Annotated in this window: 63 protein-coding genes (2 of these 63 only partly in view); 35 read left to right on the top strand and 28 right to left on the bottom strand. The window is 68.6% G+C overall.

What is annotated here, in order from left to right; all coding sequences use genetic code 11:
- Positions 1 to 52, top strand: the end of a protein-coding gene (locus AC4D14_RS08595; RefSeq protein ID WP_490901479.1) for an MYXO-CTERM sorting domain-containing protein. 161 nt of this gene lie to the left of the window's left edge; the window shows 52 of its 213 coding nt (coding positions 162-213); its start codon lies beyond the left edge, outside the window; the stop codon is at positions 50 to 52.
- Positions 53 to 112: 60 nt separating this feature from the next.
- On the opposite strand, the gene AC4D14_RS08590 is transcribed toward AC4D14_RS08595, so the two are convergent.
- Together AC4D14_RS08590 and AC4D14_RS08585 are read right to left on the bottom strand one after the other, a co-directional pair.
- Complete coding sequence (locus AC4D14_RS08590; protein ID WP_490901478.1) at positions 113 to 1210, bottom strand: 4-hydroxy-3-methylbut-2-enyl diphosphate reductase; 1098 nt, start codon at positions 1208 to 1210, stop codon at positions 113 to 115.
- A 62-nt stretch (positions 1211 to 1272) separates the two neighbouring features.
- Positions 1273 to 2115 carry a hypothetical protein gene (locus AC4D14_RS08585; RefSeq protein ID WP_490901476.1) on the bottom strand — a complete coding sequence of 281 codons (843 nt, stop codon included), beginning with the start codon at positions 2113 to 2115 and terminating at the stop codon, positions 1273 to 1275.
- Between the two features lie 177 nt (positions 2116 to 2292).
- Between AC4D14_RS08585 and xseA the strand changes: the two genes are divergently transcribed.
- On the top strand, positions 2293 to 3687 hold the full coding sequence (xseA, locus tag AC4D14_RS08580) for an exodeoxyribonuclease VII large subunit (RefSeq protein ID WP_490901535.1): 1395 nt from the start codon (positions 2293 to 2295) through the stop codon (positions 3685 to 3687).
- Positions 3684 to 3935: an exodeoxyribonuclease VII small subunit gene (locus AC4D14_RS08575; protein ID WP_490901474.1), complete on the top strand. Its 252-nt coding sequence runs from the start codon at positions 3684 to 3686 to the stop codon at positions 3933 to 3935. Before xseA ends, AC4D14_RS08575 begins: the two co-directional genes overlap by 4 nt.
- Here AC4D14_RS08575 and AC4D14_RS08570 read toward each other — a convergent pair.
- The 11 genes from AC4D14_RS08570 to AC4D14_RS08520 form a co-directional block, all read right to left on the bottom strand.
- Positions 3932 to 4786, bottom strand: coding sequence for a PPK2 family polyphosphate kinase (locus AC4D14_RS08570; RefSeq protein ID WP_490901472.1), 855 nt, complete (start codon positions 4784 to 4786; stop codon positions 3932 to 3934). The genes AC4D14_RS08575 and AC4D14_RS08570 overlap by 4 nt on opposite strands.
- A gap of 32 nt (positions 4787 to 4818) precedes the next feature.
- Positions 4819 to 6036, bottom strand: a complete 1218-nt coding sequence (locus AC4D14_RS08565) for a pyridoxal phosphate-dependent aminotransferase (RefSeq protein WP_490901470.1) — start codon at positions 6034 to 6036, stop codon at positions 4819 to 4821.
- A gap of 71 nt (positions 6037 to 6107) precedes the next feature.
- Positions 6108 to 7073, bottom strand: a complete 966-nt coding sequence (locus tag AC4D14_RS08560) for an ABC transporter substrate-binding protein (protein WP_490901468.1) — start codon at positions 7071 to 7073, stop codon at positions 6108 to 6110.
- Between the two features lie 36 nt (positions 7074 to 7109).
- Positions 7110 to 8075, bottom strand: a complete 966-nt coding sequence (locus tag AC4D14_RS08555) for an ABC transporter substrate-binding protein (protein ID WP_490901466.1) — start codon at positions 8073 to 8075, stop codon at positions 7110 to 7112.
- Positions 8072 to 8821 (bottom strand): ABC transporter permease, encoded by a 750-nt coding sequence (locus tag AC4D14_RS08550; protein ID WP_490901464.1) that lies wholly within the window; start codon positions 8819 to 8821, stop codon positions 8072 to 8074. The genes AC4D14_RS08555 and AC4D14_RS08550 overlap by 4 nt, the downstream gene beginning before the upstream one ends.
- The gene (locus tag AC4D14_RS08545) at positions 8821 to 9513 is read right to left on the bottom strand and encodes an ABC transporter permease (RefSeq protein ID WP_490901534.1); all 693 of its coding nucleotides are present in this window, start codon (positions 9511 to 9513) and stop codon (positions 8821 to 8823) included. The genes AC4D14_RS08550 and AC4D14_RS08545 overlap by 1 nt, the downstream gene beginning before the upstream one ends.
- A 2-nt stretch (positions 9514 to 9515) precedes the next feature.
- The gene (locus tag AC4D14_RS08540) at positions 9516 to 10634 is read right to left on the bottom strand and encodes an ABC transporter ATP-binding protein (protein WP_490901533.1); all 1119 of its coding nucleotides are present in this window, start codon (positions 10632 to 10634) and stop codon (positions 9516 to 9518) included.
- A gap of 246 nt (positions 10635 to 10880) precedes the next feature.
- Positions 10881 to 12017, bottom strand: coding sequence for a ribosome small subunit-dependent GTPase A (gene rsgA, locus AC4D14_RS08535; RefSeq protein ID WP_490901463.1), 1137 nt, complete (start codon positions 12015 to 12017; stop codon positions 10881 to 10883).
- A gap of 65 nt (positions 12018 to 12082) precedes the next feature.
- Positions 12083 to 12550, bottom strand: coding sequence for an NUDIX hydrolase (locus tag AC4D14_RS08530; RefSeq protein WP_490901461.1), 468 nt, complete (start codon positions 12548 to 12550; stop codon positions 12083 to 12085).
- Between the two features lie 9 nt (positions 12551 to 12559).
- Positions 12560 to 13504 carry an N-acetylglucosamine kinase gene (locus AC4D14_RS08525; protein ID WP_490901459.1) on the bottom strand — a complete coding sequence of 315 codons (945 nt, stop codon included), beginning with the start codon at positions 13502 to 13504 and terminating at the stop codon, positions 12560 to 12562.
- Between the two features lie 118 nt (positions 13505 to 13622).
- The gene (locus tag AC4D14_RS08520; protein ID WP_490901458.1) at positions 13623 to 14861 is read right to left on the bottom strand and encodes an MFS transporter; all 1239 of its coding nucleotides are present in this window, start codon (positions 14859 to 14861) and stop codon (positions 13623 to 13625) included.
- A gap of 190 nt (positions 14862 to 15051) precedes the next feature.
- Here AC4D14_RS08520 and AC4D14_RS08515 point away from each other — a divergent pair, with 190 nt between their 5' ends.
- Together AC4D14_RS08515 and AC4D14_RS08510 are read left to right on the top strand one after the other, a co-directional pair.
- A complete protein-coding gene (locus AC4D14_RS08515; RefSeq protein WP_490901456.1) occupies positions 15052 to 15534 on the top strand; it encodes an Lrp/AsnC family transcriptional regulator in 483 nt (160 codons plus the stop codon).
- Between the two features lie 68 nt (positions 15535 to 15602).
- Positions 15603 to 16475, top strand: coding sequence for an alanyl-tRNA editing protein (locus AC4D14_RS08510; protein ID WP_490901454.1), 873 nt, complete (start codon positions 15603 to 15605; stop codon positions 16473 to 16475).
- A 55-nt stretch (positions 16476 to 16530) separates the two neighbouring features.
- Here AC4D14_RS08510 and AC4D14_RS08505 read toward each other — a convergent pair whose 3' ends face one another.
- The 4 genes from AC4D14_RS08505 to galU all read right to left on the bottom strand — a co-directional run bounded on the left by AC4D14_RS08505 (position 16531) and on the right by galU (position 20458).
- On the bottom strand, positions 16531 to 17811 hold the full coding sequence (locus tag AC4D14_RS08505; RefSeq protein WP_490901452.1) for a phosphotransferase: 1281 nt from the start codon (positions 17809 to 17811) through the stop codon (positions 16531 to 16533).
- Between the two features lie 59 nt (positions 17812 to 17870).
- The gene (locus AC4D14_RS08500; protein ID WP_490901450.1) at positions 17871 to 18839 is read right to left on the bottom strand and encodes a hypothetical protein; all 969 of its coding nucleotides are present in this window, start codon (positions 18837 to 18839) and stop codon (positions 17871 to 17873) included.
- Positions 18840 to 18921: 82 nt separating this feature from the next.
- Positions 18922 to 19545 (bottom strand): GNAT family N-acetyltransferase, encoded by a 624-nt coding sequence (locus tag AC4D14_RS08495; protein ID WP_490901448.1) that lies wholly within the window; start codon positions 19543 to 19545, stop codon positions 18922 to 18924.
- A 10-nt stretch (positions 19546 to 19555) separates the two neighbouring features.
- Positions 19556 to 20458: a UTP--glucose-1-phosphate uridylyltransferase GalU gene (gene galU, locus AC4D14_RS08490; protein WP_490901446.1), complete on the bottom strand. Its 903-nt coding sequence runs from the start codon at positions 20456 to 20458 to the stop codon at positions 19556 to 19558.
- A gap of 56 nt (positions 20459 to 20514) precedes the next feature.
- On the opposite strand from galU, the gene AC4D14_RS08485 reads away from it, so the two are divergent.
- The 3 genes from AC4D14_RS08485 to cpaB all read left to right on the top strand — a co-directional run bounded on the left by AC4D14_RS08485 (position 20515) and on the right by cpaB (position 22516).
- Positions 20515 to 21183, top strand: a complete 669-nt coding sequence (locus AC4D14_RS08485) for a 5-formyltetrahydrofolate cyclo-ligase (RefSeq protein ID WP_490901444.1) — start codon at positions 20515 to 20517, stop codon at positions 21181 to 21183.
- An 83-nt stretch (positions 21184 to 21266) separates the two neighbouring features.
- Entirely contained in the window at positions 21267 to 21653 is a 387-nt protein-coding gene (locus AC4D14_RS08480; protein WP_490901442.1) for an FmdB family zinc ribbon protein, read from the top strand.
- A 194-nt stretch (positions 21654 to 21847) separates the two neighbouring features.
- Positions 21848 to 22516 (top strand): Flp pilus assembly protein CpaB, encoded by a 669-nt coding sequence (gene cpaB / locus AC4D14_RS08475; protein ID WP_490901441.1) that lies wholly within the window; start codon positions 21848 to 21850, stop codon positions 22514 to 22516.
- A 19-nt stretch (positions 22517 to 22535) separates the two neighbouring features.
- On the opposite strand, the gene AC4D14_RS08470 is transcribed toward cpaB, so the two are convergent.
- The 4 genes from AC4D14_RS08470 to AC4D14_RS08455 all read right to left on the bottom strand — a co-directional run bounded on the left by AC4D14_RS08470 (position 22536) and on the right by AC4D14_RS08455 (position 29575).
- Positions 22536 to 26480, bottom strand: coding sequence for a DUF4011 domain-containing protein (locus tag AC4D14_RS08470; protein WP_490901440.1), 3945 nt, complete (start codon positions 26478 to 26480; stop codon positions 22536 to 22538).
- Positions 26481 to 26573: 93 nt separating this feature from the next.
- The gene (gene guaA / locus AC4D14_RS08465) at positions 26574 to 28160 is read right to left on the bottom strand and encodes a glutamine-hydrolyzing GMP synthase (protein ID WP_490901438.1); all 1587 of its coding nucleotides are present in this window, start codon (positions 28158 to 28160) and stop codon (positions 26574 to 26576) included.
- Positions 28161 to 28224: 64 nt separating this feature from the next.
- On the bottom strand, positions 28225 to 28686 hold the full coding sequence (locus AC4D14_RS08460; RefSeq protein ID WP_490901436.1) for a DUF3817 domain-containing protein: 462 nt from the start codon (positions 28684 to 28686) through the stop codon (positions 28225 to 28227).
- Positions 28679 to 29575, bottom strand: coding sequence for an SURF1 family protein (locus AC4D14_RS08455; protein WP_490901434.1), 897 nt, complete (start codon positions 29573 to 29575; stop codon positions 28679 to 28681). Before AC4D14_RS08455 ends, AC4D14_RS08460 begins: the two co-directional genes overlap by 8 nt.
- 308 nt (positions 29576 to 29883) lie before the next feature.
- On the opposite strand from AC4D14_RS08455, the gene AC4D14_RS08450 reads away from it, so the two are divergent.
- A complete protein-coding gene (locus AC4D14_RS08450) occupies positions 29884 to 30123 on the top strand; it encodes a hypothetical protein (protein WP_490901432.1) in 240 nt (79 codons plus the stop codon).
- 11 nt (positions 30124 to 30134) lie between these two features.
- Here AC4D14_RS08450 and crcB read toward each other — a convergent pair whose 3' ends face one another.
- Together crcB and AC4D14_RS08440 are read right to left on the bottom strand one after the other, a co-directional pair.
- On the bottom strand, positions 30135 to 30509 hold the full coding sequence (gene crcB / locus AC4D14_RS08445) for a fluoride efflux transporter CrcB (RefSeq protein WP_490901430.1): 375 nt from the start codon (positions 30507 to 30509) through the stop codon (positions 30135 to 30137).
- Positions 30506 to 30994: a fluoride efflux transporter FluC gene (locus AC4D14_RS08440; protein ID WP_490901428.1), complete on the bottom strand. Its 489-nt coding sequence runs from the start codon at positions 30992 to 30994 to the stop codon at positions 30506 to 30508. The genes crcB and AC4D14_RS08440 overlap by 4 nt, the downstream gene beginning before the upstream one ends.
- Before the next feature lie 169 nt (positions 30995 to 31163).
- Between AC4D14_RS08440 and AC4D14_RS08435 the strand changes: the two genes are divergently transcribed.
- Positions 31164 to 31661 (top strand): hypothetical protein, encoded by a 498-nt coding sequence (locus AC4D14_RS08435; protein WP_490901426.1) that lies wholly within the window; start codon positions 31164 to 31166, stop codon positions 31659 to 31661.
- 52 nt (positions 31662 to 31713) lie between these two features.
- Here AC4D14_RS08435 and AC4D14_RS08430 read toward each other — a convergent pair whose 3' ends face one another.
- From AC4D14_RS08430 to AC4D14_RS08415, 4 genes are read right to left on the bottom strand one after another with little or no spacing between them, the layout of a single operon-like run.
- Positions 31714 to 32103 carry a flagellar assembly protein FliW gene (locus AC4D14_RS08430; RefSeq protein WP_490901424.1) on the bottom strand — a complete coding sequence of 130 codons (390 nt, stop codon included), beginning with the start codon at positions 32101 to 32103 and terminating at the stop codon, positions 31714 to 31716.
- Positions 32100 to 32984, bottom strand: coding sequence for a flagellar hook-associated protein FlgL (flgL, locus tag AC4D14_RS08425; RefSeq protein WP_490901423.1), 885 nt, complete (start codon positions 32982 to 32984; stop codon positions 32100 to 32102). The genes AC4D14_RS08430 and flgL overlap by 4 nt, the downstream gene beginning before the upstream one ends.
- 6 nt (positions 32985 to 32990) lie before the next feature.
- Positions 32991 to 34412 carry a flagellar hook-associated protein FlgK gene (gene flgK, locus AC4D14_RS08420; RefSeq protein WP_490901422.1) on the bottom strand — a complete coding sequence of 474 codons (1422 nt, stop codon included), beginning with the start codon at positions 34410 to 34412 and terminating at the stop codon, positions 32991 to 32993.
- Between the two features lie 10 nt (positions 34413 to 34422).
- A complete protein-coding gene (locus AC4D14_RS08415; protein ID WP_490901421.1) occupies positions 34423 to 34905 on the bottom strand; it encodes a flagellar protein FlgN in 483 nt (160 codons plus the stop codon).
- A 239-nt stretch (positions 34906 to 35144) separates the two neighbouring features.
- Between AC4D14_RS08415 and AC4D14_RS08410 the strand changes: the two genes are divergently transcribed.
- The 4 genes from AC4D14_RS08410 to AC4D14_RS08395 all read left to right on the top strand — a co-directional run bounded on the left by AC4D14_RS08410 (position 35145) and on the right by AC4D14_RS08395 (position 38187).
- A complete protein-coding gene (locus AC4D14_RS08410) occupies positions 35145 to 36008 on the top strand; it encodes a flagellin N-terminal helical domain-containing protein (protein ID WP_201291322.1) in 864 nt (287 codons plus the stop codon).
- A gap of 115 nt (positions 36009 to 36123) precedes the next feature.
- Entirely contained in the window at positions 36124 to 37452 is a 1329-nt protein-coding gene (fliD, locus tag AC4D14_RS08405) for a flagellar filament capping protein FliD (protein WP_490901420.1), read from the top strand.
- Entirely contained in the window at positions 37449 to 37877 is a 429-nt protein-coding gene (gene fliS, locus AC4D14_RS08400; protein ID WP_490901419.1) for a flagellar export chaperone FliS, read from the top strand. The genes fliD and fliS overlap by 4 nt, the downstream gene beginning before the upstream one ends.
- Positions 37867 to 38187: a hypothetical protein gene (locus AC4D14_RS08395; protein WP_490901417.1), complete on the top strand. Its 321-nt coding sequence runs from the start codon at positions 37867 to 37869 to the stop codon at positions 38185 to 38187. The genes fliS and AC4D14_RS08395 overlap by 11 nt, the downstream gene beginning before the upstream one ends.
- A gap of 107 nt (positions 38188 to 38294) precedes the next feature.
- Here AC4D14_RS08395 and AC4D14_RS08390 read toward each other — a convergent pair whose 3' ends face one another.
- Complete coding sequence (locus AC4D14_RS08390) at positions 38295 to 38603, bottom strand: MmcQ/YjbR family DNA-binding protein (protein WP_490901415.1); 309 nt, start codon at positions 38601 to 38603, stop codon at positions 38295 to 38297.
- 204 nt (positions 38604 to 38807) lie between these two features.
- Here AC4D14_RS08390 and AC4D14_RS08385 point away from each other — a divergent pair, with 204 nt between their 5' ends.
- From AC4D14_RS08385 to AC4D14_RS08285, 21 genes are all read left to right on the top strand, one after another.
- Complete coding sequence (locus tag AC4D14_RS08385; RefSeq protein WP_490901413.1) at positions 38808 to 39149, top strand: flagellar basal body rod protein FlgB; 342 nt, start codon at positions 38808 to 38810, stop codon at positions 39147 to 39149.
- Entirely contained in the window at positions 39149 to 39541 is a 393-nt protein-coding gene (locus AC4D14_RS08380) for a flagellar basal body rod protein FlgC (protein WP_490901412.1), read from the top strand. The genes AC4D14_RS08385 and AC4D14_RS08380 overlap by 1 nt, the downstream gene beginning before the upstream one ends.
- On the top strand, positions 39541 to 39846 hold the full coding sequence (fliE, locus tag AC4D14_RS08375) for a flagellar hook-basal body complex protein FliE (protein WP_490901410.1): 306 nt from the start codon (positions 39541 to 39543) through the stop codon (positions 39844 to 39846). The genes AC4D14_RS08380 and fliE overlap by 1 nt, the downstream gene beginning before the upstream one ends.
- Positions 39846 to 41453 (top strand): flagellar basal-body MS-ring/collar protein FliF, encoded by a 1608-nt coding sequence (gene fliF / locus AC4D14_RS08370; protein WP_490901409.1) that lies wholly within the window; start codon positions 39846 to 39848, stop codon positions 41451 to 41453. Before fliE ends, fliF begins: the two co-directional genes overlap by 1 nt.
- On the top strand, positions 41450 to 42469 hold the full coding sequence (fliG, locus tag AC4D14_RS08365; protein WP_490901407.1) for a flagellar motor switch protein FliG: 1020 nt from the start codon (positions 41450 to 41452) through the stop codon (positions 42467 to 42469). Before fliF ends, fliG begins: the two co-directional genes overlap by 4 nt.
- Positions 42459 to 43085, top strand: a complete 627-nt coding sequence (locus tag AC4D14_RS08360; RefSeq protein ID WP_490901405.1) for a FliH/SctL family protein — start codon at positions 42459 to 42461, stop codon at positions 43083 to 43085. The genes fliG and AC4D14_RS08360 overlap by 11 nt, the downstream gene beginning before the upstream one ends.
- Positions 43082 to 44413 (top strand): FliI/YscN family ATPase, encoded by a 1332-nt coding sequence (locus AC4D14_RS08355; RefSeq protein ID WP_490901403.1) that lies wholly within the window; start codon positions 43082 to 43084, stop codon positions 44411 to 44413. Before AC4D14_RS08360 ends, AC4D14_RS08355 begins: the two co-directional genes overlap by 4 nt.
- Entirely contained in the window at positions 44410 to 44844 is a 435-nt protein-coding gene (locus AC4D14_RS08350; protein WP_490901402.1) for a hypothetical protein, read from the top strand. The genes AC4D14_RS08355 and AC4D14_RS08350 overlap by 4 nt, the downstream gene beginning before the upstream one ends.
- Positions 44845 to 44846: 2 nt before the next feature.
- Positions 44847 to 45533, top strand: a complete 687-nt coding sequence (locus tag AC4D14_RS08345; RefSeq protein WP_490901400.1) for a C40 family peptidase — start codon at positions 44847 to 44849, stop codon at positions 45531 to 45533.
- Positions 45530 to 47032, top strand: coding sequence for a flagellar hook-length control protein FliK (locus AC4D14_RS08340; RefSeq protein WP_490901398.1), 1503 nt, complete (start codon positions 45530 to 45532; stop codon positions 47030 to 47032). Before AC4D14_RS08345 ends, AC4D14_RS08340 begins: the two co-directional genes overlap by 4 nt.
- A gap of 14 nt (positions 47033 to 47046) precedes the next feature.
- Entirely contained in the window at positions 47047 to 47463 is a 417-nt protein-coding gene (locus AC4D14_RS08335) for a flagellar hook assembly protein FlgD (protein ID WP_490901396.1), read from the top strand.
- Between the two features lie 42 nt (positions 47464 to 47505).
- Entirely contained in the window at positions 47506 to 48678 is a 1173-nt protein-coding gene (locus AC4D14_RS08330) for a flagellar hook protein FlgE (protein WP_490901394.1), read from the top strand.
- 104 nt (positions 48679 to 48782) lie between these two features.
- A complete protein-coding gene (locus AC4D14_RS08325; protein ID WP_490901393.1) occupies positions 48783 to 49076 on the top strand; it encodes a flagellar FlbD family protein in 294 nt (97 codons plus the stop codon).
- Between the two features lie 4 nt (positions 49077 to 49080).
- Positions 49081 to 49881 (top strand): motility protein A, encoded by an 801-nt coding sequence (locus AC4D14_RS08320; RefSeq protein ID WP_490901391.1) that lies wholly within the window; start codon positions 49081 to 49083, stop codon positions 49879 to 49881.
- On the top strand, positions 49878 to 50684 hold the full coding sequence (locus tag AC4D14_RS08315) for an OmpA/MotB family protein (RefSeq protein WP_490901389.1): 807 nt from the start codon (positions 49878 to 49880) through the stop codon (positions 50682 to 50684). Before AC4D14_RS08320 ends, AC4D14_RS08315 begins: the two co-directional genes overlap by 4 nt.
- An 89-nt stretch (positions 50685 to 50773) precedes the next feature.
- Positions 50774 to 51679, top strand: a complete 906-nt coding sequence (locus AC4D14_RS08310; protein WP_490901387.1) for a flagellar motor switch protein FliM — start codon at positions 50774 to 50776, stop codon at positions 51677 to 51679.
- On the top strand, positions 51676 to 52383 hold the full coding sequence (gene fliN / locus AC4D14_RS08305; RefSeq protein ID WP_490901385.1) for a flagellar motor switch protein FliN: 708 nt from the start codon (positions 51676 to 51678) through the stop codon (positions 52381 to 52383). Before AC4D14_RS08310 ends, fliN begins: the two co-directional genes overlap by 4 nt.
- 2 nt (positions 52384 to 52385) lie before the next feature.
- On the top strand, positions 52386 to 52790 hold the full coding sequence (gene fliO, locus AC4D14_RS08300) for a flagellar biosynthetic protein FliO (protein ID WP_490901383.1): 405 nt from the start codon (positions 52386 to 52388) through the stop codon (positions 52788 to 52790).
- Entirely contained in the window at positions 52787 to 53722 is a 936-nt protein-coding gene (gene fliP, locus AC4D14_RS08295; protein ID WP_490901381.1) for a flagellar type III secretion system pore protein FliP, read from the top strand. Before fliO ends, fliP begins: the two co-directional genes overlap by 4 nt.
- Before the next feature lie 3 nt (positions 53723 to 53725).
- On the top strand, positions 53726 to 54001 hold the full coding sequence (fliQ, locus tag AC4D14_RS08290) for a flagellar biosynthesis protein FliQ (RefSeq protein WP_490901379.1): 276 nt from the start codon (positions 53726 to 53728) through the stop codon (positions 53999 to 54001).
- On the top strand, positions 54001 to 54333 hold the 5' portion of the coding sequence (locus AC4D14_RS08285) for a flagellar biosynthetic protein FliR (RefSeq protein WP_490901377.1). 426 nt of this gene lie beyond the right edge of the window; 333 of the gene's 759 nt are visible here — the first part of the coding sequence; its start codon is at positions 54001 to 54003; its stop codon lies beyond the right edge, outside the window. Before fliQ ends, AC4D14_RS08285 begins: the two co-directional genes overlap by 1 nt.

Here is a 54333-nt window from a genome sequence, read left to right as displayed (position 1 = left end):
GCCGTTGCCGTGGCAGCGCGCGTCGCTTCAGGGCCTGCGCCCGGGACGGTGAGACCGTTGAGGCTGCACGCCCAGTGACCGGCCTTACGGAGCGACCGGCCCTACGAAGCGGCTAGTTCAGCGTTCCCGGTTCGCGTCGGCCACCGCGCCCGCCGCGGCCCTGCGAGGAATCACCCATTGCCTTGAGCGCGGAGCGGATTTCCTTGGGCAGGGAGAAGATGATGTCCTCCTGGGCCGTGACGACCTCCTCGACCTCTCCGAAGCCGTATTCGGCAAGCAGCCGGAGCACGTCCTGGACCAGGTTCTCGGGGACCGATGCGCCGGAGGAAACCCCGACCGTCCGAACCCCTTCGAACCAGGATTCATCGACCTGGTTGGCGAAGTCGACGCGGTGGGCGGCCTTCGCACCGTACTCAAGGGCCACCTCGACCAAGCGAACCGAGTTTGACGAGTTGGCGGAGCCGACAACGATCACCAGGTCCGACGACGGGGCGATCTTCTTGATCGCCGCCTGCCGGTTGGAAGTGGCGTAGCAGATGTCATCGCTGGGCGGGTCCTGCAGCGTCGGGAACCTCTCCTTGAGCAGGTTGACCGTGTGCATCGTCTCGTCAACGCTCAGGGTGGTCTGGGAAAGCCAGATCAGCCGCTCCGGGTCGCGGACCTGGACCTTGTCGACATCCTCGGGGCCGTTGACGATCTGGATGTGCTCAGGGGCCTCGCCGGCGGTCCCTTCGACCTCTTCGTGGCCTTCGTGGCCGATCAGCAGGATGTCGAAGTCGTCGCGGGCGAAACGCTGGGCCTCGCGGTGGACCTTGGTGACCAGCGGGCAGGTCGCGTCGATCGTGCGCAGGCCCCGGTCCGCGGCCGACTGAACCACTGCGGGGGAAACCCCGTGCGCGGAGAAGACAAGCAGGGCGCCCTCGGGCACCTCGTCGGTTTCCTCGACAAAAATCGCACCCTTGGCCTCGAGCGTGGAGACCACATGCAGGTTGTGGACGATCTGCTTGCGCACATAGACCGGCGGTCCGTAGTGCTCAAGCGCCTTTTCGACGGCGATGACCGCACGGTCCACCCCGGCGCAGTACCCGCGGGGTGCCGCGAGCAGCACCTGGCGCGAACCCTCGACCGGGGATGCGGCATGCACGTCCTCGGGTGAGCGGCGCCTGCGGGGCACCATGGGCATGGGGACCTGGACTGCTGTGCTGGTCATGGTTCAATGCTAGCGGTTCCGGGACGGGCCACCCCGTCGCGGGCCGCTTTCTCAGCTGTGGGCTAAGGCATACCGCGCCGGCCGAAGGTCAGGCGCAGGGCCACCCCGACGAGCAGGACGACGAGCCCGCCGGCGATCGCCGGGGCGGTCGATTCGGCGAGGTCGCCGGCAACGCGGCCGGCCAAGCCCCGGACGAATACCTGGGCGATGGGGCTTGGGCCGGCGGCCGCAACCGCAGCGTCGGGAATCATCCCTGCCCCGAGCAATCCGGCAGCGCCGATTCCGGCACCGCCGAGCCCGAGCAGCGCGAGGGTCGTTGACGGCCTGCGGGCGAAGAGCAGCGCGAGCGCCCCGCTGAGCCCTGCACCGCCGGCAAGGACCGGCCAGAACCCCGCGACGCGGCCCACGAAGCTGAACATGCCGCCGTTTTCGAGGGTGCCGACCTCCACTGTGGTGTTGCCCGGAACCGGGATCTTGAGGCCAACCCTCGAGCCGAGCTGGTCGGCCAGCAGCCAGGCCAAAGGTCCGACGTCGAGGGTGAGGACGGTCGGGGCGGGCTCGCCGGCGGCCGGAGCAGCGGCGAAGGTGAGCCTGTGCGAGATCCGCAGCGTTTCCTCCCAGGCCTGCGGGTATCCGGAGTTACCGGTGACTGAGGTCGCGGCGTCGGCAATGGCCGGCCGGATGAAGGACTTCAGCTGATCCGGCAGTCCGGTTCCATCGGTGACCTCCCGGGCCAGAGTTGAAGTGAGTGCCTTCTGGAACTTGGCGTCATGACCGAGGGGACCGGCGAGCTCAACGAAGCCCCGCGCGTCAACGAGCCTGCTCTCCGTCCACGCCGCAGCCAGCGCCCCCGCGGTCAGGCCAAGTGAGAGAAGGGCACAAAAAGCGGATAGCAGGGTTCGCATGCGGTCCTTGCGGTCGGATACTGCTCGGACCTACGATTATGCCCTTTCCCTCCCCGTTCGGCACCGGCCGCACTGCCGTGCCCGCAGCCGGCTCTGCACATATCACCGGGAGGGGCCGGGTCCGCGTGCAAAGCTGGTAGACATAGAGGACCCCGAGTAGTGGAAGGAACACCGATGATGCCCGAGGGCACAACGCCGTACGGTGACCGGACCGCGGTGCTCCGGAGCGGTCCTCCGGACCGCAGGTCGACTCTTCCCGGCACGGCCGCCGAAACGAGCGCCGAGACCCCGTGGCCGCTCCACGTCCTCTCGGAGAAGCTCAAGGCGCACATCGACCGGGCCCCCGCCGCATGGGTGGAGGGCCAGATCATCGAGCTCAACCGCCGTTCCAACATCTGCTTCATCACGCTGCGCGACGTCGACACGGAAGTCTCGCTCTCGCTGACTGTGTTCAGCAGCGTCCTTGACCGGCTCTCCCTTCCCCTCGAGCAGGGCTCGAGGGTGGTGGCTCAGTTGAAGGCCGACTTCTGGGTGAAGACGGGCAGGCTTTCGATGCAGACCCGCGACATCCGTCCGGTCGGGCTCGGCGACCTGCTTGCCCGCATCGAGCGCCTGCGCCGCCTGCTGACCGCCGAGGGGCTCTTCGCCGCTCAACGGAAGAAACGCCTGCCGCTGCTTCCCCACTGCATCGGCCTGATCACCGGCCGCGACTCGGACGCAATGAAGGACGTGATGCGCAACGCGGCCCTCCGCTGGCCGGCCGTTGACTTCGCGGTCCGTGAGGTCGCTGTGCAGGGCACCAACAGCGTCGCCCAGATCACCGCCGCCCTCGCGGAGCTCGACGCGATGCCCGAGGTGGATGTCATCATCATCGCCCGCGGCGGCGGGGCGCTCGAGGACCTGCTGCCCTTCAGCAGCGAAGACCTGATCCGCGCCGTAGCGGCCGCGAAGACCCCGGTGGTCAGCGCCATCGGCCACGAAGCCGACCGCCCGCTCCTTGACGAGGTGGCCGACCTGAGGGCCTCAACACCGACCGACGCGGCCAAGCGCGTGGTGCCCGACGTCGCGGAGGAGCTTACGCGGATCCGGCAGGCCCGCGGTGCGCTCCTGCGCTCGGTCGGCCTCCTTGTCGGGCGGGAGACGGACCGGCTGACGCAGCTGCGTTCCCGTCCGTCCCTGGCCCGCCCGGAGGGCATGATCGACGTCCGCGAAGCCGACATCGAACGGCTGAGAAGCCGCGCCCACCGTGCAGCGGAGTCCGCGGTGCACCGCCAGAGCGACAGCGTGAGTCACCTTCGGGCGCAGGTGCGGGCCCTTTCGCCGCAGAAGACCCTTGACCGCGGTTACGCGGTTGTCCAGCTGGCCGGCGGTGAAGTGGTGCGCGACGCAGACGCTGTCTCCCCCGGCACCGACCTTTCGGTCAAGGTTGCCAGGGGACGGTTCCCGGCGAGGGTCACCGGCCCGGGACTGAACGGAGACGGTGCCGCCGGCACCTCTAGTTCGGAGACCTCCAGTTCCAATGCCCCCGGCTCCGGGGACGCCCCAGTCACAACGGAAGAGACGGTTTCATGACCCAGGACGCAGCACCGGCAGCGAACTCCGACATTTCAGCCCTGTCCTACGAGCAGGCGCGGGAAGAGCTCGTGGCAGTGGTCTCCCAGCTCGAAGCCGGCGGTGTCAGCCTAGAGCAGTCGCTGGCGCTGTGGGAGCGCGGTGAGGCCCTTGCCGACCACTGCGAGTCGTGGCTTGAGGGAGCGAAGAAGCGCCTCGCGGCCGCCCGCAGCAGGGCCGAGGCCGGAGGCGATCCCACGCCGGGCTAGGACTGTGCCAGGCGCTGCTTTTCGGTCTCGACATCGAAGTGGGCCACCGGCCACCGCAGGTTCAGGTCGGCGAGGGTCAGGGCGAGGATCTGCTGCACGGCAAGCCGGGCGTACCATTTGCGGTCCGCCGGAACCACATACCAGGGAGCATCCGGCGCGGCGGTCCGGGTGATCGCGGTTTCATAGGCCTGCTGGTACTCATCCCAGTACCCCCGTTCGTCGACGTCGCCGGGGTTGTACTTCCAGTATTTGTCTTCCCGGTCCAGCCGCGCGGCGAGCCGCCGCTTCTGTTCCTCCTTGCTGATGTGGAGCATCACCTTGATGATTCGCGTGCCCCCGCCCGCCAGCCCGGCCTCGAACTTCCGGATGGCCGCATAGCGGCGTTCGACGTCGGCGGCCGGGGACAATCCCCGCACCTTATGGACCAGCACGTCCTCATAGTGGGACCGGTCGAAGACGCCGATCATTCCGGGGCCGGGCAACTGTTTGACGATCCGCCACAGGAAGCTGTGCTTGAGCTCCGCCTCGGTGGGAGCCTTGAACGCGTGGTGGTGCACGCCCTGCGGATCGACGGCGCCCATGACATGGCGGACGATTCCGCCCTTCCCCGCGGTGTCCATCGCCTGGAGGATGAGCAGGACGGAGCCCGTTTCCCCTTGGCGGCTCTGCGCGAAGAGCTGTTCCTGGGAGTGGGAGAGCGCCGACGCTCCCTTCGCCAAGGCGGCCTTGCCCGCGGTCTTGTCGCCGGCGAACCCGGGAGCGGAGCCCGGGTCCACGTCGGCGAGCCGGAAATCGGGCCCGGCCTGCAGCAACTCTCGGGGGTCTGTCTCGAATCGGATACGTGCCATCATCACTCCCTGGAACTGCTGCGGCGTGCAGGGGCCTACGGCTTGTAGGCCCCCAGGAACTCGGCCAGGCGGCCGATAGCGTCTTCGATGACTTCGACACTGGGCAGTGTCACCATGCGGAAATGGTCGGGGTTGATCCAGTTGAACGCGCGGCCGTGGGAGATCAGGATTTTCTGCTGTTTGAGCAGGTCGAGGGCAAACTTCTCGTCGTCCCGGATCGGGTACACCTCGGGGTCGAGGCGCGGAAAGAGGTAGAGGGCGCCCTTGGCCGGTTCGCAGCTGACCCCGGGGATCGCGTTGAGCAGTTCCGCCGCCTTGTCCCGCTGCTGCCGGAGGCGGCCGCCTGGAAGGATGAGGTCGTTGATGCTCTGGTACCCGCCGAGGGCCGTCTGGATGGCGTGCTGGGCGGGGACGTTGGCGCAGAGGCGCATGTTGGCCAGCAGGTTGATGCCCTCAATGTAGTCCGCAGCGTCCTCCTTGGGCCCGGAGATGGCCATCCAGCCGCTGCGGAAACCGGCAATCCGGTACGCCTTGGAGAGCCCGCTGAAGGTCAGGCAGAGCACGTCCTCGCCGGTGACGGAGGCGGCGTTGATGTGGACGGCGTCGTCGTAGAGGATCTTTTCGTAGATCTCGTCGGCGAAGATGATGAGCCCGTGCTCCCGCGCGAGCTTGACCACGCCCTCGATGACAGCCTTCGGGTAGACGGCACCGGTCGGGTTGTTCGGGTTGATCAGGACGATTCCCTTGGTGGCGGGACTGATCTTGGAGGCCATGTCCTCAAGGTCGGGCCACCAGTGGTTGTCTTCGTCGCACAGGTAGTGGACCGGGGTTCCGCCGGCCAGGCTCGCCGACGCCGTCCAAAGCGGGTAGTCGGGGGTCGGCACGAGGATCTCGTCACCGTTGTTGAGCAGCGCCTGCAGCGACAGGGTGATCAGTTCGCTCACCCCGTTGCCCAGGTAGACGTCATCGATGTCGATGTGCTTGATGCCGCGGCTCTGGTAGTACTGGACGACGGCGGTGCGCGCCGAGAAGATCCCGCGGGAATCGCTGTAGCCCTGGGATTCGGGGAGGTTGCGGATCATGTCCACGAGGATCGCGTCGGGGGCTTCGAAGCCGAACGGCGCGGGGTTGCCGATGTTCAGCTTCAGGATGCGGTGGCCCTGGGCCTCCATGATCTTCGCATGCTCAAGCAGCGGCCCCCGGATGTCGTAGAGGACATTGTGGAGTTTGTCGGACTGCCTGTACTTCGCCATTCGTTCAATATGCCACAGCAAGGGCCCGGCACGCCGAATTGTGTGTCCGTGCCGGGTCAATGCCGAGGGTGCTAGTTGGCGGCGAACCCCTTTTCCTCAAGCCAGTTCGCTGCGGCGTCGGCCGGGTTGAGCTTCTGGTCGCCGCTGACTTCCCGGTTGAGGTTGAGCAGGTCCTCGGTGGTCAGCTGCGACGACACCTCGTTGAGGACCGCCTGGGCGTCCTCGCCTACGGTGTCGAGGTTGACCACGGGCAGAACCTGCTGGGCGAGCCAGTTGTTCTTAGGGTCCTCGAGCACCACGAGGTCGTTGTCCTCGATGGACGGCGTGGTCGTGAAGATGTCGGCGACCTGGATGTCGTTGTTCAACAGCGCCTTGAGCGTTATCGCGCCGCCGCCGTCATTGATGGCTTCGAACTCCTTGGGCTCGCAGCCGTACTTTTCCTTGAGCCCCGCAAGGCCGTACGAGCGGTCCTGGAAGGTGCCCGGCGCGCCGATGATCAGCTCCCCGCACACCTCACCCATGTCGGCCAGCGACTTCAGGCCGTATTTCTCGGCCGTTTCCCTGGTGACGACCATCGCGTCCTTGTTCTCGGCCTCGGCAGGGTTCAGGATGCCAAGGTTGACGTCCGGGTACTTCGCCTTCAAGGCATCGGGCAGTGCCGCAACGATCTCCTCGGCCGACTGGGCTGTCGACTGGGGGTCGGCGAAAAGCAGGAGGTTGCCGCTGTAGTCGGGAACGATGTCGATCGAGCCCTCCTCAACGGCCGCGAAATAGATCTCGCGCGACCCAATGCTGAGTTTGGTACCCGCATCGATGCCCTCGGCCTTCAAAGCGCCGGCGTAGATTTCGGCGATGATCTGGCTTTCGGGGAAGTCCGCCGATCCAACGACGACGGACCCGCCGGCTCCGGTCTCCTCCGGACCTGCCGCGGGGTCGCTGTTCGCTCCGCAGGCAGTCAACGCCAGCAGGCCCGCAAGGCCGCCGGCCAGTCCCAGCACACCGCGCCGACCGGCGCGGTGTGCTGAATGGTTCTTCATGGTGTTCCTCCTTGTGCGCGAGTGACGGCCGCGGCGCTACTTGCCGCCGAGGCCCTTTTCCGTGAGCCAGTCAGCCGCCGCGTCGGCGGGGTTGCGCTTCTCATCGCCGCTGACCTGGCGGTTGAGGTCAAGCAGGTCCTTGGTGGTCAGCTGGGACGACACCTCGTTGAGAACCGCCTGGGCGTCCTCGCCCACCGTGTCGAGGTTCACCAGCGGGATCACCTGCTGGGCGATGAAGTTGTTCTCGGGATCCTCGAGCACCACGAGGTCGTTGTCCTCGATCGAGGGCGTCGTCGTGTAGATGTCCGCGACCTGGACGTCGTCGTTCAGCAGCGCTTCAAGGGTGATGGCACCGCCGCCGTCGTTGAGTGACTCGAAGCTCTTCGGCACGCAGTTGTACTTCTCCTTGAGCCCGGGAAGTCCGTAGGACCGCTCCTGGAACGTGCTTGGGGCGCCGATCGTGATCTGGTCGCATACCTCGCCCAGGTCCACGAGCGACTTCAGCCCGAACTTCTCCGCCGTTGCCGCCGTCACCACCATCGCGTCCTTGTTCTCCGCCTCCGAGGCCTCGAGGACGCCCAGCTTCGTGGCGGACGACTTCGCGGAAAGCGCATCGGGCAGCGCCGCGGCGATGTCCTCGGGGGACGTCGCGGTGGCCTCGGGGTCGACGAACAGCAGGAGGTTTCCGCTGTACTCGGGCATGATGTCGACCGAGCCCTCCTCAACGGCCGCGTAGTAGATCTCCCGCGACCCGATGTTGAGTTTGGTGCTCGCGTCGATGCCCTCGGCCTTCAGGGCGCCTGCGTAGATTTCGGCGATGATCTGGCTTTCGGGGAAGTCCGCCGATCCTACGACGACGGACCCGCCGGCTCCGGTTTCTTCGGGCTCGGCAGCGGGGTCGCTGTTCGCACCGCAGGCAGTCAACGCCAGCAGCCCCGTCAGGCCGCCGGCCACTCCCATCAAAGCGCGCCGTCCGGCGCGGTGTACTGACAGGTTTGTCATGTTGTTCCTCCTTGTGCACTGGCGACGGCCTTCTGCCGGCCAGATCCTTGGTGTGTCGCAGGTGTGCGGCGTGCCCGCAGCCCCGGCGAGATGGCAAATCGTTGAACCAGCGCCATGAGGAGGTCCACGGCAATCGCGACAACGCCGATGACCACCGCGCCCCCGAAGAGGCGCCCGTAGTCGCGCAGCTGGGTGCCCTCGACGAGGAACACGCCCAGGCCGCCGAGGTTGATATAGGCGACGACGGCGGCGGTCGCCACCACCTGCAGCACCGCCGCGCGCACTCCGCCCAGGATGACGGGAAGCCCGTTGGGGACCTCCACCCGGAACAGGATCTGCAGCTCGGACATGCCCAGGGCCCTGGCCGCGTCGACGGTGTCGCGGTTCACGGAGGAGATGCCGGCGTAGACGCCGCTGAGCACCGGGGGAACCGCGAGGAGCACCAGGGCCCAGATGGGCGGCAGCAGGCCCAGACCCGCCAGGAGCACGAAGAGGAAAACCATGCCCAGGGTTGGCAGTGCCCGCAGGATCCCGATGCCCGAGACGATGATGATCCTGCCCTTGCCCGTGTGGCCCACGTACAGGCCGATGGGCACGGCGATCAGGAGCGCGATGAGCATGGTCAGACCCGTGTACCCGAGGTGCTCGAGGATCCGCACGGGAATCCCGCGGGCTCCCGACCAGTTCTCGGGGGCGCTGAGCCACTGGCCCATCTGGACGAAGAGGTTGTCGCTTGAGTAATCCATCAGGCGCCCACCCGGTACGCTTCGACCGCGACGGTCTTGGGAGCGGGCTCCTTCCGTGCTGCCTTCCGGGTCCAGGGGGTGCACAGCCGCTCAAGGCCAACGAGGATCAGGTCCATCACGAGGGCCAGGATCAGCGTGATGATGATCCCGACCGCGATTTCGGTCGGGAAGGAACGGAAGAGTCCGTCGGTGAACAGCGTCCCGAGGCTTGAAACACCGATGAGCGCCCCGACGCTGACGAGGGAAATGTTCGTCACGGAGATCACCCGGAGGCCGGCGAACAGCACCGGGATGGACAGCGGAAAGTCGACGGTGAGGAAGCGGCGCACCGGGGTGAAGCCCATGGCGACCGCCGCCTGGCGCACGTCGTCGTCGATCGACTCAAGCGCGTCGAGGGTGGAGCGCACCAGCAGCGCGACGGCGTAGATGGTCAGCGCCACGACCACGTTGACCGGACTGATGATGCTGGTGCCGAGGATGAGGGGAAGGAACACGAACATCGCCAGGGACGGGATCGTGTAGAGGATCGAGGAAACGGTAAGGATCACCCCGGCGACTCCCCGGTTCAGCCGCGCCAGCTGCGCCAGCGGCACGGCGACAATCACCGCGAAGATCAGGGGCAGCACCGACTGCACCAGATGCTGTCCGGTGAGCCCGAGGATCGAGTCGATGTTCGCGAAGAACCAGTCCATGCTCACACCGCCGTATTGTGGTTGGCGCGGCCCCGGTTCACCCGTGCATCCTCGATGAGTTCGAGGATTTCACCGGCCCGCACCACTCCGACGGTGCGCCCGTCGTCGTCAACCGTCACGCCCAGCCCGGAGGGCGCCGACAGCGCCGCATCGAGGGCCCGCCGCAGGGAGTCGCCGCGGCGGTACAGCGAGCCGCCCGGCACGAGGTCGGCGGTGCCGCGGATGGCGGAGCGCTGGTTCTGCGGCACCCAGCCCTGCGGGCGTCCGTCGTTGTCGACGGCGAGTGTCCAGGGAGAGGAGACGTCGACCGCCGGATCGGCGAGCCGGTCAACTTCCACCGTCTCGACGGGGTGGATGCGCACGTCGTCGCCCTCCTGGAAGGAAAGGTGCCGGAACCCGCGGTCGCGCCCGACGAAGCCGGCAACGAAATCACTGACCGGCGCCCGCAGGATCTCCTCCGGCGTGGCGTACTGGGCGAGGATCCCGCCAACGGCAAGAACGGCAACCTTGTCGCCGAGGATCGTCGCCTCGTCGATGTCGTGGGTGACGAAGACGATCGTCTTGGCGAGGTCGCGCTGCAGGCGCAGCAGCTCCTCCTGGAGTTCGGCCCGGACCACCGGATCGACAGCGCTGAAGGGCTCGTCCATGAGCAGGATCGGCGGGTCCGCGGCCAGGGCGCGGGCGACGCCGACGCGCTGCTGCTGCCCGCCGGAAAGCTGCGCCGGGTAGCGCTGGCCCAGCTCGGGTGCGAGCCCCACGACGTCGAGCAGTTCCTCCGCCCGTTTCCGTGCCGACCCGCGGGCCACCCCGTTGAGCCGTGGGACGGTGGAGATGTTGTCGAGCACGGTGCGGTGCGGCAGCAGGCCTGAGGACTGCATGACGTACCCCATTGAGCGGCGCAGCTCGGAGGCCTTCTGCTCGGAGGCGTCTTTCCCATCGATGAGGATTGTGCCCGAGGTCGGCTCGACCATCCGGTTGATCATGCGCAGGGTTGTGGTTTTGCCGCAGCCTGAGGGACCCACCAGGACGGTGATGGCACCGCGGTCGATGTCCATGCTGAGGTTGTTCACGGCGGGGCGGCCGCTCGAATAAGTCTTGGTGACCCCTTGGAACTGGATCATTGGAGTCGGTGCTGGCGTGCGCGGTGGGTTTACAGGTGTCATGAAGCCCTTGCCTTTCATGGCCCGACGGGCAGCCGCACTTGCTGCCAGCACCCGCCGGGTGTCAGTGGGCCACCGGGTGAAAGCGGGTCGATGCTGGCGCCTGGCCCGTCAATCCGGTTCGAATTATGAGTCTAACGAGGCCTTCGCGGCAATCAAGGCGGCGTACTGGTCAAAAAGGCTAAAAGTTTCAGTTCGCACTAATCGTTACGCGTCGGGCGCGATGCTGCTGCGGGGCACGCGCCGGGGTTGTGCCGCCTTCGGACGCCCCTTCCCGGCGGTCCGGGCCGCCTCGGCCTGCCTGCGGGCAAGCACCTGCAGTTCGCTGCGCATGCGCCTGTAGCTCTCGAGCCGGCGCAGGTCAAGGGATCCGGCGGCGAGCGCGGCCAGGACGGCGCACCCGGGTTCGGCGGCGTGCCGGCAGTCCCGGTACCGGCAGCCTGCGGCGAGCGCTTCGATGTCCTCGAACTCGCTGTCAAGGCCCTTCTCAGCGTCCCACAGGGCGAACCCGCGCAATCCGGGCATGTCGACAAGCACGGCGCCGCCGCCCAGAGGAATCAGGCTCCGGGAGGTGGTCGTGTGCCGACCCTTGCTGTCCCCGGCCCTCACGGTTCCCGTGCTCTGCACGGCCTCGCCGAGGAGGGCGTTGACGAGCGATGACTTGCCGGCCCCGGAGGGTCCGACGAAGGCGCAGGTCTCTCCCGGGCGGATGGTTTCAGCGAGTCCGGTGCACCCGTCGCCGGTCAGGGCCGAGGTGGTGACCACCTCGGCGCCGCCGGCCCGTGAAACGGTTGAGCCGACAACCCCGTCGTGGCGCCCGGAAAGGTCGGCTTTGCTGAGGACGATCACCGGCCGCGCGCCGCAGTCGCGTGCGGCGACGAGCATGCGCTCAAGACGGTTCTCCGACAGGGCGCGGTCGATCGGGACCACGACAGCTACGACGTCGACGTTCGCTGCAAGGGGCTGGGCCTGCGAGAGCGGGTCGTGGGACTTCTTCCGCTGGAGCAGCCCGCGGCGGGGAAGGATGCCTGCCACGCCGGGGCTCCCGGGTTCCCCTGCGAGGGCCAGCCAGTCCCCCACCGTTGTGTCGGCGGCCGAGGGCACGTGGAGCACTCCTCCCGGGGCGGCGACAACGAGCTGCCGGCGGTCCACGCGCACCACCCGGGCCGGACGCAGCTCCGGCTCCGGGGGCGGTGCGTCCCCGGCGCTCGAGGCCAGCGCGGGTGCGGGGGCGCCGTCGTCGTGGTCTGCCGCCCCCGCCGGCTCGGGGAACGGGGTGCTGAAATGGGCCTCGAACCGGCTGCGGATTCTGCTCGTGTAGCCGTAGTCCTCCAAGATGGCCAAGGATGCCCGCCTCCCGTCAGCGGCGGGCATCGGCTCCCGGGGCACCGGCGCCGCCGGTGCCCATGCTAGCCCCCGTCGAACCGCCGGGAATAGAGCCGGAGCCCGACATCGACGAGTTCGACCCGGTGCAGGCCCGAGATTTCGTCCCGCTCGAACCACGCTGCCTCGTCGGTGGACCCGAGGGTTTCATGCGCGAGGTTCCCGGAGACGACGCGTGCGGAGTAGATGATGCGCAGGGCGTGCAGCGGAAGGGGGCTGCCGCTGAGTCGGCGCTCGGGCGGAACGAAGAAGCTGTCAACCCCCAGCAGGTCCCCGAGCTGGGCGTCGTAGCCGGTCTCCTCGCGGATTTCGCGCACCGCGGCGGCCGGTGCGTCTTCACCGAATTCGAGCCCTCCCCCCGGCAGGGTCCACCCCGATGCTCCGTTTTCGTTCCAGTGCGCAAGCAGGATGCGGCTTCCCTCAACGATGACTCCGTAGGCACCCACGCGCACGTCCCAGGCCGGCGGGTGCACCTGCAGGTTCGGTTCGTTCATGCGAAGAGTCTAAAGCGGCGTTCCTCCACCGGCGGGGGATCCTGCGGAGCGCGGGCGGGACCGACGGAGGAAATCGACGCCCATCACCGGGTCCTGGGTCAGGAACACAACCTCTAAGACGCCGCGCGCCGCAAGTGCCGCCCGGATGGCCTGCTGCAGCGGCGGCTGATGGACGGCGAGCCCGCCTCCGATGACCACCGGTCCGGGGATCCCGATCACGGAGACGATGTCACCGACCAGGCCGGCAATCGCTGCGGCCGCCTCGTCGATCAGGCGTCGCGCGTCGTCGTCGCCTGCCTCGGCCGCGGCGAACACCAGCGGCGACTGGGAGGCCCAGTGCCGCCGCCCCAGTTCGGAGTGGAACAGCCCAATGAGTTCGGTCGGCGAGGCCACGGAGTTGGCAGCGATGACGCGGCGTCCGAGCTCGCCCTGCTCAAGGGCCAGGTTGAAGCGGTGGAGGGTGTGCCGGATGGCCTCGCGGGCCAGCCAGTAGCCGCTGCCCTCGTCCCCGAGGAGGTAGCCCCAGCCCCCGGATCTTGCTTCGCGTCCGTCGGCGGTGACCCCCCAGGCGGCCGATCCGGTACCGGCGATCACCGCGATGCCCGCGGCGGCCCCGCCTGCGGCAAGGATGAGCCGGGTGTCGTGGACGACGTCGATGGCCGCCCCGGGCGCAAAGGGCGCGATGAGCCCGCGCAGCCGTGCCGCGTCGTCCTCGGTGTCGATGCCCCCGGACCCGGCGATGACCGCGGCGATCCGGCTCCCGCCCAGGTCGGCGAAGAGCTGCCGGAGGTTTTCCGCTGCCTCGGCGGCGCTGACGTTCTGGACGTTCGCGCTGCCGGCCTTCGCCTCGGCCGCTACGGAGCCTCCGCGCCAGAGGACCCCGTGGGTCTTGGATCCTCCAATGTCCAGTCCAACGGTCTCGGGGGCGGCGGAGTGCTGCTCTTCGGGATGCATACGCTCCAGCGTACAAACATTCCGGCAGCGGCGGGCTTCGCCGCCGCCGCAGGAGTGGGTAGGTGCCGGTGTCAGGGTGCCGGTTCTGAAAGAGGTGCCCTGAAAGCGGTGCCCGGAATCAGCGCCTCGGCCGCAGGCCCACCAGCGACAGGCCGGCGAGGATGGCGCATGCGCCGCCGACGACGACGGCGAACCCCGTCACGGCGGCGTCCAGGCCCCAGAGCGCGGCGGCGGCGCCGAGTCCGAGCACGGGTACTGCGCTGCCGAGGTACGTGATCACGTACAGGGTGCTGATGATCTGGGCGTGTCGTGCCGCTTCGACCTGAAGGGAGACCCGGTTGAACACGACGCGGAACGCCATGCCCTGGCCGAGGCCCGCCGCAACGCAGCACCCGATGAGCAGCGGGAGGCTTCCGTGGGCGCCGGCGACCGGCAGCAGGCCCACTCCTGCAGCCATTGCGGCAAGGCCGGCGGGTACGACGAACCGGCCGCGGAGGAAGAGCAGCTGGCTGACCGCCGACGAGCCGAGCACCAGGGCGGCAAGGGCGCCGATCACGGGACGGGCATCGGTTCCCGCGAGGGACGCGATCCAGGTGGGAGCCAGGCTCAGGGTGAACCCGAAAACGCTGAAACTGAGGAAACCCACGGCTGAAGCCAGCCAGAAGGACCTGCGGGCCGCACGCGAGACGGTGGGCCGCCGGGGCCGAAGGGCCTTCAGCGGACGCGCGGCGGCCGCCGGCTGGATGGCGGGGCGCGCGCGCAGGACCAGGAGCGGCACCAGGAGCACGGCCAACACCGCGGTGAAGACGAGGAACGGGGTCCGGGTCGGGTTCGGCAGGAGGGACAGCACACCGCCGATCACCGGACCGGCCGCCACGCCGCCGGCCGAAGCGAGCAGCGTGAACCGGGAAGCCCAATCGGGGCGGTGCGGCAGCAGGTCCCGCAGCGCCGCCGAACTGGCACCCGTGGCAAGGGCCACCGCCGCTCCCTGCAGGGAACGGCCCACGATCAGCTCCGTCAGGGACGATGCACCGGCGAAGACAGCGGTTCCGAGCAGCCCGACCAGGACTGCGAGCACCAGGGCCGCCCTCCGCCCGATGTGGTCCGACCAGTGGCCCACCAGCAGCAGACCCGCCACCAGGGTGAGCACGTAGGCGGAGAAGGCAACGGTGATGTCGAAGGCGGAAAGCCCAAGATTCGCCGAGATCAGCGGGTACAGCGGAGTGGCGAGGTTGGCGCCGACCAGGAGGGTGGAGATCGTGACAACGGCCAGCACGAGCCGCATGCTCAGGGACGCGTCCCAGCTCCACCGCCCGGCCGTGGCCGGACGCATGCGCAGCTCACTCAGAACACTCAACGCATACCTTCCTTGTTCAATACCAGCTTGTTCCATTCGGGCGGCGCCCGGGCGGCCCGGGCGGACGGGCGCGCGGGGAAGCAGGATCACCTCTAGAATGGATCAGATTGAGTGTTTCGAAACATTGTTGCGGTCCAACTTGAGCGAATTCGTCAAGACGCCGCACTACAGCTGACAGGGAGTGAGCTTTTTGAGCAAACTTGATGACCTCGACGTCCGGCTCCTCCTTGAACTCGTCCGCGATCCGCGCGCGCACATCAGCGATCTCAGCGAGCAGCTCGGGATTGCCCGCAACACCGCGCAGAGCCGCATCCGGCGCCTGATGCGGGCCGGGGTCCTCCGGGACAACGGCCGGGAAATCGACCTCGAGGCGCTGGGCTACGACGTGGTGGCATTCGTGACGATCGAGGTTTCCCACAGGGAGCTCGACGGCGTGATCGCGGCCCTGCGCAAACTCAGCCAGGTGCTTGAGGTCCACGAAATTTCGGGCCGTGGGGACATCTGGTGCAGGATCGCTGCCTCGGACACGCACCACCTGCAGTCGGGGCTGCGTTCGATCCTGCGCATCAAGGGGGTGATCCGCACCGAGACCGTGCTCGCCCTCCACGAGCACATTCCCTACCGCACCGAGCCGCTGCTCTCGAAGTTGTCGGAGTCAACGCAGGACAGGTAGGGCACCGCCGTGCGGCGTCGGCCGGCGCCGCCATGACAAGCCGGAGCGTTCCAACGAATAATGAAGCAATGACACTGCCTGCCGTTGACACCATCGTGAGCTATCCCTCCGGGGCCCTGGTCTCCTCCTCCACCGTCCTGCACGTTGAACAGCTGCCCGATGGAACCGCGGCTGTGCTGCTCGATTCCACAGCATGCCACCCCGTGGATGCGGCATGGCCGGACCAGGGTCCCGACCGCGCGGTCCTTGAGCACGGCGGCGGGGAAGAACCGATCCTCGACTGCGTGGTCGGCGGCACCGACGGTGAGCGGCTTTACCTCGGCTCCGAACTCCCCGTGCGCAAGGGCGCCCAGGGGTGGGCCTTCGTCGCCGCCCACATCGTTGACGGCGCGCGGGCCCCGCGCGAGGGCGAAGGCGTGGTGGTGCGCGTTGACGGCGGACACCGCACGGCAGTCTCGGCCGGCCACACGGCCTGCCACCTTGCGTCCCTGGCCCTCAACGGCGCCCTCGCGGACCGCTGGAAGAAGGAGACGCCCGGAGACGCCCTCGGGTCCCCGAACTTCGACGCGATGGCCATCGACCGGTCATTGATCGGCGAGTACGGATCCGTTGACACCTACCGCCTGGGCCGCTCGCTGCGGCGCAAAGGCTTTATCACCGAGGATTTCGATCCCGCGGTGCTCCAGCAGGCAGTCAACCTCGCCCTGTCCGGGTGGGTGGCCTCCGGCGCCGCGATCCGCATCGAGCGGGAGGGGGAGGCGCTGACGGACCGGCGGTACTGGCAGTGCGCGCTCCCCCAGGGCACGGTCAGCATCCCCTGCGGCGGCACGCACGCCGATTCCCTCGGGGCCTTCGAGTCGGTGCACGTTGAGCTGACGCTCAGCGACGACGCCGGAACGCCCGTGCTGCGGATGGAAACCAAGGCGGTGCCTGCCCGCTAGCGGGGCCCGGGGCCTGGGGAGCCTGCCGCGCCAGCGCCGGGCACGCCCGGTTGCCTCAGGCGCTGCGCAGGAGCCGCTGCGCCGACCCGGCAAGCGTCTCGGCAGCTGCCAGCCGCTGCAGGGCATCCGTCCTCCACGGGACAGCGGAGGCCGCACCCGTCGCGCGGCGTTTCGCCCCGGCCACGAGGGTCAACGCGACCCCCGCTGCCCGCGCCCGCAGCGCCGCGGGATCGACGTGCTCCTCGAACGCGGCGGTGAACCGCTCCGCCGCCGCGGGGACATGGATGTATCCGGGGTCCAGCGAGGGAAGCACGAGCAGGTGTCCCAGGAAACACCCCAGGTCGTCAACGAGGTGCCCCGGCCCCACGGCGTCGACATCCAGCAGACCCGAGACAGCGCCACCGGATACCAGGAGGTTGGCCTCGTAGAAGTCACCGTGGGAAGGCACGAGGGGCCCCGCCGGCGTTGCCTTGACGAGGGAGTCGATCGAGTCCGCGAGGGATCGAATCTTTTCGGCGTGATCGGGCAGCACCGCGGCGGCGCCGTCGCCGTACGCGCGGATACGCGCCGACCACGGCCGCCGCTCGGGCAGCTCGAGCGCGGCGCGGGGGAAGGAAGCGAGCAGCCGCACCAGCGAGTGCGGGTCGAGATCCTGGGCACCATCGGACATCAGGAGCTCCGCGAGGGGACGCCCCTCGGCGGGATACATCGCAAGGACGTCCGGTGCGGGAACCTCGATGAGGCGTGGCGCCGGGACTCCTTCCCCGCGGAGCAGGTGGTGCCGAACGCGGGCCGCTTCCCCGTGCCCGCGCCGGAACACCTTCAGGTAGCGGCGCTCCCCGGCCAGCTCGGCAATGAGCACCGCGCGCCGCAGCGGCCGGTAACCGGCGGTCCTCAGGCGTGCCGTGCCGGCGCCCGGGTTCGCGGGGAACAGGGTCCGCGTTGCAGCCTCGGGGTCGCATGCCCAGGCCAGTCCGGGCAGCAGGGGGTCGTGCGGGTGCGCCCACACCGACAGCACGCCCAGGTGCCGGTCGCGGAAGGTCAGCACTCCGCGGGCATCAGGGGGCAGCCGTGCGGTCGTCACGCAGAGGTAGCGGGGCGGCGTCCCGGTTCCGGAGAGCACCCGGTCACCTTTCACGGAGTAGATGCCGGTGACGCCGGCTCCGGGCCGGTGGTGGATGGCGGCAAGCGTCCAGGTGGTGAGGCTGCCGCCGCCAAGGGCCTTCAGCGCCGGCCGGAGGGTTTCTTCAACATGCGGGGATTCGAGCCGGATGAGCTGGAACTGCTCGCGCTGTGCCGGGGAACCGGGCGGACGCCGATTCCGGCCTGTTGGCATGGCCGGTCCTTCAGCGGTACGGCAGGTCGGGGCGGGGCGGTCCGGGCGGCACCGCAGGTTCAGGCACGGCGCCTCTGCAGGACGGCATCGAGGTTGATCTTCGCCGCGGCAGGGGCTTCCGGCGCGGTCTCGCGGATCGTTGCCTTCACCGTGACGGCGTTCTTGATGGGGGTCCTGTCGGTGGGCTTCGGTTCGGCGGGAAGCTCAAGGGGCGCAGGGGCCGTCCGCTCGGCCTTCGGCGCCTCGACGTAGGTGGGAAGGGGAACCTTGACGGGTTCCCACTCCCTCTGAGGTCCATGGGTGAACGAACCGGTCCCTCCGGTGTCACTGCCGCTTGCCGCGGGGCCGGACGCTGCGGCGACGGCCAGGGCCGCCGCTTTCAGGCCCGCTGCCGTGAGCACTGTTTCAGGCGCCGTGGCCTCCCCTGCCGGAGCGTCGGCGGGGCCGGCCTGCTCGGCGTCGAATACCGGCGCTGACCGGCCGGGCAAAGGAGCGGCCGCCCGGGCCGCGGCCACGGCCGTCGAGCCGTTCACGGTGAAGGCGGAGGCTGACTCCGCGGCAGGCGAGGACATCGCTGCGGCGAAGGCCCGGTTGACCCGCGTCCTACGGTCGCGCACGGCAAGGGAACGCAGCACCGCGATCGACGCGAAGGCGGTAAGCGCTCCGGCAACCGGCCACCATCCGGGCACGAGGGAGATGGCCGAGAGAACAAGGGCCACGAGCGCGCCAAGGAGCGCGGCGGCGCCGACCAGGGCGACAGCGAGCCGGCCGTAGCGCACCTTCAGCGGTGCAGCGGCGCCGCGCGGCGTCGAAGCGGTCCGGCTGGCTGGCTTGCTTCCGTGGTGGCCGCTGGCCGTGTTGTCCATTGTGCTCCCCTGGGGCTGAGGGTCCCCGGTTGTCGAGGGTACGGGTGTGGTGGAGGGCGCGGAGGTCCGGGCTCCCTTTTTCAGGAAATACGGAGCAACCCAGAGCAGCCAGAGACCGACAATTACCGCCAGTACCACCGAGCTGTTCAGAGAGAAGTCCACTCATCAAACGGTAGGAGAAGGGCGGGTTCCTGCCCCGCATTCCCGGCGGTGTGTCGGCGCCGGGCTCACCAATTTCCCGGGCTCAGCCTGAAGCACCGCGGCGGGCGAGCCACGGTTCAAGCAGCCCGTCCGGAACCTCGTCCGCGGTGAGGGCGAAACTGCGGTGGTCGGCCCAGTGCCCATTGATGTGAAGGTAGCTCCGGCGGAGCCCCTCGTCGCGGAACCCGAGCTTTTCCACGACGCGCAGGCTTGGCGCGTTTTCCGGCCGGATATTGATCTCCATGCGGTGCAGCCCGAGGTCCCAGAAGCAGAAATCGGTGGCAAGGGCCACGGCGGTCGGCGCCAGCCCGTGACCGGCGCGCCGGGAGTCGACCCAGTACCCGAGCGTGGCACTCATCGCGGATCCCCAGATGATGCTCGAGACGGTCAGCTGCCCCACCAGAGCCGGCCGCGCCCCGGGCGCCGGCGGCTCGGTCAGCACGAACGGCAGCGCCGTGCCCGCGCGGGCCTGCCGGTTGAGCAGGCGCACCATTTCATGGAACGACGGCAGGTAACCCCCGGGTTCGGGATTCGAGGCCTCCCACGGCGCCAGCCATTCGCTGTTGCGCCGCCGGACCGCCGTCCACTCGCTCTTGTCCCGGTGCCGGATGGGGCGGAGCGTGAGCCTGCCGCTGCTCAGGGTTACCGGCCACCCGCGTCCTGCCATCACTGACGCGCTAGTCCGTCATTCCGTCGCTGAATTCCTTCATCCACGCCCGCAGGTCGGGGCCGAGGTCGTCGCGCTCCGAGGCGAGGGTCATGACGGCCTTGAGGTAGCTGAGCTTGTCGCCGGTGTCGTACCGGCGTCCGCGGAACACAACCCCGTACACGCCCGATCCTTCACCCTCGGCGGCGGCTAGCGTCTGGAGGGCGTCGGTGAGCTGGATTTCCCCGCCCCGGCCCGGCCCAGTCGATTCGAGCACCTCGAAAACGCGTGGGTGCAGCACATACCGGCCGATGACCGCGAGGTTGGACGGCGCCTCGTCCGGCGAGGGCTTCTCCACGAGCTGGTTGACCCGCACATAGCCTTCACCCTCGATTTCGGTGATGTCCGCCGAACCGTAGGAGCTGATCTGTTCGCGCTCGACTTCGATCAGGGCGATGACCGATCCACCGGTCTTCGCCTGGGTTTCGATCATGGTTTCGAGCAGCGGGTCACGTTCGTCGATGAGGTCGTCACCGAGCAGGACCGCGAAGGGTTCGTTGCCGACGTGCTGCTTCGCCCGCAGCACCGCATGCCCCAGGCCCTTGGGGTCTCCCTGGCGCAGGTAGTGGATGTCGCACAGCTCCGAGGGCAAGCGCACTGCCGCAAGCTTTTCGAACTCGCCCTTGTCCTCAAGGGTCTGCTCAATGAACGGGACCCGGTCGAAATGGTCTTCGAGAGCGCGCTTGTTGCGCCCGGTGATCATCAGGACGTCGGTGAGGCCTGCATCGACCGCCTCCTGGACGACGTACTGGATGGCGGGCTTGTCGACCACCGGCAGCATTTCCTTGGGCATGGCCTTGGTTGCCGGCAGGAACCGGGTGCCGAGACCGGCGGCTGGAATAACGGCCTTGTTCACTTTGGGTCGCGAAGTCATGCATCCACACTACAGAAGAGGCAAGTTAAGTCATTAGCTCCGTGCACAATGGAGAAATGGAACCCCAAGGGCCGGTGCCCTCAAAGCAGGCTGCGCGGTCCTTCTTCAGGGCGCAGCGCGGCAGCCTTGGCGCCGCGGAACGCGAACAGGCAGCATCGCGCATCACGGAGTCAGTCCTCGGGCGCCTCGCCGAAGTCCTTCCGGCGGACCGAATGGCTCCGGAAGGCACCGCCGCGCAGCGGGAATCCCCGATGATCGCCGCCTACCTGAGCGTTCCGCCCGAACCGTCGACACGGGAACTGCTCGGTGCATTGTCCGCCCGCGGCTACACCGTGGTCGTGCCGGTGTGCGAGCCCGAATACCAGCTGAGCTGGGCGGAGTGGACTCCCGGCGTCGAACTGGCGCGCTCACCCAGGGCTCCCGTGCTCGAGCCGGTGGGCCCCCGCCGGCGCCTGCCGGAACTACCCGGCCTGCGATTCGTGCTCGCCCCGGCCCAGGCCCTTGATGCGGCGGGCAACCGGCTGGGCCAGGGCGGCGGCTACTACGACCGCTTCCTCGCCGACCTCGCCTCCCTCCGCCCGGACGTCCCGGTGGCGGGCATTGTGTATTCCCAGGAGCTCGTACCGCCGGGGAGTTTTGCCGTTGGCGAACTGGACGTGGCGCTGCCTGCGGCATTCACCCCGGCCGGGTACCACGAGCTCGGGACGCCTCCGGATCCGGTGTAGACTTAGCACTCAGCGCCTTAGAGTGCTAATCTGCCGCCCACTGGGCCGGCGCACCACCGACGGTTTGTTCAGGAGAATTCCTTATGCCTACATACGCATACGCCTGCAAAGATTGCGGCCACGCCTTCGACATCCAGCAGTCCTTTTCCGATGACTCGCTCACCGTGTGTCCTGCATGTTCCGGAGTGCTCCGCAAGAAGTTCAACAGTGTAGGCGTTGTGTTCAAGGGCTCCGGTTTCTACCGCAACGATTCACGGGACTCCAAGAGTTCGGTTGAGCCCGTTGGAAAGCCTGCCGCAGCGGCCGACGCCGGAGCAGGCAAGACCGATGGCGCGAAGGACAAGCAGGGGGCTGCCTCCGCCCCTGCGGCAGGTCAGGCCAAGCCGGCGAAGTCACCCGCCGCCCGCGCGGCCGCCGGGTCGGGTTCGAGCTCCTCATCACCGGCCAGCACGGGCCGCGCCGCCTCCTAGCACCGGGAAACACCAGCCGTTTTCCCCCCAGCACGCTGTCCGCACAGCCCGTCCCCTCCCCGGGGCCGTTGCTCACGCAGGGTGGCGGATCGCACGGCACTGCCGCTCATGCAGCGCCGTTGTTCAGACAGCGCTGTTATTCACATAGCGCCGTTCGGCCTCTTGCCGCGCTGCCCTTGGACTAGCCTCGGTCCATGGTCCCAGCCCCCCGCCCGCACGGCCCTGCGCGTCCCCTGGGCCTGCGCCGGATGCTGCTGCGCCATCGGAGGATGCTCGCGGCGCTGCTTGTGTGCGCCGCTGTCGGAGTGGGCATTGAATCGCTCGCGCCGCGGACCGTTGCGGCCGCACCGGTCGTTGCGGCGGCCGAGGACCTGCCGGTTGGCACAGTGCTCACAAAATCCCACCTGACGGTGCGCCGCCTGCCCAGGGATGCGGTGCCGCAAACGGCGCTCGTCGACACCGCCGCAGCGGAGGGCAAGCGGCTTGCCACTCCCCTTCGCGCCGGCGACGTGCTCGCCGAAACGTTCCTTGTGGGACCGGGCCTTTTGGCCGGCGCTCCGCCCGGAAGCGTTGCGGTGCCGGTCCGTCCGGCCGATCCGGCGACGGTGCAGTTGCTGGCGCCAGGCATGCGGGTTGACGTGGTGCTCAGCAGCGACCCCGGCTACGAAGGCAGCGCCGAAACCCGCGTTCTCGCGTCGGGACTTCCGGTGCTGTGGACCTCGGCGGCCGAGTCAGGCGGCGGGTGGCCGGGCGCACCGGCGGAGACGGGCCTTGTAGTTCTCGCGGCGCGGCCCGGCGAGGCCGCCGCACTTGCCGGGTCCTCGGGCGGCGGCCGGGTGCATCTGATCCTGACGGGCCGCTGACCGGCGGCCCGTCAGCGGACTACCCCCAGTGCGGAGGGCGTTGCTCCTTCAGCCACTCATCGCTGTTCTCCTCGGAATCCCCCCATGAGCGGGGATCGTCCTCGGCGGCGGTCTTCGGCAGGGCGGCGCCCCGGCCCGCAGTGGCCGCGTCCTTGTCGGGTTGCGCGTCCCTGGCGGGGACCGATTCGTTCTTCCGCATCCGTACGGCGTCCTTTCGCGTCCGGGGTTGATCACGCGGCTCGGGCTCAACCAGTCCAAGGTGGCTTGCCGCCCGTTCCGCGCAGCCTTCAGGGTCGGTGAAGACCTCGATCGTCCACAGCGGCATGTACCGCCAGCCCAGGCGCTCAAGCTGCTGGGGGCGGAGCCTGCTGCGCTCCCTGACCGTCCGCGCGCCATACCGGGCGGTGCCGTCGGACTCGATCGCCAGCGGTGCGACCGCCTCGTCGGCTCCTGCGAAGGGCCGGGCGGCTGCGATGTCGAGCACGCCGTCGTAGTGGTCCCAGACCTCCGCCCCCCGGGAGCGGAGCCGGTCCACGAGGTCGGCCACCAGCGGGTCGGCGTTCGCGGCGGGGCGTTCCCCGGCCCGCACCGGAACCGCGCCGCCCAGTTCGCGGGTGAGCAGTTCGTAGAAGTCCGCCGCTCCGGCGGTGAGGCGCTCGGCGTCGAGGTCGGCGGGGTTGAAGCAGGACAGCACGTGGATCCGGCGCCGCGCCCGCGTCATCGCCAGGACGAACTTCCTGCGGCCTTCCGGCCCGGAGAGCGGCCCGAAGTTATGGAGTGCACGCCCATGCGGTGTGCGCCCGAACCCGAGGGAGAAGATGACGTCGTCGCGGACCAGTCCGGTGGCGCGTTCGACCGGAACCACCCTGAAGGATTCGCGTCCCGGGGTGAAAAAGTCGTTGGCCCACGGGAAGTTCGCCATCTGGAGCCGGATTGCCTCCCCAACCCGCGCCGCGTGCCTCGCGGTGGTCGTGACGACAGCGAGGGAGTAGCTCGGGCGGCGACGAATGTGCTCGAAGACGAGGTCCACGACACGGTTGACCTCCGCCGAGACGCTCTCCACGCCCTCGGAGTCGGAGGTGGGCATGCCGGTGCCGTCGGGCAGGTATTCAACAATCAGCCCGCGCTCCGCGCCGGAGACCTCCGAAGCCTCGGGCAGCCGCGCGAGGCGTCCGCCGTAGAAGGAGGTGCTCAGGTATTCGCCAAGCGACCGGTCCACGCCCCGGTACACCTCGGTGAGGGTGCGCTCCGGAAGCACGTCCCGCAGCGCCGAGTAGGCGCTGAGCAGCGGCTCCGCCTCGGCGCGGGCCCGGTCCGGGCCCTGGATTTCAATGCTGAATCCGGTGGGCGCGGCAACCCGCTCGTCACCGAACACCGCGGTCTGGCGGGCCCTGGCCAGGGCCGGGACCGCGCTCTGCAGGGAAACGGATTCACCGTCAAGCAGCAGTACGGCATCGAACTTGGTGCCGCGGGGAAGAATCATCGGCGCCATCAGCGGGCTCACTGCCCATACCGGGAGCAGCGCCGTGACCAGGTCGGGGTGCAGCGCGCTGAAAGTGGCAAGTGTGAGCGTGTTTTCGCGAAGGTGGGTGCGCAGCTGCTCGGAATCGGCGGGATGTTCGGCGATCGCTGTGCGCCACCGCTCGGCGAGGGCCCAGCGGAGCCGGGCGGCGCCGGAGGAGACGTGCGCGGTGTCGGCAAGCCGGTACTCGGCTTCAAGGCGGCGCAGGCTGTTGCCGTCGGACATGGCCAGGTAATCGTCGCCGCTGATCATTGCCTCAAGCGCCGACTGCCACCACGCAAGTTCGAGTTCGGCACCGACATGGTCGGCTTCGACTTCGCGGCGGGCGAGGTCGTCGAGCAGTTCCCCGAGCCCGTGCTCGCGCATCTCATCGAGAAGCAGTGTCCGCTCCGGAAGCGTCTCGAGCGTCTCCCTGTCCGCGGCAAGGGCGGCAAGGCGCTGTTCCAGGTCGTCAAGCTCGCACCCGGGAAGATCGGGGCTGCCCTGCGTCGTCCGGAGGATAGCCGTCAGTTCTTCAAGGCGCGCCTCGACGCCCCTGTAGAAGCTGTCGATCTCGGCAAGACCGGTGGGAACGGAGGGGTGGCGCTCGGTGGTCGCGTACCGCGTCCAGAGGGTCCGCTGTTCCTGGACCTCGACCAGCGAGGTGTGGAGATCCGAGATGTGGACCCCGGGACGCACGTATTCCTTGGCGACGCGGCGCAGCCGCGAACGGGTCATCGAGCTCATCTCGATGGCCCGCTCCTTGCGCCATGCCGACGGCGCGGTCGCGGAGATGAGGTCGGTGACCGGGCGGTCGAAGATGTCGGGGGTGAACTTGTCGAGGCTGGCCCGCACGGCCACGAGCAGTTCGAGCTGCTCGCCCCACTCGCGGAACGTCCTGCCGAGGGTGATGTGCGAGTGCTCGGCGACCCGCAGCACCTTTCCGCGCAGCACGGGGATGTCGCGCGCAAGGTCAACGGCCAGGGCGTGGGCGTGTTCGGTTTCCTTGCGGTTCAGGAGCTGCGCCCCGTACCAGGGGCTCTGCGTCGCCGCCTGGCTGAAGCTGCCCAGGGCGGCGGCCCGCCGCAGCCTGCCGGTGAGCTCGGTGCGGTCGGGGATGCTGTCGAGCACGCTGCGCTTCAGGCGAACCGTGGTCGAGGGCGCCGGCTCGAGGGCGGTGAGCCCGGCCAGCGACTGCATCGCCTGGTAGGGCGAGCACCCCCACCGGCTGCGGACATTGTGAAGGGAGCGCACGTGCTCAAGCAGCGTGTGCCGGTGCCCGGTCAGGGTGCGGTGAAGGCTTTCAAGCACCGGCCGCGAGGCCTTCTCGTTGCGGACGATTGCACGGATCACGCTGTCCTTGAGCTGCTCCGCGCTCACCTGGCCGTTCAGCTGAAGTACGAGCGAGCCCAGGTCGAGGGCCTCGAGGTCCTGTACGAACTCGTTGAGGGTGCCCCGCCGCTCCGCGGCGATGAGCACGCTCTTGCCCTGGTGTGCGAGCAGCGCAGTGGCGTTGAGGGCGGTCTGGGTCTGACCGGTGCCCGGCGGTGTCGCCACGGCGAGGGAGTGCCCGCCGCCGAGGAGGTCGAGGACCTCCTGCTGGGCGGAGTCGGCGTCGAGCACCAGCAGTTCGTCCTGCGGGTTGCGCTCGTCGATGGCCGGAAAGTCGGTTTCCGGTTCCTGGACCTGGTAGCTGCCGCTGCGGGCAGCCGACATCAGGGCCGACAGCACGGGGTGGTCAGGGCGGACCGCCTCGTCCTCGGCGATGTCCGCGAGGTCCGCGAACGTCGAGACGAGAATGCGGTGTTCGACGGAGATGCCGCGAACGCCCTCGCTGAGGTGCCGCAGGCGGTCAAGCACGGGGTGCGGGTCGAACCGCGCGGTGCCGTAGGCGAGCCGGGCGAGGGCGGCCGGGTCGATGGTGATGCCCTGGATCTGGCGGAAGTGGCGCACGAGGGCGGGGTTGATCCGGGCCTGCTCGGTCAGCTGGAGGTCGTAGTCGTCCTGCGAGGCGTGGACGGTGAGGGACATCCCCGTCAGCAGCACCGGAGCGTTGAGGGTTTCGGACCGCCCGGAATCGTCGACGGTGCGCCAGGACGCCGTTCCGGCCGCGAGGTGTCCGACGTCGATGCCGCGCTCGGTGCCCAGTTCGAAGATCTTCGCGCGCAGCGCCCGGGCCGCCGCCTTCGCGGCGTTGTACTGCACGGGGTCGCGCAGCAGGGTGGAGAGCCGGGTGCGGCGTCCGGCGAGCAGCTGCGCCAGACCCGAGGGGTGGGCGTGGGTCAGATCGATGCTCGTCCCGGCCGACGGGCGGAAATGCAGCAGCGTATCGCCGGTGGCCTGGGGACCAAGCGAGCTCAGCCAGGGCAGAAGGAAATCCTCAGCCGAGTCCCCGGGGTCCTGCTCTGGCACGACTGTCCTCTTCCCTGCATCATCACGAACTGATCTTGACCAGATTGGCATGTCTTCCAAGCTATCCGACGGAGAGCGCAGCCTGCCGCATAGCAACGCGGCAACCGCGAACTCGCCCCATCGGCGCGCCCCCGCGGGACGCGCCTATTCCCACTCGATGGTTCCCGGCGGCTTGCTCGTGACGTCGAGCACCACCCGGTTCACCCCGTCCACTTCGTTGGTGATCCGGTTGGAGATCCGGGCCAGTAGATCGTACGGCAGCCGGGACCAGTCGGCGGTCATCGCGTCTTCGCTGGAGACCGGGCGCAGGACGATCGGGTGGCCGTAGGTGCGCCCGTCACCTTGGACACCGACGCTGCGGACATCAGCGAGCAGAACCACCGGCATCTGCCACACCTCGTTGTCGAGGCCTGCGGCGGTGAGCTCGGCGCGGGCGATGGCGTCGGCCCGGCGCAGCAGCTCGAGGCGCTCGGCGGTGATGTCGCCGACGATCCGGATCCCCAGTCCGGGGCCGGGGAAGGGCTGGCGCCCGACGATCTCCGCCGGGAGTCCAAGCTGCGCGCCCACGGCGCGCACCTCGTCCTTGAAGAGTTCCCGCAGGGGCTCGACGAGTTCGAACTGCAGGTCCTCGGGGAGCCCGCCGACGTTGTGGTGGCTCTTGATGTTCGCCGCGCCCTCGCCGCCGCCGGACTCGACGACGTCGGGGTAGAGGGTGCCCTGGACCAGGAACCGGATCTTCTCCCCGTGTGCCTCGGCTTCGGCGATGATTGCCCGTTCGGCCTCCTCGAAGGCGCGGATGAATTCCCTGCCGATGATCTTTCGCTTGGTTTCCGGATCGGAGACCCCGGCCAGGGCGCTGAGGAAGCGTTCCTGCTCGTTGGCGACGTAGAGCCGCACACCCGTCGCCGCAACGAAGTCGCGTTCGACCTGTTCGGCCTCGCCCTCGCGCAGCAGGCCGTGGTCGACGAAGACGCAGGTGAGCTGGTCACCGACGGCCCGCTGGACGAGGGCTGCGGCGACGGCGGAGTCGACGCCGCCGGAGAGCCCGCAGATGACGCGGGCGTCGCCGACCTGGGCGCGGATGCGCTCGATCTGCTCCTCGACGATGTCACCGGTGGACCAGTTGCGGCGCAGGCGCGCACCCTGGAACAGGAAGTTTTCGAGCACCTGCTGACCGTGCTGGGAGTGCTTCACCTCGGGGTGCCACTGCACTCCGTAGAGGCCCTTTTTCTCGTGGGCGAAGGCGGCGACGGGGGCGCCGGCGGTCCGGGCAAGCACTTCGAAGCCGTCGGGGGCTTCTTGCACGCTGTCGCCGTGGCTCATCCAGGCGTTCTGGTGCTGGGGCGTGCCGGTGAGGATTGAACGCGTCTCGCCTTCGGCTGCGACATCGGTGGACCCGTATTCGCGCAGGCCCGTCTTGGCGACGGTCCCGCCGAGGGCGGCGGCCATGGCCTGGAATCCATAGCAGATGCCCAGCACGGGAACGCCCGCTTCGAACAGGTCGGCCTGCACCTGTGGGGCGTCGTCGGCGTAGACGCTTGAGGGGCCTCCGGAGAGGATGATCGCCACCGGGTTCTTGGCGAGGATCTGCTCGGTGCTGAGCGTGTGGGGGACGATTTCGGAGTAGACGTCAGCTTCACGCACGCGGCGGGCGATCAACTGTGCGTACTGCGCACCGTAGTCAACGACGAGAACCGGGCGGTGGTCGGTGCTGGGGGTGGGGGTAGTCACGACTCAACAATAGTCGTGGTGGGCCCCCCGCCGCACATCCGGAGGCACCCTCTCCGCGGCGTGATCAGCGCTGCGTCGCCGCTTCGGGGTGCTCCGCGAGGTCCGCCTCGGCCTCGCGGTGGACACGGCGCTCAACCACGAAGGAGAGCAGCGGCACAACGCCCCCAAGCGCGATGAGCAGGAACCGGCTGAAGGGCCACCGCAGGAACTGCCAGAGCCTGAAGTCGGCGATCAGGTAGACGACATAGAGCCAGCCGTGAACGATCAGCACTGCCTTCGACAGGTTGACCCCGCCGGAGGCATCGGCTTCGGCTTCAGGGAGGAACTGGATTCCGGAGCCCGCCCCGGCCACGATTTCCGCGCCCATGCCGTATTTGGCGACCATCTCCACCACAACGAGCAGCAGCATCACACCGGTCGCGTAGGCCATCGCCTTGTAGAAGCTCAAGGCGGAGCGGATCTGGGCATGGGTCCCGCCGAACCGGCGGCGGGGGGTTGTCTTCTGGGGCGTCTGTGCGTCACTCACGTGTCGTCGCTTCCGTCGGTGAACTGGTCTCGGTAGTGGTCTCGGCGCTTGCCCCCGTGCCGGCGACCGGGCCCCCAGCGGGGTCTCCGTCGCCGGAGCCGAGCCGGGCGTCTTCGGCTGCTTCAAGGGCCCGCCTGTGGTCATCGGCCACGAGGCGCCACCACAGGAAGAAGGCGAAGCCTGCGAAGACCGCCCATTCGATGGCGTAGAAGATGTTCAGCCAGTTCACCGGCGCCTGGGCCGGCTGCGGCTTCACCACCACGCGTTCAAGCGGGGGTTCGACAGCCGCAGGGGCTCCGTCGATCACGGTGGCTGTGGGTACGACGAACGCCGCGTACGACGCACGGTCCCAAAGGTTCGTCAACTCGGCTGTGGAAAGCGTGGGCACCTGGCCGTCGGGTGCGCGCTCCGCCATCGGCGCCTCCGGCGGCAGCAGCCGGCCAGTGATTACTGCCGCGCCGGTGTACTCGGGCACGTCCTGCGCCGCGGCGGCGTCTGGAACCCATCCCAGGACGACCGGGATCACCGCAGCGTCCTCGCCCTTGGGCTGGCTGGGCTCGGCGTCCGCCGGCTCCCCCACGGCAAAAGCAGAAACCACCCACAGGCCGGTCCGTCCATCCTGTATCCGCTCCTGCACGAGGACCCGGGTTCCGGGAACGAAGGTCCCCTCCGCGGATACAAGCGCGTCGGCCTGGGCGGCAGTGAGCTGCATGCCCTGTTCCAGCACTGCGGTGAGCGCCCTCACGGGCTCGGCCGAATTCGGCGCGGCGGGCGCCGGCTGCTGGGAGGAGGAAAACTGCCATTGGCTGAGAAGCACGAAGACGGCGGCAAGCGCCATCGCGAGGATCAACGTCACGATCCAGCGGGGCTTGAGCGCAGTCTTCAGCACCCCTTAAAGGTACTTCGCACTCTTGTAGAACAACTAATGGCAGCACATCTGCGCGGCCGGGCAGGCAATCCGTCCCGCCGGCGGGGTCCCTGCGGACCCGTGCGGAGCGCGCATCAGTCGATCACTTTGAGGTCACGCTGCCGGGCGGCGTGTCACAGATTGGGAACAGCGGTTGTTTCGGGCGCCGGCGCTGCCTAGCGTAGTGGTTCGACCGGTCCGGGGCTGCTGCCGGTTTCGAAGGCAGTAGTTATGGCATTCGACAGGTGTAAATACTCGCTACGGCGGCCCCGCCGGCCGGGAGGCATTTGATGACAACTGTTTCGTCCTTCAGTCTCTGCGACGCTCTTGCCCGTGCCGTGCGGGAGGTCCGCCCTGCGGCGGCAACCTCGAGTCCCGACGAGCTGGCCCGGCGCCTTGACGACCTCATGCGCCTGTATTGGGGGCCGGACCACGGGGTGACGCACGGGGAACTGCTCTCGACCGCCGCGGATATCCGGGCGGACGTCCTCAAGAGCCGCTCGGCGGGCACCGCCTCCCGGAGTAGCTGATCCGCCACGGCTCACAGCAGCGACGCCAGGCCCAGCCCCGCCGCGGCGGCGCCGACGCCGCCGAGGATCGTCCCCACCCCGGTGAGCAGCGCGGTGGCGTGCCTGCCCGCGCGGAGGAGCGCAACAGTTTCAAGGCTTGCTGTGCTGAAGGTGGTATAGCCGCCAAGGAAGCCGGTGCCTGCAACGAGCACCGTGGCCGGAGCGATGGCGGAAGCGGCCGCGAGACCCGTCAGGAACCCCAGCAGCAGGCAGCCGCTGAGGTTCACCACGATGGTGGCCAGCGGAACCTGCAGCGGAAACCTGCTGCTGATCAGCAGGCTGAGGCCGTACCGGGCGGCGGCCCCGAGGCCGCCGGCGACGGCGAGCGCGGCAAGGGTGCCGATCATTGGCGCTCCTCCCGGTCCGTCGGCTCTGCGTTGCGGGCCCCGGATTGGGGGTGCGGTTCGGCTTTCGGCCCGCTGAAGCGTGTCGCTGCAAGGATTCCAGCGGCGCTCGCGAGTAGTCCGAGGCAGAGCGTTGCCGCGAGGTAGGCGCCGGCTTCACCCGTCCGTCCCGCCTCGAGCAGGGCGAGCGACTCCCCCGCGAGCCCGCTGTAGGTGGTGAATGCGCCGAGGAACCCGGTACCGGCGAGGAGTCGGAGCGCCCGCGGCCCGCGGTCGTCGGGTCCCGTGCGGCTGAGGGCTTCGAGCAGCCAGCCAAGCAGGAACGCCCCGCTCAGGTTGATCAGGAAGGTGGGGACCGGGAGCCCCCCGGGCGACGGAAGCACCATTCCAAGCCCGTACCGCGCAAGGGTGCCAAGGGCGCCGCCGGCAATGACGAGCGGCAGGGCGGGGATGGGGCGGCTTCGCGGAGGGCTTGCGGAGCCGGTCATGGGTGGTCCGCCTTCCGCTGGATCGGTGAATTCTCCGGAGGGGCGGCAGGCCGGGCCTGCTGCGGCTCCGGCGGACTCCAGCATCACCGCCCACAGAATACCGTCCTGACCGGTCGCCCGCGAGCGAAGCCTGCGGCGGCGGATGCCTGCCGCCGTCTAGGATAACCGGGTGAGCATTGAAGCAGTTGTCGTCTGTGCCGGCGCGGCAGCCGGAGTCATCGCCCTCGCCCTGGTGCTTCCCCGCGTACGCCCGCGGCGCCGGCGGCCGGCACCACCCGCGCCGCAGGGAACGCGCACCGCAGGGCGCGTGGTCGAAGTCCGGCCGCAGACCCACTTCGACCGCGACCGGAACAATATCCGCGTCCCTGTCCGCGTTGAGTATGTCGACCCCCGAACCGGACAGCAGAGTTCCGCGGTGTACACCCTTGACCGGTACACCGCCAATATCCCCGCTGTGATCGCCCGGCCGGTCGGGGTCACCGGTTATGGAAGCCGCGGCTCCCGGCACGAGGGCCAGCGGCCGGGCGGCACCGGCGTTGTTGACGCCCAGCTCGCCCACGAGGCGGACAGCGAGGGCTTCCACGCACTCCTTGAGCCCATCGATGTTGACGTGTTCGTCAGCGGCGCGGCGGCCGGTTCCCGGGTCCGTATCGTTTTCCGCCCCTGAGCGGCGGGAGTACTGCCCCCGGCCCGGATGGGGCCGGGCGGGGGCAGCTTCCCTAGAGCCGAAGCTCTTCCTGCAGCGGCCAGTTCTGGTCGCTCAGGATGACCTGGGAGCACTGGCCCGTGGCGTTGTTGAGCACAACGGGCGCGAGCAGGTTGACCGTCGTGCCGGGGCCGTTCCCGGCGTCCGGACGGGGACGGGCAACCACCAGCACCTGCGCCTCCTCTTCGGAGAGCACGCCGATCTCCTCAAGCATCTCCCCCGACAGGCGCGGAAGGTACTCGGGCAGGTAGACGGAGGAGTCGACAACGAACACCCGCAGCCCCGCATCCCTGGCCGCGGTGAGCGAGTAGAGCCCGTCGGCGCCCTCGATCGTGCGGAGTTCGAAGTCGACGTGCGGTTCGAAGCCCGGCGGAGGTGCGGTGAAGGTAAGGGCGGCGGTCACCGCAGGAAGTCCATCAGCGTGGGGGAAAGCACCTTCGCCGTGACGTTCAGGGCGCCCTGGTAGTTCATGTCCTGGACCTTGAGGTTCATGATCATCTCGGCAAGATCAAGGTCCTCGATTCCGGTCCGCTGCTCCTCGAGGGCGGCAACCTGGTCCTTGTTCATGTCCTCGGCCTTGAGCAGGCGCGCATGGCGGGCGCCGATCTCGGCGTGGCCGGCGGCAACCTTGTTGAACTGTGCCTCGACCGCCGCAAGCCGCGCCGAGGTGTTGGACCCCGCCCTCAGGTCCGCCGCGATGTCGTCGAGCAGTGTGAACACCGAGGCGGCCCCGCTGCCGAAGACGGCCGAACCGTCCGAATCGACGCGGATCGTCTGCCCGTCCGCCACCCGCCGCTCCACCGAACTGCCCGGGGCGCCGGTGTAGGTGGGCGGGCTGCCGGTGAACGCGCCGTCGGCGTCTGAGTTGCCGGCGAAGATGCTGCGTCCCAGGAACCGGGAGTTGGCCTGGCCCAGGAGATCCTCCTTGAGCCCCTCGATCTCGAGGGCGATCGAGTTCCGTGCCGCCGGCGAGAGGGTGTCATTGCCGCCCTGGATGGTGAGCTGCCGCACCCGGGTGAGGATGTTCGTCGTATTCGACAGTGCCGAGTTCAGTGCGGTGAGCCACCCCTTGCCGTTGTCGATGTTGCGGGTGTACTGGCTGGCTGCCTGCTGATCCGCGCCGACGCGGATGGAGTCCGCGGCGGCCATTGGGTCGTCGGACGCACGGCGGATCTTCTTAAGAGTCATTGACTGCTCCTGTGCCTCCGCACGGCGGGCCATGCTGGCCTGGAGGTTGCGCTGGGCCGTGGTGGCCATTGTCTGGTTGGTGACGCGGCTGATCATTTCTGGTTATCTTCCTACGAGTCCGGTCCGGTTGATGAGGACGTCGAGCATTTCGTCGATCGCGGTCATCACCCGTGAGGATGCCTGGTACGCGTGCTGGTAGGTGAGCAGGCTGACGCTTTCCTCATCGATATCGACCGAGGTCTGGGACAGCTGGAGGCTCGAGGCGGAGGCCGCGGCGATCTCCGCAAGGTTGTCGCGCTGGGTGTCGGTGCGGGCCGTGACCGCGAAAGCCGTGACGAATCCAACCCACAGCTTGTCCGGGGAGTCCGCGGAAGCGCCGATCTGCGAGATCGCATCGGCGTTACTTCCGTCGCGGCCGCCCGCGCCGGGCCGGCCCGTGGCTATCCCGCCGGCATCGGTGGGAATGACCTTAAGGCCCTTCGCAGGAGGCAGTGCCGGATCGAAGCTGAAGAAGTCGGTCCCGGTGGCACCGCCCGGGGTTGATCCGGCGCGATGGACCGCATTGACCGAGTCGGCGAGTTTCACGGCGAGGGCGCTGTACGCGGCCGCTGTCTCGGCGATTTCCCCGCCCGCGCCCTTCCCGTTCGGGGATTCAAGGGCCGAGAGCATCCCGCCGATTTTGCCGCCGGCAATGGCGGCGCCTGGCCGGTGCGCCCATTCGAGCTGGACCGGGCTGGCCGCGGCGTCACCCATCCGGTAGGCGCCGGTGACCTTCACGGGCCGGAAGGAATCCCCCGAGACGAGGGCGCTTCCATCGATCAGGACGTCAACGGTGCCGTCGCCCGTGGCGCGGGCCGTGCCTCCGACAAGGGAGGCAATGACGGTGGTCAGCTGGTCCCGCTGGTCGATCAGCTCGTTCGCCGAGCCGCCGGCATTGAGGGTGGATCGGATCTGCGCGTTGAGTTCGGCCACCTGCGCGGCCGCCGTGTTGACTTCATTGCTGAGCAGATCGAGCTGCCCGCGCTCGGCCGCCCACTGCGATTCGACCTGGCCGTAGCTGTGGGCGAGCTTGGCGGCGAGGCCCGCGGCCTGTTCGAGGAGGACACCCGATGGGGCCGGAGCTCCGGGATTGTTCGCCACGTCCTGCCATGCCGTCCAGAATTTCGAAAGCGCCGCCGCGGTGCCGTTCTTCCCGGGCTCCTGGAGGATCTTCTCGAGCCCGTCCAACGCCGCCACGCGGGCGCCGGTGAAGCCAGCCTCGGCGGAGGTTGCCCGGACCCGGGCGTCGAGGAAGACGTCTCCGAGCCTGCGGATTCCATCGACGTTCACGCCCTGTCCGGGCCCTGCCCCCGAGGAGAACATGCCGGTCTGCGCCAGCGGCCCCACCGCCGACGTCGTGACCCGCTGCCTGGTGTATCCGGCGGTGGCGGCGTTCGCGATGTTCTGGCCGGTCACGGCGGTGCCCTGGCGCGCGGCATTCAGCCCGGTCAGTGCTGTGTTCAACGTTCCAAAAGTGCTGCTCACGGTGCCGTCCTCACAATTTCGCGTCGAAGAGTCGTGAAGCGTCCGCAGGTGCGGTCATGCCCCGGGCGTCGTAGGTTCCCGCCTCGGCGCGGTGCCCGGCGAGCGCTTCCTGGGTCGACCTGGCTGCGGCCCGCAGGAACTGCCCGTTTGCGTCCCGGAGCTCCTTGATGCGTTCGGCCTGTTCCGTCATGACCATCAGGTGCCTCATGAGGATGTCCCCCCAGGGTCCCTCGGGAGCGGCAAGGGCAAGGTCGCGCAGTGTTGCCCCTTCTCCGGCGCCCCACTCTTCGGCCACGGCCACCACCTGAAGGTCACGGGCGAGCCCGCTGGCCCGCAGCAGGGCAACGGCCCCCTCGACTTCCCGGGTGGCGTGCTGAATCCACCGCGACTTACCAGCGGTGAGGAGAAGCTGTTCCTCCTCCAGCTTGAACGTCAAGAGCTCAAGCAGTTCGCGTTCGTGCCAGAGCTGGGCTGATAGCTCCTGGATACCCATAGTGCCTAAGACTCTCCTAGATCGGCTAAGCGGTCGCTTCCTGCTGCCGCACCTTACGTAGGAACTATCGGTTGATCCGGAAGGGATGTAAGCAGTCCGGACCGCACGCGTGGGCGCCGGCAAAAGTTTTTAAGAAAGTTCTCCAATCAGCTAACGAACCTCGGGCAGGTGCCGACTGTGAAGTGCAGAGGGCCCAAGGATGGGCCCCGGCAAGATCACATTTCACGGAGGAAAACATCATGGGTATGCAGATCAATACCAATACGGCCGCGAACAACGCGTTCCGCGCCCTGTCCAACACGCAGAACGACCTGAGCAAGTCCCTGGAGAAGCTTTCCAGCGGCCTGCGCATCAACCGTGCTGCCGACGACGCTGCCGGCCTGTCCATCTCCGAAGGCCTGCGCTCGCAGGTCTCGGGCCTCGGAGTTGCCCAGCGCAACGCCCAGGACGGCATCTCCGTCATCCAGACCGCTGAAGGCGCACTGACCGAGGTCCACTCGATCCTGCACCGTATGCGCGACCTGGCTGTCCAGGGCGGCAACGACTCGAACAACGCGTCGTCGCGCACCGCGATCAAGACCGAAGCCGACGCCCTCGGCGAGGAACTTGCCCGCATCACCTCGTCCACCAACTTCAACGGCATCAAGCTCCTCGACGGTACCGCCGGAACTGCCGGTGTCATCAGCCTGCAGGTCGGTGCCGACGGCGCTGCCGACAACACCATCTCGGTGAACCTCGGCGACGCCAACGCCAGCATCAACGGCGCCGGCCCGGTCTTCTCCAGCGTCGCCGGGGCAACCGGATTCGACGTCGCCACCTCGGCCGGCGCGACGACCACGGTCGCCGCACTGGACGTTGCAATCGCCGCCGTCTCGGCACAGCGTTCGGAACTGGGTGCTTCCCAGAACCGCCTTGAGTCCGCGGGCAAGTCCCTCGCGGTCTCCAAGGAGAACCTGGCCGCCGCCGAATCCCGCATCCGCGACACCGACATGGCGGAGGAGATGGTCAAGTTCACTAAGGCCAACATCCTCTCCCAGGCCGGCGTTTCGATGCTCGCCCAGGCGAACCAGTCAACCCAGAGCGTCCTGAAGCTCCTCGGCTAAACCGACTGCTTCATAACGGAACCGCCGGTGGCAGCCGGGCGCACAGCGCCCGTGCCGCCACCGGCGGCTTCCGTTTCCCGCCGCCATCACCACCCGACGCTTTGAGGAGCCACCTGTGGGAATTTCACTGGACGGACTTGCCAGCAACCTTGATACGACAGCGCTCATCAAGGCCATGATGGACATCGAACGCATCCCGCAGAACATCCTCTACAACAAATCTGTGCGCGCCCAGGCCACCGTCGACGCCCTGAAGGTCCTGAACACCAAGGTCGCTGACCTCTCCTCCCTCTCGGCCGCCGCAGCCAAACCGGGTGCCCTTGCCCTCTTCAGCGCGACGTCGTCCTCGACCGCGGCAACGGCCACCGCCGGCACCGGCGCCGCCGCAGGCTCGGTTGACTTCACGATCGACCGGCTCGCCACCAAGCAGAGCACGGTCTCGGCCCCGCTCACCCAGTGGCCCGACACCTCCCTGACCATCACCGGAGCCAACGGCACAGCCGTCACCGTCACCGCCGCCTCGACGAGCCTCGACGACGTCGTCAAGGCCGTCAACGCCTCAACGGCCAACGTCAGCGCCGTCAAGGTCTCCACCGGGGACGGCACCTACCGGCTCCAGCTCACGTCGAAGACCACCGGCGCGGGCGGAGCCTTCACCCTCTCCGGGACCGCAGGAACCTTCACCCAGATCCAATCCGCCCAGGACGCCCAGATCACCCTGTGGAAGGGAACCAGCGCCGAGCAGCCGGTCACCTCGGGCACCAACACCTTCGCAAACCTGCAGACCGGGCTCTCGGTGACCGTCACGGGGGTCTCGGCCACCCCCGTGACCATCAGCGTGGCCCAGGACGCCGACGGGATAGCGGCCAAGGCCGAGGCCCTGGTCAAGGGCCTTAACGATGTGCTCGCGTACATCACCAGCAAGCAGAAGACCTCGACCACGGCCGACGCGAACGGCAAACCGGTGACGACCCTTGGGGTGTTCACCACCGACAGCGCCGTCCGGAGCATCGGGCAGAGCCTGCTCACCGCAGCGTCTGCCCCCATCGGCGGCATCTCTCCGTCGGAGTACGGAATCAGCATCACGAAGACCGGAACGATGGAGTTCGATCCGGTGAAGTTCAAGGCGGCCCTGGCCAAGGATCCAGCCGCCGTCGAAGCCGCCGTGCGGACCATCGGGTCTCGGCTCGAAGCGGCAGGCAAGACCGCCTCGGATAAGTACGGGGGAATGATTGCGGCCAAGATCACCAGCGGCGAGGGCCAGGTGCGCGGCCTTAACGACCAGGTCGCGGCCTGGGATGTACGGCTTGCCTCCCGCGAGGCCCGGCTCAAGAGCACTTATGTTGCCCTTGAGGTGGCCATGCAGTCGATGAACAGCCAGTCGAGCTGGCTCAACGCCCAGCTCGCCTCACTGCCGACCCAGGGAAGTGACGGAAAGAAATGATGATTAACACCTCGACCGACCAGCGCCGGAAGTACCTGCGGGAATCGGTCCTCTCCGCAACACCCGCGCGGCTGCTCACCATGCTCTATGACCGGCTCCTGCTTGACCTCGCCCGGGCCGAACAGGCGCAGGCGGCGGAGGACTGGCAGGGCGCCTCGGCGCAGTTGATCCACGCGCAGGAAATCATCGCCGAGCTTGCCTCGTCACTGAAGAAGGACGCATGGGACGGAGCTGAGAACCTGTTCGGGCTCTACACCTACGTCTCGAACGCGCTCATGTCGGCGAACATCTACCGTGACATCAATGCCACCCGTGAATGCATTTCCCTGCTCGAGCCGCTGCGCGAGGCTTGGCACGAGGCCCTTGCATCCCTTCCCGCCCAGGGCGCCGCGGGCCGTGCGGCCGGGAGCCTCGGTGTCGCCTGAGCCGACCGTTTCGGGGCGTGCCGCGTGGATGATGGCGCTGGCCGCCCTTGAGGACGCAGTGATCGAGGTCGAGCGTGCGCTCGACGACCCGGGCGCCCCGGAACCGGAACTGCGGCACTGGCATCCACCCGCCGGCCTCGGTCCGCTGCCGGCGGATCTGGCCGGGCACGCCGCTGAACTCCACCGGGCCCAGCTCCGGGCCGCCGCGCGGCTGGTCGCGGCGCGGGCCGAGACCGCCCGCCACATCGAAGCGCTCGAGGCCGTCCCGCCGGGCGAACCTCGGCCGGGCCTCCTCGACGTCACGCTCTAGCGCCCACCATCATCCGCATCCGCAACCCGCCGGGAGCGGTCCGGCTCGGAAACGGTCCAGTTCGGGAATGGTGGAGGCAGACCCGCACGATGGCGCCGGGCAACTGATCAGGAGGGCCTGCCTCCCCCGATCCGGTAGGACTCCTCGATGAGTTCCTCCAGCTCCCCGACGTCAACGCGGTCGAGGCGGACCAAGACCAGTTCGGGCGAACGCCGGTGATGCGGCGTGATGTAGTACGTGTCCGGATCGGCCGCAAGCAGCGCATCGCGTTCCTGCGTCTTCACCGTCAGCACGCCGTCGGCCCACTTCCGGGCGATCAGGGTGCGCGCGAACCAGGCCGGCTGGTTCCAGCTCGACCGTTCAGTGACTCCCGGCAGGGAAAGGCACTTGCGCCGCACGTCGTCCTCGTTTGCCACATTTCCAAGGGTGTCAGGGACCGGCGGCGCCGTCCAGCGTCAGGGTTCCGGGCGCCGCTGCGTGGTGCCCGGACGGAAACCGGATTTTTTCGTGAAGTTTCCTTACCAATCCGCAGCGGACGCCGATAGGTATTGGTGAGCGGTCTTCGCTCCCCCATCCGGGCCGTGATGAGGCCAGCACCCAACGCATCAAGGCAGGCTGCCGTGTTCGAATCCGTTACCTCCCTAGGGCTTGCCAGTGCCCTCGATTCCCTCGCACTACGCCAGAAGGCGATCGCGAGCAACATCGCCAACGTGAACACGCCCGGCTACACCTCCAAGCGCGTGCTCTTCGAGGATGCGCTGGCGCGCTCCGTGCAGGCAGGCGACGGGGTTGCCGCACCCGTTGTGGAACGGTCTCTGGAGCCCACCAGGCTCAACGGAAACAACGTGAACCTCGACACCGAAACCCTCTCCAATATCGACACCGTGCTGCGCTACCAGTTCGCGGCCCGCGCAGTCGAAGGCACCTTCAACGGTGTCCGGACAGCACTGAGGACACACTGATGACATTCGACGCGATCGGTATTGCCGGCAGCTCGCTGACCGTTCACCGGAAGTGGCTTGACGCCGTCTCCGACAACCTCGCCAACATCAACACGGCAACCAGCACCGACGGCGCCGCCTTCCAGGCGCGGTACGTCGTTGCCCAGGAGGGTTCCGGCGTCGGCGGGGTCTTCGTTCGGGGCGCCGAATGGGGCGACGCCGAAGGGCGCATGGTCCACGAACCGAACCACCCCCTGGCCGACAAAGAAGGCTATGTCAGGTACCCCGACATCGACATGTCCGAGCAGATGTCGATGCTGATCATGGCGCAGCGCGGCTACGAGGCGAACGCCGCCGTCGTTGACCGGGCCAAGACAACCTACGAAGCCGCATTGCAGATTGGAAAGTCCTAATGCCCGTCGCACCCCTCAGCCCCGTCCAGGGCACCCTCGCCACCTCCTACCTCCCGGCATCGGCCGGGGTCCGGGAGACCGACGGTTCCTCGTTCGCGACGGTCCTTACCGCCGCCGTTGACAACGTCCAGGCCCTCTCCGGCGCCTCCGACGCGCTTTCCCTCAAGGCGGCCACCGGCAACCTCGACGACATCCACGACGCGACGATCGCCTCGACGCGGGCCGCTGTCTCCCTCGAGGTGGTTGCCACGGTGCGCAACAAGGGCATTGACGCGTTCAACGAGATCATGAGGATGCAGGCCTGATGGCCACACGGATTCCGGTCAGGCTCTCGCGGCTCACCGGCGCCGTCGGCGCCTTCAGCCCCGCGCAGAAGACCCTCGCGCTCATCGGGGTCGCCGTCCTCGTGCTCGGTTCGGTGCTGCTCACCTCATGGCTGTCCAAGCCCGCCTACACTCCCCTGTTCTCCGGCCTCCAGCCCGAAGATGCGAGCACCATCGTCGAGCAGCTGCGCACCGACGGCGTTCCCTACGAACTGACCGGCGGCGGGTCGACGATCCTCGTCCCCGAAGCGAACGTCTACGACCAGCGGCTCAAGGCGGCCTCCGCGGGGCTTCCCTCCGAGTCCTCCGGCGGCTACACGCTCCTTGACGAGATGGGCGTGACCTCCTCGGAATTCCAGCAGTCGGTGACCTATAAGCGCGCCCTCGAGGGGGAGCTGGCCAAGACCATCCAGTCGATGGACGGGGTCAAGACGGCCTCGGTGCAGCTGGCGATCCCCGAAGCGACGGTGTTCAGCAAGGAGAAGGCCGACCCCACCGCGTCGGTCTTCGTTGAGACCAAGAACGCCGCCGAACTCGGCGACGACCAGGTGCAGGCAATCGTCCACCTCACCTCGGCCTCCCTTGAGGGAATGAAGGCCGAGAACGTCGCGGTCATCGACTCGAAGGGCACCGTCCTTTCGGCCGTCGGAGTCGGCGCCACCGGATCCGCCGACAAGCAGGCCTCGAAATACGAACAGCGCGTCGCCGGCGCCGTGCAGAAAATGCTCGACCGGGTTGTGGGGCCGGGCAACGCCACGGTCGCCGTTGCCGCGGACATGAACTACGAATCCGGCGAACGCCTCGAGGAGACCTTCACCAGCCCCGAGGACGCCCCTGCCCTGAACGAGGCGACAACCACCGAGACTTACACCGGTTCGGGCGGAGGCGCGGCCGGAGTGCTGGGCCCCGACAATATCGCCGTGCCCGACGGCGGCAACGGTGACGGAACCTTCGACTCCGAGTCGACGACCCGCAACAACGCGCTCAACAAGGTCACCGAGACGACGGCGATTCCGGCCGGCGCCCTTACCCGCCAGACGGTGTCGGTTGCCCTTGACGCCGAAGCGGCCCGCGGCCTCGACCTGCCCGCCCTGACGGGGCTCGTGAACACGGCTGCGGGCATCAACGCCGACCGCGGGGATGCGGTGGCGGTTGAGGTCCTTCCCTTCAACAACGCCGGTGCGGAGGAAGCCGCTGCGGCGATCACCGCGGCGCAGGAGGCAGCGGCGGAGGAACGCAGGGCCGAACTGCTGCGCACCGGTGCGATCGTCACGGGCGCCGTGCTGGTGGTCCTCGCCCTGGCCGTGATCTTCGCCGTGCGCAACCGCCGCCAGAGCCGCGAACTGATCGACCTCGGCGAGACCGAACTGCCGGCACCGTACGAGCTCGACCTCCCGCCGGTCACCCCAATCGATCCCTCGCCGTCGACGTCGGCGATCAACCTTGAGCTTCCCTCCGCCCCGGCCCCGGCACCGGCGGCGCTGGCGGCCGAACTCGCCCGCACCGAGATCGAGTCCCTCGCGGGCCGGGATCCCAAGAAGACCGCCGACCACCTGCGTGACCTCATGGATGAAAAGGTGCCGGTGTGAGCGACACCGAGACCGCGCTGACGGGGGTGCAGAAGGCGGCGGTAATCCTGATGCAGATGTCGCAGGAGCGCGCCGTGCAGGTGATGCAGCACTTCACCGAATCCGAGGCCGAGGACGTCGCCTCGGAGATTGTGAAGCTGCGCTCGGTGCACCCCGACACCGCCGAGCGGATCCTGCTGGACTTCCACGAAGCGACGGTGCAGGGCAAACGCCCGGCGCGCGGCGGACGCGATCTCGCCGCAGGACTGCTCCAGGCCTCTTTCGGGCACGAAAAGGCCGCGGGACTCATGACGCGCATGGCTTCGACGATGGCCGGGAAGTCCTTCGAGTTCCTCGCCAACGCCGAGGCCGGGCAGCTGCTGGGAATCCTCGACGGCGAACTGCCCCAGACCATCGCGCTCGTCCTTGCCCACCTGCGCCCGGAGATCGCATCGGCGGTCATGGCGGGACTGAACGAGACCCAGCGCGCCGACGTCGCCCAGTGCCTGGCCACCATGGGCGCGGCCTCGCCGGAGGCCCTCACCATCGTGGCCGACGTCCTCAAGCTCCGCGCCGGCGCGATCATCGCCCCGCGGCGGACCTTCGAGGCGGTCGGCGGCATCCAGCCCCTCGTTGACATCATCAACCGCTCCGACATCGCAATCGAGAAGTCCCTGCTCCAGGAGCTCGAGGAACGCGACCCCGAACTGGCCGAAGAGGTGCGTTCGAGGATGCTCACGTTCGCTGACATCGTGAAGCTGGAGCGGCGTGACATCCAGGCCATCCTGCGCGGGGTCGACCCGGCCCTCCTGGCCCTGGCCATGCGCGGCGCGCCCGCCGCGGTGATCGACACCATCCAGAAGAACGTCTCCGAGCGCAACAAGGAGATGCTGCAGGCGGAGATGAGCGGCACCGGCCCGGTACGCAGTTCCCAGGTCGAGGAGGCCCGCGCCGACATCGTGCGCGCCATCCGCGCCCTCGAGGCGGAAGGTTCGATCACCGTGCGCCGCGGAGAGGATGACGACCTTGTCTATTGACCGGGCGCTGTCCCCCAATGAGGCGTTCGCGCCGTTCCTCTACCCGTCGTTCCCCGATCCGGAACGCGAACGGCTTGAGGAGGAAAGCCGCGTGCGCGGGCACGCCGCCGGCTACGCGGCGGGGCTGCGGGACGCCGCCCGGCAGGCAGCCGCCGAGCAGGCGGCGCGGGCCGAGCAGCATTCCGCCGAAGCCCGTGCGGCGGCTGCCCGGACCGACCACGCCGTGAAGATCGTCAACACGGCGGCCGTCGCCCTCACCCGCTGCGCCGTGCCCGTTCTCGAGTCGGTCGAGGATGCCCTCGCCGCCGCCGCGCTCGAACTGGCCGAGGCGGTGCTCGGATACGAGCTGGCCGACACCGCGAATTCGGCGCGCTCGGTTGTGGCCCGCGCCCTTGACGGCGCACTGCCGCACGCCGTGCACACTGTGCGCCTCAACCCCGATGACCTTGCCGTGCTCAGCGGCTCCGACGCGGCCCGCGCCGACGTGCGCTTCGTCGCCGATGCAGCCCTCGCTCCGGGCGACGCGGTTGCCGAATACGCCCACGGCTTCCTCGACGCCCGCATCTCCACAGCACTCGCACGGGTCCGTTCCGCGCTCCTCGGATCAGCACCATGAGCACCACCTGGCGTCCCCGCAGCGACCGGTTCACGGCCGCCCGCCGGGCCGGAGCCCCCCAGCAGGTCGGAACCGTCTCCGCCGTCGTCGGCCTGGGCCTTGAGGTGTCGGGCCTTTCCTCCGCGGTCGGCGACCTCGTGACGGTCGGGGAGAAATCGCGGAAGGTGCTCACTGAGGTCGTCGCGGCCGAAGGACCGCGCCTGCGCTGCATGCCGCTGGGCCCCTCGAGCGGCCTCGCCGTCGGCCTGCCCGCGCGGGCGTTCGAGAGTTCGATGCTGGTCCCCACCGGTTCCGGGCTCTTTGGCAGGGTGCTCGACGGGCTGGGACGCCCCCTCGACGGCAAGGGCCCCCTCGACGCCGACGGATACGTCACCCTCGACAGGGAATCTCCGAACGCGATGGACCGGGCGCGCATCAGCGAAACCCTCACCACCGGAGTGCGTGCCGTCGACACGCTTGCCACGCTCGGACGGGGCCAGCGCATGGGACTCTTCGCGGGATCTGGCGTGGGCAAGTCCTCCTTGCTCTCAATGATCGCCCGCGGCACGGACGCCGAAGTCTCGGTGATCGCCCTCGTCGGCGAGCGCGGACGCGAAGTGCGCGAATTCCTCGAGGACGACCTCGGCCCGGAGGGGCTGGCGCGTTCCGTCGTCGTGATCGCCACCTCCGACGAACCGGCCCTGATGCGCCTGCGCGCCGCCTTCACCGCGACGCGCATCGCCGAATCCTTCCGCGACCGGGGGGCCGACGTCGTGCTCATGATGGACTCGCTGACCCGCGTGGCAATGGCCCAGCGTGAGATCGGGCTTTCCGTCGGGGAGCCTCCCGCCACCCGCGGGTACCCGCCCTCGACATTCTCGCTCCTGTCCCGCCTGCTCGAACGCGCAGGCACCGACGCCGCCGGTTCTGTGACCGGCCTGTACACGGTCCTGGTTGACGGCGACGACCACAACGAGCCGATCGCCGACGCCGCCCGCTCCATCCTCGACGGGCACATCGTGCTCGACCGCCGGCTCGCCGTGGCCGGGCACTTCCCCTCGATCGATGTGCTGGGGTCGATCTCCCGCGTCGCCTCAAAGGTGAATCCGCCCGAGTACACCGAGCTCGCACAGAGCCTGCGCAGCGTGCTCGCGGCCCGCCGGCAGGCCCAGGACCTCATCGACGTCGGCGCGTACAAGAGCGGCGGAAATTCCCTCGTCGATGCGGCGCTCGCCAACGAGGGTGCGATCAACGGCTTCCTCCGCCAGAGCATGCAGGACCAGACGACGGCCGCCGATTCGTGGAACCGCCTTGCCTCCCTTTCCCAATCCCTCGGAAGGACATCATGACCGCCCATTTCCGGCTCGCCGGGCTGCTGCGCCTGCGCCGCCTTGAACAGGACCGGGCCGCCGGCGACCTTGCCGCGGCGAACAACCGCGTGGCCGACGTCGCGGACCGCCAGCGCGGGCTGCGCTCGGCCCTCGACGAGACAGCGTGCGAAGCCATCGATCCGACAACCCTTGCGGCGATCGCGGCCTCGCGTGCCGCTTCGCACAGCATGCTCGCCGACCTGGCGCGGCTCGACGCCCACCGCCGCGAGGAGGCGGCCCGGGCGCAGGAGGTCTTCTCCGCGGCGCGCGCGGCCTCGATCGGCCTGGAGAAGCTCGAAGACAAGCACGCGGTGCGCCAGTCACTGGAGGAGATCCGCAGCGAACAGCTGGTCCTCGACGAGCTCACCTCGGGCACCCTTCGCCGCGCCGCGGACGGGGCATCCCGATGAGCATGGCCGCCACTCTTGACCGGATCCAGCAGATCCAGGGAACCCTTTCCGTGCTGAGCCCGGCCGCGCCGCTTTCGGCCGCACCGTCGCGGGGTGCCGCACCCGCACCGGTGGCGGGAGCTCCTGCCACCGTCCAGTCGGCCCAGAACGCTTCGGCTTTCGCCCAGGCCCTCACCGCGGCCGGCGTTCCTGCGGACGCGGCGCAAAGTGCGGCGGCCGCGCTTGGCTCGGTGCCCGCGCCGAGCGGGGTGCAGGGCGTTCCGGCCGCTTCCCCGGACCCGGGGGGCTCGGGGGTTGAGGCGGCGGCCCGGAAATACGTTGGGCTCCCGTACATCTGGGGAGGCAACGACCCCTCCGCCGGGCTCGACTGTTCAAGCTTCGTCCAGCATGTCTACCGCGACCTCGGCTACGAGCTGCCGCGCACCACCTGGGACCAGGTGAACTCCGGCACCCCTGTCGGCTCCCTCGCCGAGGCGCGGCCCGGTGACCTGCTGTTCACGTTCAACACCGGCCACGTGTCCATTTACCTGGGCAACGGCAAGGTAGTCGACGCACCGCAGCCCGGATCGACGATCCAGATCCGCGACGCATGGGAGAACGACTCGAACATTGATGCCATCCGGCGGATCCTTCCCGCCGGATCCGCCGCTGCCGGGCCGGGGACTGCCCTGATCGGAGCGGGAAGATGACCGTTGCGCTGACTTCCGCCGGCCGCCCCCCGGTGCAGGCCGCCCGCGGCGGATCCGGTATTTCAACGGCGCCCGGCTCGTTTGGTGCGGCCCTCCACGAGGCAGTGTCGGCCCGCTCCGCGCCCCGGCACACTGAGAAAGCCGAAGCAGGCGCCCGGGCCGCCGACGCCGGACCTGCGGCAGGGGCGGAAGCGGCATTTCCCGTGACGTCCGCGCCCGCGGCCGTCCCCCCAGGGGCTCCGGGGCCCTTCGGCGGGCAGCCCGCGGTGCCCGTCCCGCCCACCGAACCGCCGTCCTCCGGTGCGCCGGCCGCGCCGGAGGACGGTTCCCAACCCCGCGGGCCGCAGTCCGCGCTTCCGTCCGCCGCCGAAGCCCCGGCCTCCGCTGTGCCCGCAGCCGCGGCCGGTGAAGCACCGCACGCGGCGACCGGCGCCTCCCCTGCCACGGGGATGCCCGCCGGTGCGGCGTCGGGACATGGGGCACCAGGCAGCGGGACACCGGGCATGGGAGCACAGGGCGCGGAAACAGCGAACTCCGAATCTTCAACCACAGGAACACAGGAATCGGGAGCACCGGGCGCCCGGGGCGCCGAAACACAGGCAGCAGGCGTTCCGGCCGCTGGTCCACCTGCCGCTGGAACACCCGCCGCGGGAGCCCACCCGGCAGCCGGAACGGCACCCGGAACCCACTCGACCGGAATCCATGCGTCCGGAATCTACGCGTCCGGAATCTACGCGGCCGGCCCGGAGGTGCCCGGCAGCGCGGGTTCGACGGAAGTGCAGCCCGTCCTCCCCGGTCCGGTGACGGCGGCGACCGGCGCCCGGCCGGCGTTCCAGCCCGGCATCCACCCGTTGGCCCACCCGGGCGCTTCGGCACCGCCCGTTCCGGACGGCGGAAACGCTGCACCCCAGAGCCAGCCCGGGCCGGCACCCCTTGAATCGGCGGGGACCGCGTCGCCCGGCGGGCCCGTCCTGTCCGCCGCCTCACCGCTCCCGCCGGCCATTCACCAGCCCGGCACCCCGGTGAGCCCTGCCGCAGGTGCCTCAGCGGCGGCCCCGGCGGAGGTCCCCCTGCCCGCGCAGCTCGCCAAGCCAGTCTTCACCCTGGCGCAGGCCGGTGCAGGTGAGCACGTGATGGTGCTGAAGGTCACTCCGGAGGAACTGGGACCGGTGACCGTGCGGGCCTGGATCGGCGCCGACAGCAGCGTGCGCGTTGAACTGTTCGCCGCCAGCGACGCCGGCAAGGAGGCGCTGCGGGCGGTCATGGGCGAGCTCAAACGCGATCTTGCCGGCTCCGGGCTCAACGCGAGCCTTGAACTCGGCTCCCGGGACGCCCCCGGCGACCCGGCCTCGGAGGGCTTCCGGCGCAACCCGGGCGGCCCCGCCCCCGACCGGCGCCCGGGCGCCGATCCGGCCCCGCCGGAAGAACCCGACGACCGCGGCCGCCTCCGGCCCGACAGCCTGTCCAATCACCTGCCCTCACTCGACGTGATGGCTTGACGGAAGGAAGACCCGTGCCAGTGTCAGGAATTGCCCCGCCCTCGGGTACCAGCAGCGTCTATGCGGGCCAGCCGGCCCGCGCCCCGAAGCAGGAGATGGACAGCGAAGTCTTCATGTCGCTGCTTGTGGCCCAGTTGCAGCACCAGGACCCCGGGTCCCCGATGGATACGAACGCCATGATCGGCCAGACCACCCAGCTGGCCATGATGGAAAAACTCACCCAGCTCTCCGTGCAGGGGGAGGAATCGTTCGGACTGCAGATGCGCGCCGCCGCGGCGGCCCTCCTCGGCAAGCAGGTCAGCTACACCAAGGCTGACGGCACCGTCGTCACCGGGACCGCATCGAGCGTCTCGTTCCAGGACGCCGTGCCCCAGGTGAAGGTCGGAGACACCCTTATCTCCCTCGACAAGCTTTCCGGCATCGGCTCCTAGTTTCCCGCCTCTCCAACCACTCCCCGTTCGAAAGGACGCATCATGCTCCGCTCCCTCTTTTCCGGCATTTCCGGCATGCGCTCGCACCAGACGATGCTCGATGTCACAGGCAACAACATTGCGAACGTGAACACCAACGGCTTCAAGTCCTCCTCCGTCCAGTTCCAGGACACCCTCTCGCAGCTGCAGCAGGCCGCGGGCGGCGGACAGGGCGGCCGCGGAGGAACGAACCCCGCCCAGGTCGGCCTCGGCACCCAGGTTGCGGGCATCTCAACGAACTTCGCCCAGGGTTCCTCCCAGGCCACAGGCAAGGCAACGGACCTGATGATCTCCGGTGACGGATTCTTCATCCTCAATTCCGGCGGACAGCAGGTGTACAGCCGGGCAGGTTCGTTCGACTTCGACTTCGACGCCCAGCGCCGCCTGGTCTCCCCTGACGGCTCCTTCCTCCAGGGGTGGCCGGCCGTGAACGGGCAGATCCAGAAGGGCGGGGCCATCGGGAACCTCACCCTCGACCAGGCGGCCTCCCCCGCCGCCGCCACCAACAGCGCAACCGTGAACGGCAACCTGCCCGCCGAGACGGCCGTCGGTGCGGCGCTGGTGCGCGACATCAAGGTCTTCGACGGCGCCGGAAACGCCCGGACCCTCTCAATGACCTTCACCCGCACCGCCGGGGGCTGGGACGTGACCGGCACCGACGGGGCCGGGACCGGCTCAACGAGCCTGACCTTCGCGAACGGCGTGCTCACCGGCGGCGGGGCAATGAACATCGGCGGCATCGGCGTCGACCTCTCGGCGGTCACCGGGTACGCCGGCCTGAACACCGTCAAGGTCGCCTCCCAGGACGGCCGTGCTGCGGGGACGCTCGAATCCTTCGCGCTCGGCAAGGACGGAACGATCACGGGCTCCTTCAGCAACGGCACCAAGGTTGCGATCGGCCAGATCGCCCTGGCGACATTCACCAACCCCGGAGGGCTGGAGAAGGCCGGCGGGTCCACCTACAGGGCGACGGCGAACTCCGGCGTCGCCGCACTGGGCACCGCAGGCTCGGCCGGTTACGGCGCCATCGCCAGCGGCTACCTGGAAATGTCGAACGTTGACCTTTCCCAGGAATTCACGAACCTCATCGTCGCCCAGCGCGGCTTCCAGTCAAACGCCCGCGTCATCACCACCTCCGACGAAGTGCTCCAGGAACTCACGAACCTCAAGCGCTAGCGGACAGCAGCCCAAGTGCCTAACGGAACCCGCGGGGCTGCCGACTGTTATAGACGAGTGGCCCGTCAACAACAGTCGGCAGCCCCGCCAGTGGAAGAGAACAAATGATTGTCTTGACGCGGCTGAACGGCAAGGACCAGTTCGGCATCAATCCCGACCTCATCGAACGGATCCATGCCAGCCCCGACACCACCCTGGTCCTGGTGTGCGGGACACGGCACATCGTTGCCGAAACCCTTGATGAGGTCATCGAGACGATCATCGAGTTCCGCGCGAGGGTGCTGCGCACAGCCCGCGACCTTCCCGCCGCCGAAGTTGCCGCCCCGCTCTCCCACCTCAGCGTTGTCCCCCCGAACGATGTAGTGCCGGCCGACCCCGGTCACCGCTCCAGAAAGTAACCCCATGGATCCTGCAACACTGATCGGCCTCCTGCTCGCGTTCGGCTCGCTCTACGCCATGATCGCCATGGAAGGGGCCCACGTCAGCTCCCTGCTGCTGCCGGCCCCGATGATCCTCGTCCTTGGGGCGACAATCGCGATCGGCATCGCCAGTTCGACGGTCAAGGACGTCATCCAGGCGGTGAAGTCCCTGCCCAAGGCGTTCCGCGGGAAAACCGGCTCGCCGCAGGACAGCGTGGACCAGATCATCCGCTTCGCGGAGAAGGCCCGCGCCGACGGACTGCTCGCCCTCGAAGCCGAAGCCGCCGAGACCGATGATCCGTTCATGAAGAACGGGCTGCAGAACATCGCCGACGGCACCGACGGGGAGGACCTGCGGATCCTCCTCGAAGACGAGATCGGCACCCGCAGGAAGGCCAACCACGCCGTCTCGAAGTTCTTCAACAGCCTCGGCGGATACGCCCCGACGGTCGGGATCGTGGGCACCGTCGTCTCGCTCACCCACGTCCTCGAGAACCTTTCCAACCCCGACGAGCTCGGGCACATGATCGCTGCCGCCTTCGTCGCCACCCTGTGGGGGCTGCTTTCGGCGAACTTCATCTGGCTGCCGATCGGCGCGCGCCTCGCCCGGCTCTCCGAGCTCGAACTCGAGCAGATGAACCTCCAGATGGAAGGCCTGCTCGCCGTCCAGGAGGGCGCACAGCCAATCCTCCTCGGCGAGCGGTTGACGGCAATGATCCCGCCCCACAAGCGCGGCGGAGGGAAGCCGAAGGACCCGGTAAGCGACCTCGAGGCGGCGGCGTGAGCCGCAGGGGTCCGCGCCGGGGCTACCGCGCCTCGCAGCTTGAAGAGTTCCACGCCGACGAACGCTGGGCCGTTTCGTACGCCGACATGGTCACCGTCCTGATGTGCCTGTTCATCGTCCTGTTCGCTATGTCCTCGGTTGACGTGCAGAAGTTCGAGAAGCTCAAGAACTCCCTCGCCACAGGCTTCGGCGTCGAGAACGTCGGCAGCATCGACACGGCCGAGGGCGTTGTCGTTCCCCCGGAGCTGGTCGATGAGAAGGGCGAGAACACCACCGACCTGGAGCTCGCCGTGAAGGAGGTCGACGACCTCCGGGCAATCCAGGAGCGCATCCGCACCTCCCTGCGCCAACAGGGGCTCGAAAACACCGTCCGGTTCAGCCTCGACGAGCGCGGCCTGACGATGCGCATGGTCAGCTCGGAAACCTTCTTCAACCCCGACCGCGCGGAGCTCACCTCCGCGGCGCAGCTGGTGCTCGACACAACGGCGCCGGAGCTGCGTGCCACAACCCGCGAGGTGACCGTCGAGGGCCACACCGCCAAACTCCCCGATGACCGCTACGTGCTGGACTGGGAGCTTTCGACGGCGCGCGCCGTCAACGTGGTCCGCCACCTGATCGACACCGGAGGCGTCGACAAGAAGCGGATGCAGGCGAGCGGGTACGGGGAGTCGCGCCCGCTCAACACGGGCACGAGCGAAGCCGAACTGAAACTCAACCGCAGGGTCGACATCATCATCCTCTCCGACCAGCCCGAAAGCGTGAGGGAACTCATTCCCGAAGTCGCCAAGACGCGCGCTCCCTGACCCGGCGCGCCCTCCCCCGGGCGCCGGGCGGAGCAGATTGTTTGGGCGTTGAGCTAACCTCGCGCCCGCTCCGGCCGATAGTGGAATACGTGACCCCCCGCACCCCAGGAGATTCTCCCCTGCCCGAGCCCGGGCGGACCGTTGAGATCTACGACTTCCGCCGCCCCACCACGCTGGCCCGCGAGCACAGCCGCGCGCTCGAAGTCGCCTTTGAAACCTTCGCCCGGCAGTGGGGAACCCAGCTCACGGCCAAGGTGCGCGTCAAGGCGCAGGTCGCCACCCACCAGGTGCAGATGCAGACCTATGACGAGTACGCGGCGTCCCTGCCCTCAACGACGGCGATGGCGCTGTGCCGGCTCGAGGAAAACGACTCCCAGGCCGTCATCCAGTTCCCGACGTCGTCGGCCCTTGCCTGGATCTCGCGGATGCTCGGCGGCAACGGGAACCAGCCCGTTCCCGACCGGAAATTCACGCAGATCGAGCAGGCACTGGTCAAGCGCATCCTCGAAGACGCCCTCGAGGACCTCCGCTACTCCCTCGGGCCGCTGCTGCCCACCCCGGTCAGTTTCAACTCCATCCAGTACAACGCACAGTTCGCGCAGGCCGCGGCACCCTCGGACCTCATGGTTGTTGTTTCGTTCACCATCCGGGTGGGAGACAACTCGGCCGAAGGAACGCTGGCCCTGCCGGCCGAGCTGATCCTGCCACAGCTCGGCGCCACCAATCCGACAACCTCACCGGAGAGCGCGCCCGAACTGCTGCGCAGGCAGGTCTCACGGGTTCCCGTTGACGTGTCGGTGGGGCTCATGCCCGTCCGGGTGCGGCCCGAGGAGATCCTGAAGCTTGCGGTGGGAGACCTCCTGCCCCTGAACCATCCCGAACAGCGGCCGCTTGAAGTACGCGTGGCCGGCCAGCGCATCGCACGGGCCGGCCTCGGCCGCAACGGCCCGCGCCTTGCCGCCCAGATCATCGAAACCGAGGAGAACCCCGCATGACCACTTCCATCCTCCCGCTCAAGGAACGCGCCGCCGATGCACTGGTCGGGCGGCTCCCCTCGGCGTCGCTGATCACCCCCCGAATCCTTTCGGACCGGACCGCGCTTCTCGGCAGGACGGCCAATGCGGTGACCGCCACCTATGTGGGCAGCAGGGCCGCCGACCTCGCCGTCGTGCTCCAGGGCACCGGCTCGCTGGCGGAAGCCGCCGGCACCGACTCGCCGCTGATCTCCTTCAAGGATGTCCTGCGCCCGGCGCTTGAGGGCGCCGCCGCCGTCCTCGGTGAGGGAGTGCTTGGCGAGGCGAGGGTCGAAGAGGCATCAGCGCTCTTTGAGGACCCCGACACGACGGTCTTCGAGCTGATTTCCGACGACGCCCCGGCCGGCTGGTTCGCCGTGCGGGTGCGGGAGTACGGCACGGTAAACACGACGCCGGTCGCCGGGGAGTCCGTTGCCGGGAAGCTCGGGCGCATCAACAACGTGGAGATGGCGCTCACCGTGGAGATCGGACGCACCCGGATGTCGGTGCGCGACGTGCTGAACCTCGAACCGGGCGGCGTCATCGAACTCGACCGGTCCGCCGGGGCCCCGGCGGACGTGCTGCTCAACGGCCGCCTCATCGCCCACGGGGAGGTCGTGGTCGTTGACCAGGACTTCGCCGTGCGCATCACGAAAATCCTCGACGTGGCAGAGGGCCTCAACTAACCATGGACTCCTTCATCCTCGTTCTGAGGGTGTCGCTCTCCCTCGGTGCCGTTCTTGCGGTGCTGTGGCTGGCGCACAGGTACGCTCGCCGTTCACGCGGGACGGGAACCCAGGACAAGCTCCTGACCGTCGTTGCGCGTCAGGGCGTGGGGCAGAAGGCTTCAGTCGTCATCGTCGATTCCGACGGCAAGCGTTTCCTGCTCGGTGTCACCGACCAGTCGGTGACCATGCTCCACGCCACCGAGGCACCGGCCCCTGCGCCGTCGCAGAGCGCCGAGGCCTTCTCACGGGCCCTGTCATCGGCAGGCAAGCACCGTTCCGCCCCCGCCCCGGTGGCCGGTTTTCCCCTCTCGCCGGCCGCGCTGAAGCAGGCGCTCAACCCCGGGACGGGCGGGCGCAGGACGTGAGGAGGCCCAAGGCGTACGCCGGGGCGCTCCGCCGGACGGCGGTCCTGCTGAGGGTCATCGCTGCTGCGATTTTCACGGCCGCCGCACTCGCGCTCGTTGCACCGGCGGCAGGACATGCGGTCCAGCTGCCCCCGCCCGCACCCGCACCCGTGCAGCCGGCACCCGTCCAGCCCGCACCCGTCCAGCCCGCACCCGTCCAGCCCGCACCCGTCCAGCCGGTCGAACCCGCGCCCCCCGTGGCTCCCGAGGAGCCCGAGGTTCCGGGTGCCGACGAACCGCTGGTCGAGATCAACGGCCCCAACGGCAGCCCGTCCTCCGCCGTTGTGACCCTGATCGGCATAACGCTCCTTACTGTGGCACCCTCGCTGCTGCTGATGATGAGCTCCTTCACGAAGATCTTCGTTGTCCTCGTCATGACCCGGAACGCGCTCTCCCTCCCCTCGATCCCCCCGAACCAGGTCATCGCCGGGCTGTCCCTCTTCCTGTCCTTCTTCATCATGGCGCCCGTCCTGGGTGAGATAAACAACGACGCCGTCCAGCCTTACCTCGACGGCGGCTCGACCTTCGAGGAGGCGTATACGGCGGCGGCCGGCCCCATCCAGCAGTGGATGCTGCAGTTCACACGCGAGGAGGACATCGCGCTGATGACCCGGGCCGCCGGCATGGAGAACCCCGAAACGCCAGCCAGCGTGCCCCTGACCACCCTCATCCCGGCCTTCATGATTTCGGAACTGCGGGCGGCGTTCATCATCGGCTTCGTCGTCTTCATTCCGTTCCTCGTCATCGACCTCGTCGTTTCGTCAGCGCTGATGTCGATGGGCATGATGATGCTGCCGCCGGTGATCATCTCCCTGCCCTTCAAGATCCTGCTGTTCATCCTCGTGGACGGCTGGGGCCTGATCATCACCGCGCTCGTCCGAAGTTACGGGTAGCCGGTGGATACCAACGCACTCCTTGACATCGGTCTGCAGAGCCTGTGGATCGCGGCGAAGCTGGCGGCCCCGATGCTGATCACCGCGCTGGCCGTCGGCTTCGGCATCTCCCTGCTGCAGTCGATAACCCAGATCCAGGAAGTCACGCTTTCCTTCGTGCCCAAGGCCGCGGCGGTCGCGATCGTGCTGCTGATCTCCGGCCACTGGATGATCCAGGAAATGGTCGCCTTCACCCACGCCCTGTTCGAGAAAATCCCCTCCCTGATCGGGGGCGGGTGATGGACCTGAACCTGAACCTGGGCTGGCTTGAACCGGTGATGCTCGCCGGGGTGCGGATTGTGTCTTTCCTGGTCATCGCCCCGCCGTTCTCCTACAAGGCATTCCCCGCGCGCATCAAGGCGATGCTCGCTCTGGGGCTGGCCGTGGCCGTCTCCCCCGCCGTCACCGCTGACTACGTTCCGCTCGCCACCCCGGCGTTCTTCGGCGCCCTGGTGATCGAGGTGGGCGCCGGTGCCCTGATGGGCTTCCTCGTCTACCTTGTCTTCGCCGCGATCCAGTCGGCGGGCAGCCTCATCGACCTGATGAGCGGTTTCCAGATGGCCCAGGCCTTC

The organism is Arthrobacter sp. TJ-254 (assembly GCF_058269175.1).
This window is presented reverse-complemented; position numbering and strand designations above follow the sequence as displayed.

Excerpts from the sequence above, each read along its gene's own strand:
- AC4D14_RS08590 (WP_490901478.1), bottom strand. The coding sequence starts at position 1,210 with ATGACCAGCACAGCAGTCCAGGTCCCCATGCCCATGGTGCCCCGCAGG.
- AC4D14_RS08585 (WP_490901476.1), bottom strand. The coding sequence starts at position 2,115 with ATGCGAACCCTGCTATCCGCTTTTTGTGCCCTTCTCTCACTTGGCCTG.
- xseA (WP_490901535.1), top strand. The coding sequence starts at position 2,293 with ATGCCCGAGGGCACAACGCCGTACGGTGACCGGACCGCGGTGCTCCGG.
- AC4D14_RS08575 (WP_490901474.1), top strand. The coding sequence starts at position 3,684 with ATGACCCAGGACGCAGCACCGGCAGCGAACTCCGACATTTCAGCCCTG.
- AC4D14_RS08570 (WP_490901472.1), bottom strand. The coding sequence starts at position 4,786 with ATGATGGCACGTATCCGATTCGAGACAGACCCCCGAGAGTTGCTGCAG.
- AC4D14_RS08565 (WP_490901470.1), bottom strand. The coding sequence starts at position 6,036 with ATGGCGAAGTACAGGCAGTCCGACAAACTCCACAATGTCCTCTACGAC.
- AC4D14_RS08560 (WP_490901468.1), bottom strand. The coding sequence starts at position 7,073 with ATGAAGAACCATTCAGCACACCGCGCCGGTCGGCGCGGTGTGCTGGGA.
- AC4D14_RS08555 (WP_490901466.1), bottom strand. The coding sequence starts at position 8,075 with ATGACAAACCTGTCAGTACACCGCGCCGGACGGCGCGCTTTGATGGGA.
- AC4D14_RS08550 (WP_490901464.1), bottom strand. The coding sequence starts at position 8,821 with ATGGATTACTCAAGCGACAACCTCTTCGTCCAGATGGGCCAGTGGCTC.
- AC4D14_RS08545 (WP_490901534.1), bottom strand. The coding sequence starts at position 9,513 with ATGGACTGGTTCTTCGCGAACATCGACTCGATCCTCGGGCTCACCGGA.
- AC4D14_RS08540 (WP_490901533.1), bottom strand. The coding sequence starts at position 10,634 with ATGATCCAGTTCCAAGGGGTCACCAAGACTTATTCGAGCGGCCGCCCC.
- AC4D14_RS08530 (WP_490901461.1), bottom strand. The coding sequence starts at position 12,550 with ATGAACGAACCGAACCTGCAGGTGCACCCGCCGGCCTGGGACGTGCGC.
- AC4D14_RS08525 (WP_490901459.1), bottom strand. The coding sequence starts at position 13,504 with ATGCATCCCGAAGAGCAGCACTCCGCCGCCCCCGAGACCGTTGGACTG.
- AC4D14_RS08510 (WP_490901454.1), top strand. The coding sequence starts at position 15,603 with ATGACACTGCCTGCCGTTGACACCATCGTGAGCTATCCCTCCGGGGCC.
- AC4D14_RS08505 (WP_490901452.1), bottom strand. The coding sequence starts at position 17,811 with ATGCCAACAGGCCGGAATCGGCGTCCGCCCGGTTCCCCGGCACAGCGC.
- AC4D14_RS08495 (WP_490901448.1), bottom strand. The coding sequence starts at position 19,545 with ATGGCAGGACGCGGGTGGCCGGTAACCCTGAGCAGCGGCAGGCTCACG.
- galU (WP_490901446.1), bottom strand. The coding sequence starts at position 20,458 with ATGACTTCGCGACCCAAAGTGAACAAGGCCGTTATTCCAGCCGCCGGT.
- AC4D14_RS08485 (WP_490901444.1), top strand. The coding sequence starts at position 20,515 with ATGGAACCCCAAGGGCCGGTGCCCTCAAAGCAGGCTGCGCGGTCCTTC.
- AC4D14_RS08480 (WP_490901442.1), top strand. The coding sequence starts at position 21,267 with ATGCCTACATACGCATACGCCTGCAAAGATTGCGGCCACGCCTTCGAC.
- cpaB (WP_490901441.1), top strand. The coding sequence starts at position 21,848 with ATGGTCCCAGCCCCCCGCCCGCACGGCCCTGCGCGTCCCCTGGGCCTG.
- AC4D14_RS08470 (WP_490901440.1), bottom strand. The coding sequence starts at position 26,480 with ATGCCAATCTGGTCAAGATCAGTTCGTGATGATGCAGGGAAGAGGACA.
- AC4D14_RS08450 (WP_490901432.1), top strand. The coding sequence starts at position 29,884 with ATGACAACTGTTTCGTCCTTCAGTCTCTGCGACGCTCTTGCCCGTGCC.
- crcB (WP_490901430.1), bottom strand. The coding sequence starts at position 30,509 with ATGATCGGCACCCTTGCCGCGCTCGCCGTCGCCGGCGGCCTCGGGGCC.
- AC4D14_RS08440 (WP_490901428.1), bottom strand. The coding sequence starts at position 30,994 with ATGACCGGCTCCGCAAGCCCTCCGCGAAGCCGCCCCATCCCCGCCCTG.
- flgL (WP_490901423.1), bottom strand. The coding sequence starts at position 32,984 with ATGATCAGCCGCGTCACCAACCAGACAATGGCCACCACGGCCCAGCGC.
- AC4D14_RS08415 (WP_490901421.1), bottom strand. The coding sequence starts at position 34,905 with ATGGGTATCCAGGAGCTATCAGCCCAGCTCTGGCACGAACGCGAACTG.
- AC4D14_RS08410 (WP_201291322.1), top strand. The coding sequence starts at position 35,145 with ATGGGTATGCAGATCAATACCAATACGGCCGCGAACAACGCGTTCCGC.
- fliS (WP_490901419.1), top strand. The coding sequence starts at position 37,449 with ATGATGATTAACACCTCGACCGACCAGCGCCGGAAGTACCTGCGGGAA.
- AC4D14_RS08380 (WP_490901412.1), top strand. The coding sequence starts at position 39,149 with ATGACATTCGACGCGATCGGTATTGCCGGCAGCTCGCTGACCGTTCAC.
- fliE (WP_490901410.1), top strand. The coding sequence starts at position 39,541 with ATGCCCGTCGCACCCCTCAGCCCCGTCCAGGGCACCCTCGCCACCTCC.
- fliF (WP_490901409.1), top strand. The coding sequence starts at position 39,846 with ATGGCCACACGGATTCCGGTCAGGCTCTCGCGGCTCACCGGCGCCGTC.
- AC4D14_RS08355 (WP_490901403.1), top strand. The coding sequence starts at position 43,082 with ATGAGCACCACCTGGCGTCCCCGCAGCGACCGGTTCACGGCCGCCCGC.
- AC4D14_RS08350 (WP_490901402.1), top strand. The coding sequence starts at position 44,410 with ATGACCGCCCATTTCCGGCTCGCCGGGCTGCTGCGCCTGCGCCGCCTT.
- AC4D14_RS08345 (WP_490901400.1), top strand. The coding sequence starts at position 44,847 with ATGGCCGCCACTCTTGACCGGATCCAGCAGATCCAGGGAACCCTTTCC.
- AC4D14_RS08340 (WP_490901398.1), top strand. The coding sequence starts at position 45,530 with ATGACCGTTGCGCTGACTTCCGCCGGCCGCCCCCCGGTGCAGGCCGCC.
- AC4D14_RS08330 (WP_490901394.1), top strand. The coding sequence starts at position 47,506 with ATGCTCCGCTCCCTCTTTTCCGGCATTTCCGGCATGCGCTCGCACCAG.
- AC4D14_RS08325 (WP_490901393.1), top strand. The coding sequence starts at position 48,783 with ATGATTGTCTTGACGCGGCTGAACGGCAAGGACCAGTTCGGCATCAAT.
- AC4D14_RS08320 (WP_490901391.1), top strand. The coding sequence starts at position 49,081 with ATGGATCCTGCAACACTGATCGGCCTCCTGCTCGCGTTCGGCTCGCTC.
- fliN (WP_490901385.1), top strand. The coding sequence starts at position 51,676 with ATGACCACTTCCATCCTCCCGCTCAAGGAACGCGCCGCCGATGCACTG.
- fliO (WP_490901383.1), top strand. The coding sequence starts at position 52,386 with ATGGACTCCTTCATCCTCGTTCTGAGGGTGTCGCTCTCCCTCGGTGCC.